Origin of the sequence: Streptomyces sp. NPDC048484 (assembly GCF_040651415.1) — a bacterium.
Taxonomy (GTDB): domain Bacteria; phylum Actinomycetota; class Actinomycetes; order Streptomycetales; family Streptomycetaceae; genus Streptomyces.
The window spans coordinates 1-56613 of record NZ_JBEZJY010000010.1; the positions used below are offsets into that span (position 1 = coordinate 1).

Sequence of the window (56613 nt, forward strand, 5' to 3'; positions counted from 1 at the left end):
CCCCAGACGCCGCCGGAGACGCCGGCGTCCACGAAGCCGATGCCCTTGGCCGCCAGCTCCCCTGCGTGCTTCTCGTCGTCCGTCCAGCGCGAGTTGCCGCCGTCCACGACGACGTCACCGGCGTCCAGCAGATCCCCGAGTTCGTCGATGACACCCTGGGTGGGACCCCCCGCCGGGACCATCACCCACACCACACGCGGACCCTTGAGCCTGCCCACAAGCTCCTTGAGGCTGTGGACGTCGGCGAGGTCCGGGTTGCGGTCGTATCCGGTGACGGTGTGGCCCGCGCGGCGGATGCGCTCGCGCATGTTGCCGCCCATCTTGCCGAGGCCGACGAGACCGAGCTCCATCAGGTTGTTCCTTCACTAGCGACGTGGCAGGAGGGCACTTTCGTACCGGTGTCCGAGCCTAAACCCGGACTCTCCTGCACACCTGTGGGCATAGCCGCTCAGACGTACGCCCTCACCTGCGGCTCTTCGTCAGCCGCTGAGCCGCACCGGCATGATCAGGTACTTGTAGGCCTCGTCCGCCTCGGCGTCCAGGGCGGGCCTGCCGCTGAGGAGCGCCGGCTTCGTGGACGTCGTGAAGGAGAGCTGCGCGACCGGGGAGTCGATGGCGCTCAGTCCGTCGAGCAGGAAGGTCGGGTTGAAGGCGATCGAGACGTCGTCGCCGTCCAGCTGGGCGTCGACCCTTTCCACAGCCTGTGCGTCGTCGCTGGAGCCGGCCTCAAGGATCAGCACGCCCTGCTCGAAGCTCAGTCGCACCGGAGTGTTCCGCTCGGCGACCAGAGCCACACGCTTGACGGCCTCCACGAAGGGGGCGGTCTCGATGACGGCGATCGAGTTGAACTCCGTCGGGAACAGCGAGCGGTACTTCGGGAGGTCGCCCTCCAGCAGACGCGTGGTCGTACGCCGGCCGGCTCCCTCGAAGCCGATCAGGCCCTCGCCGGCGCCGGAGCCGGACAGTGCCAGGATCACGCTGTCGCCGCTCGTGAGGGCCTTGGCGGTGTCCAGGAGCGTCTTGGCGGGCACCAGGGCGACGGCGGACGCCTCCGGGTTCTCCGGCTTCCACAGGAACTCGCGGACCGCGAAGCGGTAGCGGTCGGTCGAGGCGAGGGTGACCGTGTCGCCCTCGATCTCGATACGCACACCGGTGAGGACGGGCAGCGTGTCGTCACGGCCCGCCGCGATGGCCACCTGGGCCGCGGCGGAGGCGAAGACCTCACCGGGGACGGTGCCGGTCGCGGACGGCATCTGCGGCAGCGCCGGGTACTCCTCCACCGGCAGGGTGTGGAGGGTGAAGCGGGAGGAGCCGCAGACCACGGTCGCCCGTACACCGTCTGTGGAAATCTCCACCGGGCGGTTGGGGAGGGCGCGGCAGATGTCGGCGAGCAGGCGGCCGGAGACGAGCACCGTGCCTTCCTCGTCGATCTCCGCGTCCACCGAGACGCGTGCCGAGACCTCGTAGTCGAAGCTGGAGAGGCTCAGCGCACCCTCCTCGGCCCTCAGAAGGAGGCCGGCGAGCACAGGCGCCGGTGGACGGGCCGGGAGGCTGCGTGCCGCCCAGGCCACTGCCTCCGCGAGTACGTCGCGTTCCACCCGGATCTTCACCGTTGCCGCCTCCGTCTGTTGCCGGCGCTCTCGCCCTGCTTGGCCTTCGTCGTCTGACTCGGCGTTGCTCAGCCCACCGATGGGCCGGACGCCGGGGACCAGTCTGACGCACCGCACTGACAGTCGGTGCCCCTCGGGGTCAAGTCGTTCCGAGCGGCACCTGGGGCGCCGACCGAGAGTTGTGCACAGCCCCGACTTCGAAACGGTTGCCAGGCTCTCTCTAGTTGGTAGTAGTAGTAGGGGCTGTGGATACCGTGGATAACCTCGTTTTCGCAGGTCAGAGCCGGTTTTTTGTCCACCGGCCCTGTGGGTGGAGGCGGTGGATAACAGGCGCCTTCTGTGGACGGGGAAAAGTTCTGCACACTCGATGCACAGGGAGGGGGTAGTTCTCCCCAGCTCCGTCCCCAGGTTTGCCCACGTTCCCCACAGGCCGCCCCGGCACCTTCGTGTGACGCCTTTCACTCGACACGGTGAGAACGCGCGTCGCGTTGCCGAACAGTGGACAGCGATGTGGAGAAGCTGACGATCACTGGGGACAACTGGCTCTAGCCTGTGGGTCGCCGGTGGAGAACTTCCTGCACAGCCTGTGGATCATTTTCTTGTCCACAGCCTGTGGACAACGTTTGTCCACGAATCCACAGGCGACTGAGCTGGGCTGATGCTCCTTCAGCGGCAGCCCCTGTGGACACGATCTGGACAACTTCTCGATCCCCAGGATGTGGACGGGAGAAAGTCACCGAATCTGTGGAGGACGGCCGTAACCAGGCGCCTATTCGAACAGCCGATAGCTGTCGGGTAACGGCGGAACGGCTCCAGGCACGGTCCGGGAGGGGTCTGCGAGGGTCCCTGAGAGCCCGGGAAGGGCGCTGGGTCTCCGGATTGCGGTCCTCAGGACGGGTACGAGCGGTCCTCAGGACGCGTACGGGAGCGGCTGAGGACGGTGCCGGAACGGTGAAAGGCGCCCTCGGGAACGAGTCCCGGGGCGCCGTCGGCGACGTACCGCCGTGGGTGTCAGCCGTTCTTGATGCGGTTCGTGAGTTCGGTGACCTGGTTGTAGATCGAGCGGCGCTCGGCCATCAGCGCGCGGATCTTGCGGTCGGCGTGCATGACGGTCGTATGGTCGCGGCCGCCGAACTGCGCGCCGATCTTCGGCAGGGAGAGGTCCGTGAGCTCGCGGCAGAGGTACATGGCGATCTGGCGGGCCGTGACCAGGACCCGGCTGCGCGAGGAGCCGCACAGGTCGTCCACCGTGAGGCCGAAGTAGTCGGCGGTGGCCGCCATGATGGCCGGCGCGGTGATCTCCGGGGACGAGTCCTCGCCGCCCGGGATCAGGTCCTTGAGGACGATCTCCGTCAGACCGAGGTCCACCGGCTGCCGGTTGAGCGACGCGAACGCCGTCACCCGGATCAGCGCGCCCTCCAGCTCGCGGATGTTGCGCGAGATGCGGGACGCGATGAACTCCAGCACCTCCGGCGGGGCGTTCAGCTGCTCCTGCACCGCCTTCTTACGGAGGATGGCGATACGGGTCTCCAGCTCGGGCGGCTGGACATCAGTGATGAGTCCCCACTCGAAACGGTTTCGCAGCCGGTCCTCCAGCGTCACCAGCTGCTTGGGCGGCCGGTCACTGGAGAGCACGATCTGCTTGTTCGCGTTGTGGAGCGTGTTGAAGGTGTGGAAGAACTCCTCCTGCGTCGACTCCTTGTCCGCCAGGAACTGGATGTCGTCGACGAGCAGGATGTCCATCTCGCGGTACCGCTTGCGGAAGCTGTCGCCCTTGCCGTCACGGATTGAGTTGATGAACTCGTTGGTGAACTCCTCGGAGCTCACGTACCGCACCCGGGTGCCCGGGTAGAGGCTGCGCGCGTAGTGCCCGATCGCGTGCAGCAGGTGCGTCTTGCCGAGACCGGACTCCCCGTAGATGAACAAGGGGTTGTACGCCTTGGCCGGCGCTTCGGCGACGGCGACCGCGGCCGCGTGCGCGAAACGGTTCGAGGCACCGATGACGAAGGTGTCGAAGAGGTATTTCGGATTGAGTCGCGCGGTGGGCTCGCCGGGGCCCGTCGCGGGCGCCGGCTGCGCGGCCAGTGGGCCCGGTGCGCCACTGGAGGCGGGCAGCGACGAGCCGACGGGACCGCCGCGGTGGACATGCCCCATACCGGACGGAGACGGCGGCTCATGCCGCTCACGGCGGTCCGGGCGCTGGTCGTAGTCGGAGCGCGGCTGGTCGTAGTCGGACCGCTGCTCGTACGGTGAGCGGCCCGGCTGCTGCCGGTAGTCCCGCGGCGGGGACGCGTAGGGATCACGGTCCGGGAAGCCCAGCCGCTGCTGCTGCCATCCGTAGTCGTCCTGAGAGGGCCGCGGCCAGGCGCCGGGGTCGGGCCGCTGGTAGTCGGGGTATGCGGGGCGGGCCGTCGGGAGCTGGTCCTCGTGGGAGGGCGGCTGCTGGTCCGGGCGGCCCTGGGGGTGGTCGTCCATACGGGCGTCCGCGCGGTGGCGGCCGTATCCCCGGTAGCCGTCGCGGCCCTGCGAGGACGGGTGCTCGGGCTCCTCATAACGCGGCTGGGACTGCTGGGCGGGCGGGGCCGGGGGTGTGGGGGACTCCCCGACCGAGTCGTCGACGGTGATCGCGATACGGATCGGGCGGCCGCACTCGCGGCTCAGGGTTTCGCTGACGACCGGCGCCAGGCGCCCTTCCAGGACGCCCTTCGCAAACTCGTTCGGGACCGCGAGCAGCGCGGTGTCCGCCACGAGCGCCAGCGGCTGGCAGCGCTTGATCCAGTGCTCGTCCTTCGTCTCGACGCCCTGCCCGCGGCCCTCGCCGAGAAGTTGCTCCAATACTCGTGGCCACACTGCGGCAAGATCGGCAGGTACGTCAGCCACAGGGCACGCTCTCTCACGGGTCCCACGAAGGTGTGATTCCTGGGACGGATCGGGTTGTAACTCGCTGGGCGAGGTGGACGAAGCAGCTGGAGCGGCCGGAACGAATGAGATGGAGCGGAGAGAAGGGAACGAACCGGAGTCCGGCCACGGTAGTCAGGGCGACCCATGCGGTTCAAGTTGTTGTCCCCAGCCTGTGGACAGTGTCTCCTGCGTAACGCTGGTTTGACCGGACGGCGCAGCCGCGCGTACCGTAACCAGGTCGAGTTGTCGATGGCTGCTGCCGCCTGCCTCCGATGGGCACAGATCGCGAACAGTGATCGGGAAGCGGTGCACTCGGGCGTAAGCGAGCTACTCGTGGGCGCACGGTGACAGCCAAGACGGCACCCCGCAACTACCGATTCTTTCTGGAGCCCCCGAGTGAGCAAGCGCACCTTCCAGCCGAACAACCGTCGTCGTGCCAAGACCCACGGCTTCCGCCTGCGGATGCGCACCCGCGCCGGCCGCGCGATTCTCGCGAACCGCCGTGTCAAGGGTCGCTCCAGCCTGTCCGCCTGATCACTTAACAGGCCATGACGTGCTGCCTACCGAGCATCGGCTGAGGCGGCGCGAGGACTTCGCGACCGCGGTACGCCGAGGACGCCGGGCCGGACGCCCGCTTCTTGTCGTCCATCTACGTGGCGGTGTAACGGACCCGCACGCGCCTGGGGAGAGCGCTCCCCCGACGCGTGCGGGTTTCGTTGTCAGCAAAGCCGTGGGCGGAGCCGTCGTGCGCAACAAGGTGAAGCGTCGGCTTCGCCATCTGATGCGTGAGCGAGTGGCTCTGCTGACCCCCGGTAGCCTGGTAGTCGTACGAGCGCTGCCCGGTGCGGGTGACGCCGACCATGCCCAGCTGGCCCGAGACCTGGATGCCGCCCTGGAGCGGCTACTGGGAGGGGGCGCGCGATGAAGTACCCGCTGCTGGCTCTTATCAAGCTGTACCAGTGGACGATCAGCCCGTTGCTCGGGCCGGTGTGCAAGTACTACCCGTCGTGCTCCCGCTACGGGTACCAGGCCATCGACCGTCATGGTGCGATCAAGGGAACGGCACTCACCGCCTGGCGCATCCTGCGGTGCAATCCGTGGTCGCTGGGCGGTGTGGACCATGTCCCGCCGCGCAAGCGTCCGCGGTGGCACGAAATGCCGCGTAACGCCTGGCGTGCACGCAAGGGCGGGAACTCCGCCGCCGAACCGGCCACCGAGGGGCACGGTATGTCCAACCATCCCTCGAGCCCGGCCGCCGAGACTCCGTCCCATGCTCAAGGAGCCTGATTAGTGGACACGATTGCCGGCATTTTCAGCTTCATCACGACACCCGTTTCCTGGGTCATCGTCCAGTTCCACTCGGTGTACGGCGGCATCTTCGGCCCTGACACGGGCTGGGCCTGGGGCTTGTCCATCGTGTCCCTGGTGATTTTGATCCGTATCTGCCTGATCCCGCTCTTCGTGAAGCAGATCAAGGCCACTCGGGCGATGCAGACGCTCCAGCCTGAGATGAAGAAGATCCAGGAGCGCTACAAGAACGACAAGCAGCGTCAGTCCGAAGAGATGATGAAGCTGTACAAGGAGACGGGCACCAACCCGCTCTCCTCGTGCCTTCCCATCCTGGCGCAGTCCCCGTTCTTCTTCGCCCTGTACCACGTGCTCAACAGCATCGCGTCGAACGACACCATCGGCGTGATCAACAACCGGCTGCTGGAGAGCGCGCAGAAGGCGCACATCTTCGGGGCTCCGCTGGCCGCGAAGTTCACGGACAGCGACTCCAAGGTCCAGGCCCTGGGCTCGACGATCACCGATGTGCGTGTCGTCACGGCGATCATGATCGTCCTGATGTCGTTCTCGCAGTTCTACACACAGCGTCAGCTGATGACGAAGAACGTCGACACGACGGTGAAGACGCCGTTCATGCAGCAGCAGAAGATGCTGATGTACGTCTTCCCGATCATGTTCGCCGTCTTCGGTATCAACTTCCCCGTCGGTGTCCTCGTCTACTGGCTGACCACCAACGTGTGGACCATGGGCCAGCAGATGTACGTCATCCACAACAACCCGACTCCGGGTTCCAAGGCTCAGGCCTCGTACCTTGAGCGCCTGCACAAGCGCGTCACGCAGCACGGCAAGACGCGCGGCCGTGGGGAGAAGGCCATCGTCAAGGCCATCGTCGCCAAGGGCCGCGACCGCAACGACTTCGAACGCAAGTTCATCAACGGCCTGACCAAGGCGGGCCTGGCGGCGCAGGCCGACGGCAACGTGGTGACCAGCGAGGCTTCGACCGTGGTCGAGACCGAGGACGGCACCCCGGCGACGGGTGGCGCTCCCAAGCGCCAGCAGCCCAAGCGCCAGAGCAAGTCCCAGCGGCAGTCCGGCCCGGTCCAGAGCGGTGCCAAGGCCGCGGACGAGTCCGCGCCGAAGACCTCCCTCAGCAAGTCCGACGAACCGCAGGACTCCAAGCCCGGCCCCAAGCCGGCAGGCGGCAAGTCCGCGTCCGGTGGCACCCGCAGCAAGGCCCAGTCCGGACAGCGCAAGGGCCCGCAGCGGCCCAAGTCCCCGTCCAAGAAGTAAGAAGGAGTCCATCCCGTGACGGAAGGCACCACCACCGCTGCCCCTGAGGGTGGCGACACCCTGACCCGCCTGGAGCAGGAGGGCGAGATCGCGGCCGACTACCTTGAGGGTCTGCTGGACATCGCCGACCTCGACGGCGACATCGACATGGATGTCGAGGCCGACCGTGCGGCTGTCTCGATCATCAGTGATTCCAACAGCCGCGACCTGCAGAAGCTGGTCGGCCGTGACGGCGAGGTGCTGGAGGCGCTCCAGGAACTCACCCGCCTGGCCGTGCACCGGGAGACCGGGGACCGCAGCCGGCTGATGCTGGACATCGCGGGCTATCGCGCCAAGAAGCGTGAGGAGCTCTCCGAGCTGGGCGCGAAGACAGCGGCCGAGGTCAGGAGCTCCGGCGAGCCGGTGAAGATGCAGGCGATGACCCCCTTCGAGCGCAAGGTGGTCCACGACGCCGTCAAGGCTGCCGGCCTGCGCAGCGAGTCCGAGGGTGAGGAGCCGCAGCGCTTCGTCGTTGTGCTCCCCGCCTGATCCAGTGCCGCGGCACTGACACGTCGTACTCCCGGCCCCGTCTGTGTTCGCAGGCGGGGCCGAACTTTGTCAGCCTGATAGTTCTGAAAAGTTCCTGATAGTCCTTGTAGTCAGCGCGTAGTGCGCTCAAGCAGTACGGAAGGACGGTTCCCCGTGACGGAGGCAGCGGAGCTCCCCCCTGCGCCCGAGCAGGCTCGGGCGGTATTCGGTGATCGCTTCGCGGACGCGGTTCGTTACGCGGAGTTGCTGGCCGACGCGGGAGTTCAACGCGGTCTGATCGGTCCCCGTGAAGTGCCCCGACTGTGGGAAAGGCATCTGCTGAACTGTGCCGTGCTATCGGAAGTGGTCCCCGAGGGTGTGACGGTGTGTGACGTGGGGTCCGGTGCCGGGCTACCCGGCATCCCCCTGGCGCTCGTCCGCCCGGACCTCAAGATCACGCTGCTTGAGCCGCTGCTGCGGCGCACGAACTTCCTCACCGAGGTGGTCGAGCTGCTCGGGCTCGACCATGTCACCGTCGTCCGCGGGCGGGCTGAGGAGGTCCTCGGCACGCTGCAGCCGGTCCACGTGGTGACGGCCCGGGCGGTGGCTCCGCTGGATCGCCTCGCGGCTTGGGGTGTGCCGCTACTGCGCCCGTACGGAGAAATGCTGCTCCTCAAGGGCGACACCGCGGAGGAAGAGGTCAAGAGCGCTGGGGCCGCCCTGAGTAAGCTCGGAGCCGTGGACACCACTGTGCTGCACGTCGGTGAGGGTGCTGTGGATCCGCTGGCCACCGTGGTGCGTGTAGAGGTCGGGGAGAGCCCCGGGGGCGTGCGTTTCGCGGCCAAACGGGCGAAGGCGGCGCGGGCGGGAAGAGTCAGAAGGCGCCGCTGACGGCTGTCCGGCAGTGGCGACCGGTCGCAGGTGCGTGCTGTCGGGGTGGTGGGTTCGTTCCGTGAGTACGTGTTGTCGGATTGCGGACTCGCTGACTGATCCGTCCTGACGACGGGACGTACTCCACACAAGCTGCCCCACCTATGCGTGCCGGAGTGTCGCGCGGTGTCGGCCCCGCGTGCTGTGCATCGTGTTTCACGTGAAACGTCGCTCACTGCTGCACGGCATCATCGGTCGTAGCCACGCCGCGGCCGAACCCCGCGACCGTAACCCCCTGGGATCCCTTGGATCTTTCAGGAAAGGGTCCTCTCCTGGCGCCAGCGCGCCCCCCGGAGAGGGTACGGAGTTGTCCACAGAGGTGGATTTCTCCACAGAAGCACGGGCCTCGCTGGTTCACGACCCCGAAGGCATGGGAGGCTCTGTTCATTGCGAGCCTGAAGTCGAGGAGAGTGAATCCTTGCGGTCCGACGCCAACATCGCGGGACCGATGACCGATCCGGTCCCCGGTCCCCGAGCCGAGTCGATCGGGGACGATGTTTCACGTGAAACACCGCCCCCGATGGACGACACTCCCATCGGTCGTGCTGCCCAACTTGCTGTGGAGGCTCTAGGTCGAGCGGGCGAGAGCCTGCCACGGCCTGAGCAGACCCGCGTGATGGTGGTTGCCAACCAGAAGGGCGGGGTCGGTAAGACCACGACCACGGTCAACCTTGCTGCCTCACTTGCGCTACACGGCGGCCGTGTCCTGGTGATCGATCTGGATCCCCAGGGCAATGCCTCCACTGCGCTGGGCATAGACCATCACGCCGAGGTTCCTTCGATCTACGACGTGCTGATCGACAGCAGGCCACTCTCCGAGGTCGTTCAGCCAGTCCCCGATGTCGAGGGCCTCTTCTGTGCGCCTGCCACGATCGATCTCGCCGGCGCGGAGATCGAGCTGGTGTCCCTGGTGGCACGTGAGAGCCGCCTGGAACGGGCGATCCAGGCGTACGAGCAGCCGCTGGACTACATCCTCATCGACTGCCCGCCCTCTCTGGGCCTGCTGACGGTCAACGCGCTCGTCGCGGGCGCCGAGGTCCTCATCCCGATCCAGTGCGAGTATTACGCCCTGGAGGGCTTGGGCCAACTGCTGCGCAACGTCGACCTCGTGCGGGGGCACCTCAACCGCGACCTGCACGTGTCGACGATCCTGCTCACCATGTACGACGGCAGGACGCGCCTCGCATCTCAGGTAGCCGACGAGGTACGCAGCCACTTCGGCGAGGAGGTGCTACGGACGAGCATTCCGCGCTCGGTCCGTATCTCCGAAGCCCCCAGCTACGGGCAGACGGTGCTGACCTACGACCCGGGGTCGAGTGGCGCCCTCTCGTATCTTGAGGCGGCGCGAGAGATCGCATTGCGCGGAGCAGGCGTGGCCTACGACGCGCAGCACGCCCACATGGGCGCACACAACGAACAGAGCATCGTGGAGGGGATCCAGTGAGCGAGCGACGGAGGGGGTTGGGCCGTGGTCTCGGCGCACTGATCCCTGCTGCACCGACAGGGGAAAAGGCAGTGCCGCCGGCGATGGGTGGAGCATCCACGTCGCCGGGAGCCGTACCGGTGCTCACCGCGGAGCGCGGGGTGGCTGCGGCCAAGGTGGCCGCACTTCCGCCTGCCTCTGTTTCACCTGAAACGGAAGAGTCGCCGACGAGCGTGTTCGGGGAGGCTCCGGCGGCACCTGTGGGTGCATACTTCGCCGAGCTGCCTCTCGACTTCATCACGCCGAACCCACGCCAGCCCCGAGAGGTGTTCGACGACGACGCTCTCGCAGAACTGGTCACCTCCATCAAGGAGGTCGGGCTTCTTCAGCCGGTCGTCGTACGGCAGGCGGGACCGTCACGCTACGAGCTCATCATGGGCGAGCGGCGCTGGAGGGCCTGCCGCGAGGCGGGGCTTGAGGCCATCCCGGCGATCGTGCGAGCCACGGACGACGAGAAACTTCTTCTGGACGCCCTCCTGGAGAACCTGCACCGAGCTCAGCTGAATCCCTTGGAAGAGGCTGCCGCCTACGATCAGCTGCTCCAGGACTTCAACTGCACGCACGATCAACTGGCGGATCGGATCGGCCGGTCACGTCCTCAGGTCTCCAACACTCTGCGTCTGCTGAAGCTCTCGCCGTCGGTTCAGCGTCGAGTCGCCGCCGGGGTTCTTTCCGCCGGACATGCGCGGGCTCTGCTCTCTGTCGCGGATTCGGAGGAGCAGGACCGACTGGCTCATCGGATCGTGGCCGAGGGGCTCTCGGTGCGGGCTGTCGAGGAGATTGTTACGCTCATGGGTTCTCGGCCGCAGTCGGCTCCGCGTTCCAAGGGGCCGCGGGCCGGCGCTCTCGTCTCTCCGGCGCTGAGTGATCTTGCGACCCGTCTCTCGGATCGTTTCGAGACCCGGGTGAAGGTCGACCTCGGCCAGAAGAAGGGCAAGATCACCGTCGAATTCGCCTCGATGGAGGACCTTGAGCGGATCCTCGGGTCGCTCGCACCGGGTGAGGGGCCCGTTCTGCAGAAGAGTCTGCTGGACGACGACTCCGAGGACACGGAGTCCTGAGTTTGGGTCGGCGGGTCGATTCCGACCGGCCGACCAGCGGAGCGGGCCGTGTCCGGTGTGTACCGGAACACGGCCCGCTCTTTGCTTTCTGGCGGTATCGATGGAATCGCTTCGTCGATACGATGCGATCGGGTAAGGCTCATTCACCTGCCAGCACCTTCTGTGGGAAGGCGGAGGCCATGCGAACGGTGAGCCGCACCGGACTGGTGAGCGCGGGGCTTGGGATCGGGGCGGTCGGCGGGTTCGTCGGCAGCCTGCTCAGGGAACGGAGCGCTCTGACAGCCGCCCGCGACGCCGCGGGCGAAGGAAGTGAGGAACTGCCTTCATGGGGCGCCGGCTCGTACCGCTCACGCTGGACAACCTTCAGGACCTTCCCGAGCGCTGTCGCGCGTGTGTCTTCTGGGAGTTGGACCCAGTCAGCGGCCAGGCCGCGGTAAAGGCAGGAACCCCCGACCTGGAGAAGGAAGCATGGATCTCCGCCGTCCTGCTGGAGTGGGGATCATGCGGCCGGGTTGTCTATGTGGACGACGTACCGGTGGGCTTCGTGCTGTACGCACCGCCCGCCTACGTACCGCGCTCGACGGCATTCCCCACGAGCCCCGTCTCGCCTGATGCGATCCAGCTGATGACGGCCTTCATCCTGCCGGACTTCCAGGGCCAGGGGCTCGGGCGTGTGATGGTCCAGACGGTTGCCAAGGATCTGCTGCGGCGGGGCTTCAAGGCCATCGAGGCCTTCGGGGACGCCCGGTGGAAGGAGCCGGCCTGCGTCCTGCCTGCCGACCACCTGCTGGCCGTGGGTTTCAAGACCGTTCGGCCACACCCGACGTACCCACGGATGCGCCTGGAGCTACGGACGACGCTCTCCTGGAAGGAAGACGTGGAGTTGGCGCTCGACCGGTTGTTGGGGGCCGTACAGAAGGAACCAGCTCTGCGTCCGTTGTAGGGCTCGTCGCGCGGTCCGGTGGAGAAGACTGGCTGTTCGATCGTCGGCCCGGCCTGACATATGGATGGGCCGACCCGCTTGGGTCGGCCCATCCATGTTTCACGTGAAACATCGTCGCCTGCGGGCGACGGCTTGCTGAACTACTCGGTGATGAAGTCCTCGAGGTCGCGCACGATCGCGGCCTTCGGCTTGGCACCCACGATGGTCTTGGCGACCTCGCCACCCTGGTAGACGTTCAGGGTCGGGATGGACATGACGCCGTACTTGGCGGCCGTACCCGGGTTCTCGTCGATGTTGAGCTTGACGACCTCGATCTTGTCGCCGTACTCGGCGGCGATGGCCTCGAGAGACGGCGCGATCTGGCGGCACGGACCGCACCAGGCGGCCCAGAAGTCCACCAGTACGGGCTTGTCGCTCTTGAGGACGTCCTCCTCGAAAGAGTCGTCGGTCACGTGCTTCAGGGTGCCGGCCACAGCGGGCTCCTTAACTGGTTGGTGCGGTGGGGCGGATGGGGGTCAGACAGCGGTCTTCTCGGGCTCCGCAGCTTCGCCGTCCGCGAGTCCGGCGAGGAAGCGCTCGGCATCGAGAGCAGCGGAGCAGCCGGTGCCGGCCGCGGTGATCGCCTGGCGGTAGGTGTGGTCGACGACATCGCCGGCGCCGAAGACACCCGTCAGGTTCGTCCGGGTCGAGGGCGCCTCAACCTCGAGGTACCCCTCTCCGTCCAGGTTGAGCTGGCCCTTGAAGAGCTCTGTGCGCGGGTCATGGCCGATCGCGATGAACAGCCCGGTGACGGGGAGTTCGGACGTCTCGCCGGTCTTGAGGTTGCGCAGCGTCAGACCGGAGAGCTTCTGCTCGCCCTGGATCTCGGCGACCTCGCTGTCCCAGACGAACTTGATCTTCGGGTCGGCGAAGGCACGCTCCTGCATCGCCTTGGAGGCGCGCAGCGTTTCGCGCCGGTGGACGATGGTCACGGACTTGGCGAACCGGGAGAGGAAGGTGGCCTCCTCCATAGCGGTGTCGCCGCCGCCGATCACGGCAATGTCCTGGTCCTTGAAGAAGAAGCCGTCACAGGTCGCGCACCAGGAGACGCCGCGTCCGGAGAGGACATCCTCCTTCGGCAGCCCCAGCTTGCGGTGCTGGGAGCCGGTGGTGACGATGACAGCCTTCGCCCGGTGCACGGTGCCCGCGGTGTCCGTGACGGTCTTGATCTCACCGCTGAGGTCGACCGAGACGATGTCGTCCGGAATCAGCTCCGCACCGAAGCGCTCGGCCTGCGCCCGCATGTTGTCCATGAGCTCAGGGCCCATGACGCCGTCCTGGAAGCCGGGGAAGTTCTCCACCTCGGTCGTGTTCATGAGGGCGCCGCCCGCGGTGACGGCGCCCTCGAACACAAGAGGCTTGAGCGACGCGCGCGCGGTGTAGAGCGCCGCCGTGTAGCCGGCGGGCCCGGAGCCGATGATGATCACGTTACGGACGTCGCTCACGGATTGATTCCTCGTCTCTGGGGACTGCTACGTACGACCGGGGGAGCTTCTCTCGGAACTCTCACCCCACCCAACGGATCCTAAGGGGCGCGCATTCCCACTGTGTCCAGGCACACGAAGACGAGTCGCCACAGGGGGTCCCATGGTCGGTGCGCAGTGTGCTGAATGTGGCCCGTGGCGGAGCCGAGCGTGCTCAGTCCAGCGGGTAGGAGTGCTCCAGCAGAACCCTGCCGGCGGTGATCGACGGCTTGTCCACACAGGCGGAGTCGACGACGTATGCCGTGACCCGGGTGGTGTCGGTGGCGGCGGGCAGCACCACGAGATACGCCTCCGTGCCCTTGTAGGAGCCTTCCTTGGAGGCGAGCGGAGCCGCGTTGCGGCCGATCCCCTGCTGGATGCAGCTGGGGATCGAGTCCGTGGGTGTGTTCAGGACCTTCGGGCCATCGGCGGACGCGGTGCCCTGGGGGCGGGAGCTGCGAGGGCCGCTGTCCTTCTTCTCCGCCTTGGCGAGAAGGTCCTCGACCTGGCTGTCCAGCTTCTCGCCGGCGAAGGTGTTCGCGGAGTCGCTCTGCGTCGGGTTTGCCGACGCGGGGTCCTTGTCCGAGCTGTCGCTCACCATCGACTGGATGAACAGACCGCCCAGCCCCAGTGCGGCGGCCGTGAACATGGCGCCCAGGACGACGGTCCTGCGGCGCCCCCGGCGTGGACGGTTCGTGCGTCCTGGTCCGGTGGCCCCCCGAGGGCGTCCTGCGGGGCGATCCGTCACGGTCGATGTTTCACGTGAAACATGTCCGCTGTCGTCGCTGTCGTCGCTGTCGTCGCTGCCGTCGCTGCCGCCCTCGCGCTCGTCGTCGGACATCGAGTGCGAGGCACTGATGGACGACAGGGCGCCTGCTTCCGCGGCGGCGGGTGCCGTGGCATTCAGGAGGGCCTCGGCTGCGAGAGCGGCGTCGATGCGTCCCGCTACGTCATCAGGCATGCGGGGCGGACCCGGCAGCGTGCCGAGCATGCCGCGGATCTCTTCCAATGAGTCGTACACGTCTGCGCAGAGCGTGCAGCCGTCCAGGTGGCGACGCACATCCGTCGACCGGGATGAGGGGAGCAGACCTTCGGTGAGGTCGGAGATCTCCGTGACTTCCGGGTGCCCGGCCGTGTCGGTCGTGGATGTCACGCTCGCCCACCTCCGCCCTTCACAGCAGCTGAATCGCTTGGTCCGTCATGTGGTCCTGCTGCGGGTGGGACGGATGTCCCCTGCGTACGGTTCCTTCCCCCACTCGACTTCTTACTCGCTCTGTCGCTCCCGCTGTCCGTACGCAGATGTTTGAGCAGGGGGAGCAGTCTGGCTCTGCCACGCGCACAGCGGCTCTTGACCGTACCGGTCGGCACATCGAGCAGGCTGGCGGCCTCCGCCACGGGGTAGCCCTGCATGTCCACCAGGACGAGCGCGGCCCGCTGGTCGGTGGGCAGGGTGCCCAGCGCCTCCAGCAGCTCACGGTGCAGATCGTTGCGCTCGGCCGGGGCCGAGGCGGACTCGTGCGGCTCCAGGAGCTGCTCAAGGCGTTCGGTGTCGTCCACGGGGGAGGTCTTCCTGGAGGCCGCCTTGCGGGCACGGTCCAGACAGGCGTTCACCGTGATCCGGTGCAGCCAGGTTGTGACGGCCGACTGGCCGCGGAAGGTGTGGGCGGCCCGGTAGGCGGAGACGAGGGCGTCCTGGACGGCGTCAGCGGCTTCCTCGCGGTCGCCCAGCGTCCGCAGGGCCACCGCCCAGAGCCGGTCACGGTGACGCCGCACGAGCTCGCCGAAGGCGTCAGGGTCGCCCTCGACATGACGGGCGAGGAGGTCCTGATCGCCTACTTCGCTGTAGACGTCGTCCGCCATCGAACCCCCTCCCCCTCTGTGACTGCTCAGCCGGTGAACTTCACGTCGGTGATCGCCTGCTTGTAGCCGGCGCCGCTGAACTGATCGCCGGACGCGTTCGGCACCGCCGTGATCCAGACCAGAACGTACCGGGTCTTCACCGTTTTCTTGGCGGAGATCTTCAGGTCCGTGGTGCTGGTCTTGCCCGACGCGATCTTCTTCATGGAACTGAGAGACGCGGATGATGACAGTGAGTCGGCCGCGTACAGCGTGGCCGTCGTGTGGTCGCCCGCGTAGTACAGCCCTATCGACGCCGCCGACACCTCGTGCTCGGAGCCGAGGTCGTAGACGATGCCGACGCCGTCCTTGAAGGGCGCCAGTTCAGGACCGCCCCTGTAGGAGTACGTCCTCCAGTACGTGGAACTGTCCTTGTCGTACGTCAGGCCCGCGTCGTTGGCGTGCTGGGGCTTTCCGTCCGGGTAGTACTCCTCGGCGCCCCGGATCGTGATCGGCTTGGCCGGCTTCGCCTCGGCGCCGTTCTTGTCGTTCTCGTCCGTCGTCCGGGTGTTACCCGTCTCATCGGATTTCTCGTGATCCATGAGCGCGTCCGCGAGCTGCCAGCTGCCGAGGCCCAGCGCGGCGATCAGCAGCGCGGACACAGCCCACTTGAGGGCCTTGCCGGTGCGGGTCTGCAGCGGGGGCAGCGGCGCAGGCAACACCTGGGTGGCGCCCGGGTGAGGGGCGGGGCGGCCGTAGCTGCCCTGTTGGTACGTCGTGCGCTGGTACTCCGGCGGAGGCGTGAAGGCAGGCTCCGGCGGCTTGATGCGCGGCATCTCGCCGACGGCCTTCACCAGTTCCTCCGGCGTGGTGCACGCAGGCTCCTGGCGGGACGCGGTCGCACCGTCGTTGACGAGCGCGCGCATCGCGAGCTCGGACAGGCCGCGGTGCACGCCTGCCCGTACCTGGTCGGGCGGGATGAGACCGACGCCCTTGGGCAGCCCGGACAGTCCGTACGCGTCGTCCTCGTAAGGCCAGCGCTGGGTGAGCGCCGCGTACAGCAGCGCGCCGATCGCTTCCGTGTCCGTGCGCTGCGGGGTGTCCGACGTGATGCCGCGGAGCGCGGCGTTCACGGCGAGGCCCCGGATACGCCACTGGCCGGACGAGGTGCGCAGCACGGCGCCCGGGGTCAGCTTCAGATGAGCCAGCCCCTCGCGATGCGCGGCGGCCATCGCCTGGGAGACCTGGCTGACCATCTGGTACGCCTCGTGCACCTCCAGCGGTCCGGCGGCCAGAAGCGTTGTCAGATCCGTGGCGTCCGGCAGCCATTCGTGCACCACATAGACGAGGTCGTTCTCCTCGACCGCGTCCAGGACCTGGACGAACCGGGGATCACCCAGCAGGGCGGACGAACGGGCCGCCGCCAGGACGGAGCGCGCTCGCGGATGGTCGGCGGGCAGCAGGTGCACACCGACGGCACGACGGAGCTTCTCGTCCACCGCACGCCAACTGCTGAAACCGTCCAGACGAGTGACACACTCCTCCAGGCGGTAGCGTCTGGCGAGTTTGTGACCACTGTGCAGCTCGGGCGGTGATGTCCTGCCGGGGCTCTCGTTCGCCCCGCTCCCGTGTGCCTCTTCGCTCTCCGAGCTGTCCGTGTCCCGCTCCCGGTTCTGGGCCACCCCGTCGGCCGTGGACTGGTCCGCCTTCGCGGTCAGCGGCTCGTCGCCGCTGTTGTCTGCCACGTCGACGGCAGCTGTGCTCCGTTCTGCCACCGTCGCTCCTGCCTCCCCATCCGTTGCACGTCGTCCGACGCCAAAGCCAATTGTGCCCACAGTCCGTCCCTCTGCACGACACGCGGTCGCGGGCGATGGTTGTGCGCCTACCCCGCACTCAGCGCCCAAGGCGCCCGCGGACCATGCCGACCATTCCGTTCAGTTCCTCGATACGCATCCGCCGCGCCGCGACGAAGAAGACACCGAGCAGTACGACACCACCGCCGAGCAGGGAGGCGAGCGAGCCGCCGACGCCCTGTCCCAGTGTGTGGCCGATTCCGTAGCAGGCCGCGCCGCTGAGCAGCGCGGCCGGTACCGTCGCGATCGCGAGCCGCGCGTAGGTGCGCAGGACGCGGCCGCCGTCCAGGTCGCCGCCCAGCCGCTTGCTCAGCCGGCTCCACGCGACCCCGACACCGATCGCATAGGCGAGACCGTACGAGGCGGCCATGCCCGCGACCGCCCAGCGGGGCGGAAGCAGGAGGAAGCAGAGCGCGGAGGCACTGGCGTTGACCACGGCCACGATGACCGTGTTGTAGAAGGGGGTGCGGGTGTCTTCGTACGCGTAGAAGGCCCGCAGCACGACGTACTGCACGGAGTACGGGATCAGGCCGAGGCCGAAGGCCATCAGCATGTAGCCCATGTTCGTCGCCTCGCTGGTTCCGGAGGCACCGAACATCAGCGTGCACATCGGGACGCCGAGTGCGACGAAGCCGAAGGAGATCGGCACGATCGCCACGGCCGTCGTGCGCAGGCCCTGCGAGATGTCGTCGCGGACCGCTCCGGTGTCGCCCTCGTGGGCCGAGCGCGCGAGCCGTGGCAACAGGGCGGCCATCAGGGAGACCGTGATGATGGCCTGCGGGAGGCCCCAGATGAGCTGCGCGTTGGCGTAGGCGGCGAAGCCGGTGCCCTTGACCGGGGAGTCCTTGCCCGCTGCGGTGGACAACTGGGTCACGACGATCGCGCCGGCCTGGTTGGCGAGGACGAAGAGCACGGTCCACTTGGCGAGCATCGCCGCCTTGCCGAGTCCGTGGCCCTTCCAGTCGAAGCGCAGCCGCAGCCGGAAGCCGGTCTCACGCAGGTACGGGATCATCGCGATGGCCTGGACGACGAGGCCGAGCAGGACGCCGATGCCGAGCAGTCGCTCGCCCTCCGGCGGGATGGTCGAAGCCTCCATGTGGGAGCTGCCCGAGGTGCCGTACACCCAGATGAACAGTCCGAGCGTCACGATGATGACGACGTTGTTGAGGACCGGGGTCCACATCATCGCGCCGAACTTGCCGCGCGCGTTGAGGATCTGGCCCATCACCACGTGAATGCCCATGAAGAAGATCGTGGGCAGGAAGTAGCGGGCGAAGGTGACGGCGACGCCGTTGGCCGCCTCATCGCCCGCGACCCTCGTCGACAGCGCGCGGACCAGAAGCGGCGCGGCGAGTACTGCGAGCGCGGTGAGCACGCCGAGAACCACGATGACGAGGGTCAGCAGCCGGTTGGCGTATGCCTCACCCCCGTCCTCGTCTTCCTTCATGGCACGCACCAGCTGCGGTACGAAGACGGAGTTCAGGCCGCCGCCGACGGTCAGGATGTAGATCATCGTCGGCAGCTGGTACGCGACCTGGAAGGTGTCACCGAGGAGGCCGACGCCCAGAGCCGCGACGATCAGGGCGGAGCGGATGAAGCCGGTGAGGCGGGAGACCATGGTCCCGGCCGCCATCACCGCGCTCGACTTCAGCAGACCCGACGCGCGGCCTCCGGGCTTCTTCGCGGCGGCGGCCGGCGGCGCGGACGCGGGTGCCGAAGGGGCTGCGGCGCCCGGAGCCGGTTCCGCTGCCGGAGAGGGCACGACGGGCGGCCCGGCAGGAGGCTGGACGCCACCCTGCTGCTGGTCCCTGAAGAGGTGAGCGAACGCGTCCGGTTCTTGGCGCTCCTGGCCGGCCTGGGTCACCAGGTCGTCCACACCCACGAACTGCGTCGTACGGGGGTCGTCCCCGTACGGCAGGTACTGAGTGGGGCCCTCCGGCTCGGGCGCCGGGGTCTGTGCCCACACACGGGGGTCGGGGGCGTACGGAGACTGGGGTGGCTGGGAGTAGAGCGGCGGCTGCGGCTGGTAGGTGCCGGGCGGCGGTGGGGGATGCGCGGCGCGGTCGTAGAGGGCCTCGGTGACAGGGTCCTGGGCGGACAGATCCTGTGCTCGGTAGGGATCCTGGGCGTAGGCGTCCTGGAAGTACACCTCGGCTGCGGGCTGCGGAGGCACCTCGCCAGGTTCCGGCGGGCCCTGCGGCGGGCCGTCGGGGTAGCCGGAGCCCCCCGCGCCCTGACCGCGGTCACCGTCGTACGGCGCGTTCATGGTTACCCCACCTCATCGTCCCCGGGCCCACCGGCCACGACATCGCTCAACGGTCCACTCTCTCACCCGTGCCGGACGGGTCGGTGATTTCCGGTGCGGTGTCCGGTGAAGGGTCACTCGGGTGCTCCGGGTCGTGCGCCTTCGACTCGGCGGACGCCGGCTCGCGATCGCCCTCCGTGTCGTCACTGCTCTCCGCGCCGTCGGCGGGGGTGTTCGCCGCTTCCTGCGCGGCCTGGCGGGCGGCCTCCCGCTTGCGCTGCGTGTACATCCGGAATCCGGCGAGCACGAGCAGCAGGACACCGCCGGCGATGACCAGCATCACCGTGGGCGTGATCTCGGTGACCTTCACGTCGAAGGTCACCTCGGGTCCGTACTCCTCGCCGTCCTGGGTGTACAGCTGGGCGACCACCGCGGCCCGGCCGTTGGCATGGGCATTGGTGGTGAACTTCACCGACTGGCTGTGCCCGCCCGAGACCTCGACCGGGTGCTCCTCCCAGACACCGTCACCGATGCTGAGACGGCTCGGCTGTTTGGACGTGAGACGTAGTACCAGGTGGTCGACGCCCTGCACGAGGTTGTTCTGCACGGTGACCGGGATCGTGGCACTGCGGCCCGAGAGCTTCGCCTCGGACTTGTCGATCAGCCCGACGCTCTCGGTGAGTTCGACGAGGTACTTCTCCACCCCGTCGCGATACGCCGCCGCCTCGACGGCCCTGCCGCGCCAGGAGGTGGACATCGACCGGTCCATGGCCCGCCCGAAGGGGGTGACCACACGGGACTTGTCCGCGAGGATCACCTGGAAGCTGTCGAGCTTCTTCTGCGTGCCCTTGATCTGTCCGAAGGCCGTCTGCGGCAGCTCCTGCTTGCGCAGCGAGGACGGGTACGAGGATGCCGACGGGACCCGGGTGGTGGCACCGGCGTCCGGCTTGGCCTTGGTGGCCGCGGACAGCTCGGCGGACTGTGACCAGTTCCCGCCCTGCAGCTCTGTCAGTGCCTGCGCCATCGTCTGAGCCTGGCTGGCGGTCGGCATGCGCTGCGGAGCGATCACGACGCTCCGCTCTCTGTCCGGGGCCTGGCGGGTGAGCATCAGGCTCTGGGCGAGGAACCGCTGCACGGCGAGCGTGGAGTTGTCGGCCAGGGTCATGTCGCCCTGGAACGCCGTCGACAGACGGGCGTCCGCGACCACCGCGCTGGTGCCGCCGCCGATCGGCCGGGCCGCCGAGGGCGTGTACGGGAGCGCGCCGGTCTCCCGCAGGCTGTCGCTGCGGGAGAGGACGGTGTCGGCACCGGCCGAGGTCGCGACCTTGACGATCGACGGGTCGATCGCGCCGTTCACGGGCCATGCGTATTCAGTGCTGGGGGTCACATGGAGGATCGACTCCACGGTCGTCCCGGCCACGGTGGTGGCGTCCTTGAGGTGGCTCAGTGACCCGGCCACGGTCGTACCGCTGTGAGCCAGCGACGCCAGATCCGGGTCGGCGAAGGGAAGCGCGACGACTTCCTCGTCCTCGACCGCCTTCTCCAGCTCGCTGAGCCACTGCTTGGCCACTGCCTGGTGCGTACCTGCCGTGGTCGTCTTGCTGGAGCCGTTCACCTGGACCCGGTAGCTGCGCGTCATGGCGTCGACAGAAGCCAGCAGGTCCGGGTCGACGACCCAGGTGATGTCGAGGTCCTTGCCGAGGCTGAGGAGCCGCTCCAGGCGGCCGCCGGGGGAGAGCTCGGCGGCCAGGCGGTCGTCGTCCGCGAAGACGGGGGTCTGCTGCTCGTTCGAACCCGTCTCGGCCGTCATGTGGGACGTCGAGATCAGCGGCCAGAGATACGTCGTCCTGCTTTTCGCGCCCGCGGCCTCCGGCTGCCAGGGCAGGAAGGTCCGCTCGATACCGAGGATCTGGTCGTACGGTGCGGTGGCGGTCCGGCCGGTGAGCGTGACACCGAGCTGGTAGACGCCGTCGGAGCCAAGATCCAGCTTGTCGACGGGGACGGAGATGCTGAACGTCTGCGCGACACCCGGCGCCAGCCTCGCGAACTTCGCGACGTACTTGCCGCCGACGTCCGTGCCCGCGTAGGGGTCGTTCTTCGCGGCGTCGTCGATCGCTGAGCGCCCCTCCAGCGTCGGGCCGACCCGCAGACCGACGTGCGCGGCGGTGATCGCCTGCTTGCCCTTGTTGATGATCCGGCCCGAGACGGTGAGCGTGTCGTCGTCGGAGGGAACGTGCGGGCTGAGCGAGTCCAGGGAGACATCGACCGTGCGGGAGCCGCCGACCTCGGCCGCGGCGCTGGGCTCCGAGGCGTACGAGGGCGCAGGCGCGGGTAGCTGAAGAACGCCGGCCAGCAGAGGTGCCCCGGCGAGCAGTGCCCCCGTGCGCCGCAGCCACCGGCGGGCAGGTGAGGGACTGGTCCCCTGGAAGTCTGCCGCCTCGGCCACGCGCTCGCCCGTCCCTCGTCGTCAGTGGTCGTCGGAATGTGCGTCCACGCATGGTAACGATGCGCGCCGGGGGTAAGTGCCGCGGTCCGCTCCACAAGATCGGGAGAAGAGCCGGTGCTACTCCTTTATGTGAGCGTATCTGTGGCGGTGTCCGCACACGGAGCAGGGCAAATGCCTGTGCACGTTTAATGAAGGCGCCCTCGGGCTTCGGGGCCACGTACCCTTTTCTGTTGTGTCGAACGCCAACGAAGACAGTCCCAGTGCACTGAACCAGGTGCAGAGCCGCGCGGTGAGCGAGCTGCTGCGGGTGTCCCCCGTCGCCGACGAACTCGCACGTCGTTTTCAGGAGGCAGGGTTCTCGCTCGCCCTCGTAGGCGGCTCGGTCCGGGACGCCCTCCTGGGCCGGCTCGGCAACGACCTGGACTTCATGACCGACGCCCGCCCCGAGGACGTACTGAAGATCATGCGCCCCTGGGCGGATGCCCTGTGGGAGGTCGGGATCGCCTTCGGCACGGTAGGAGCGCAGAAGGACGCCCGCGTCGGAGACGTTGATCAGAGCTTTCAGATCGAGGTGACGACGTACCGCTCGGAGGCGTACGACCGGACCTCGCGCAAGCCCGAGGTGTCCTATGGCGACTCCATCGAGGAAGATCTGGTGCGCCGTGACTTCACGGTGAACGCGATGGCTGTGGCGCTTCCCGAGAAGGAGTTCATCGATCCGCACGGTGGGCTCGACGATCTCGCCGCCCGTGTTCTGCGGACGCCGGGTACCCCCGAGTCGTCCTTCTCCGACGACCCACTGCGGATGATGCGAGCCGCGCGCTTCGGGGCGCAGCTCGACTTCGAGGTGGCACCGGACGTCGTCGAGGCGATGAAGGCGATGGCCGACCGCATCGAGATCGTCTCGGCCGAGCGTGTGCGCGACGAGCTGAACAAGCTGATCCTCTCCGCGTACCCGCGCAAGGGGCTGACGCTGCTCGTCGACACGGGGCTCGCCGACCGTGTGCTGCCCGAGCTGCCCGCCCTGCGTCTGGAGCGGGACGAGCACCATCGGCACAAGGACGTCTACGACCACTCGCTGATCGTTTTGGAGCAGGCGATGGCACTGGAGGAGGACGGCCCCGACCTCACCCTGCGTCTGGCCGCGCTGCTGCATGACATCGGCAAGCCGCGGACGCGTCGCTTCGAGGAGGACGGGCGGGTCTCCTTCCACCACCACGAGGTGGTGGGGGCCAAGATGACCAAGAAGCGGATGCTGGCGCTGAAGTACTCCAACGACCTCGTGAAGGACGTCTCGCGCCTGGTCGAGTTGCACCTGCGCTTCCACGGATACGGCACCGGGGAGTGGACGGACTCGGCGGTCCGCCGCTACGTGCGTGACGCGGGCCCGCTCCTCAGCCGTCTCCACAAGCTGACCCGCTCCGACTGCACGACGCGGAACAAGCGCAAGGCCACCGCTCTCTCGCGCGCGTACGACGGCCTGGAGGAGCGTGTCGCCCAGCTCCAGGAGCAGGAGGAGCTGGACGCGATCCGGCCCGACCTCGACGGCAACCAGATCATGGAGATCCTGGGCATCGGACCGGGCCCAGCCATCGGCCAGGCCTACAAGTTCCTGTTGGAGCTCCGCCTGGAGAACGGACCGATGCAGTACGACGCGGCGGTGCCGGCGCTCAAGGAGTGGTGGGCGGAACAGAGCTGAGAACGCGCGGCGGGGTCATGTTTCACGTGAAACATGACCCCGAACAGCGGGAGCCAAAAACGCCGAGGGCCGTTGTTTCACGTGAAACAACGGCCCTCGCGCGTGGAACGAACCCTTACTTGGACGAGTACTCCGACAGGCAGAGGGTGAAGTCGCTGCTGCTACCGGTCTCGGTGTACTCGGCGTACTTGTTGCGGTCGCAGCCCGAGTCGTCGCTCTTCTTCTGCTCGACCTTGTACGCGGCCTTGGAGTTGCTGCAGTCCACGACCTCGAGTTCCGGGTCGGTGGTGCTGTCCGGGTTGCCGATGCTCATGCAGTCGCCGACCTTGGCGCTCTGGGCATCGTCACGGCTCGCCAGCCAGCTGGCGCCGGCGACTATGAGCGCGACCACGACGATCCCTATACGCACGTACTTCTTGACGTTGCGCTTCGGCGGCTCGGGCGGGACTGGGGCGTACGGAGCGTTCGGCTGCGTCGGGTAGCCCTGCGGGGGCTGCTGTCCGTAAGGGTTTCCCTGCGGCGGCTGACCCTGCGGAGGCTGGCCCTGAGCGAACGGATTCTGGCCCTGGGGTGGCTGGCCCTGAGGCGGCGGAGTGGTCACTTGGTGGGTCCCCCTGGAACGTAGAAGCGCATGGCGCGAAATAAGACCCACGTAAGCTACCGGGCCCCACTGGCAACTCCGTAGCCCGGGAGTGCCTCTGTGTCATTGATGTGACACTTACTGGCGCTCAAAGCGGGCCATAGCAGCAGCAACTGCCCCGTAGATAACGGCCACTGTGACCACAAGTGCCACGGAGCGGCCGTCGGGAGGCAGTATCAGGGCGGCCACCGCTGCGGCGCCGACGAAGGCGACGTTGAACAGGACGTCGTAGACGGCGAAGATCCGGCCACGGAAGCCGTCGTCGACGGACGACTGGACCATGGTGTCCGTGGCGATCTTCGCGCCCTGAGTGGTCAGGCCCAGGACGAAGGCCGCGATCAGTAGGGGGACTTCGGCGAACGGGAGGCCCAGCGCCGGTTCCAGAACCGCGGCGGAACCGGCACAGACGACGATCCAGCCGCTGGGCCCGAGCCGGTTCGCTCCCGTCGGCGTCAGCACGGCCGCGGCGAAGAACCCCGCTCCGGAGACCCCCACGGCCAGGCCGAGAAGGGCGAGCCCGTCGTCATCAGGGCCGGACGACCAGGCGTACCGGCAGAGCATCAGCACCATGACCGTCAGTGCGCCGTAGCAGAACCGCATCAGCGTCATCGCGGCCAGCGCCCAGGCGGCCTCTCGGCGCGCGGGCTCGGTGAGATGACGTACGCCCGCCGCCAGGCCGCGTGCGGTGCCGAGCACTGCCGTCCTCAGCCGTGATCGCACCAGCTGTCGGTCGGGCCCCAGCAGATCCGGGGCCAGTCGCAGCGAGGCGAGCGCGGAGCACACGTACAGTGCCGCTCCCACCAGGACGACCGCCGCGTCGGAGTCGGAACCGACGATGCGTACGACGAACGCGAGACCGCCGCCCAGGGTCGCGGCGAGTGTTCCGGCCGTGGGTGACAGGGAGTTGGCCATCACCAGGCGCTCGGGGTCGACGACACGGGGCAGGGCGGCGGACAGGCCCGCCAGCACGAACCTGTTGACGGCGGTCACGCACAGAGCGGACGCGTAGAAGAGCCAGTCAGGCACGCCGCTCAGCATCAGGACGGCCGTCAGGGACGCGAGGAGCGCCCGCAGCAGGTTCCCGTACAGAAAGACCTGGCGGCGTCGCCAGCGGTCCAGGAGGACGCCCGCGAAGGGGCCCACGAGGGAGTACGGGAGGAGCAGGACCGCCATCGCGGAGGCGATGGCGGCCGCCGAGGTCTGTTTCTCCGGCGAGAAGACGACATACGTGGCGAGCGCGACCTGGTAGACCCCGTCGGAGCCCTGGGACAGCAGCCGTACGGCGAGCAGACGCCGGAAGTTCCGGAAGCGCAGGAGTACGCGCAGGTCACCTACGACAGCCATGGGTTACAGCCTCGCACAGGGAGAGGGCCCCCGAAGCGACGCTCCGGGGGCCCTCAACAGCCGTGCGCAGGGCGGTCCCTAGCGCTCGACCTCGCCCTTGATGAACTTCTCGACGTTGTCGTAGGCCTCGTCGTCGAAGTACTGAACCGGCGGGGACTTCATGAAGTAGCTCGACGCGGAGAGGATCGGACCACCGATGCCACGGTCCTTGGCGATCTTCGCGGCGCGCAGGGCGTCGATGATGACACCCGCGGAGTTCGGGGAATCCCAGACCTCGAGCTTGTACTCCATGTTCAGCGGGACGTCACCGAAGGCACGGCCCTCAAGGCGGACGTACGCCCACTTGCGGTCGTCGAGCCAGGCCACGTAGTCGGACGGGCCGATGTGGACGTTGTCGGCGCCCATGTCGCGGTCGCGGATCTGCGAGGTGACGGCCTGCGTCTTCGAGATCTTCTTGGACTCCAGGCGGTCGCGCTCCAGCATGTTCTTGAAGTCCATGTTGCCGCCGACGTTGAGCTGCATGGTGCGCTCAAGACGGACACCGCGGTCCTCGAACAGCTTCGCCATCACGCGGTGCGTGATGGTGGCGCCGACCTGCGACTTGATGTCGTCACCGACGATCGGGACGCCCGCCTCGGTGAACTTGTCCGCCCACTCCTTGGTGCCGGCGATGAAGACCGGCAGAGCGTTGACGAACGCGACCTTGGCGTCGATGGCGCACTGGGCGTAGAACTTCGCGGCGTCCTCGGAACCGACGGGCAGGTAGCAGACGAGGACGTCCACCTGCTGGTCCTTGAGGACCTTGACGACGTCGACCGGGGCCTCGGCCGACTCCTCGATGGTCTCGCGGTAGTACTTGCCGAGCCCGTCATGGGTGTGGCCGCGCTGGACCGGGACGCCCTTGTTCGGGACGTCGCAGATCTTGATGGTGTTGTTCTCGCTGGCGCCGATGGCGTCCGAGAGGTCGAGGCCGACCTTCTTCGCGTCGACGTCGAAGGCGGCGACGAACTCGACGTCACCCACGTGGTACTCGCCGAACTTGACATGCATCAGGCCCGGCACCTTGGACGCCGGGTCGGCGTCCTTGTAGTACTCGACGCCCTGAACCAGCGAGGCGGCGCAGTTGCCCACGCCGACGATGGCTACGCGAACCGAACCCATTCCGGTTGCTCCCTGTGTGTACTCGGTGAAGCCCTGAGCGGACTTCACGTGGCAGTGTCATCGGACGGATCCGGCCCGGGGGTACTCCCGGGCCGGGGCAGGCCGCCCGACTCCCCAGATGTGTTGTCCTGCTGAGCGGAGCCGTCAGGTCCGGGACGCGGATGGTCCCGTCCTGCCCGCTCGCTCTCGATGAGCTCGTTCAGCCAGCGCACTTCGCGCTCCACGGACTCCATTCCGTGGCGCTGGAGCTCAAGCGTGTAGTCGTCGAGGCGCTCCCGGGTGCGCGCCAGCGAGGCGCGCATCTTCTCCAGGCGCTCCTCGAGTCGGCTGCGGCGGCCTTCGAGGACCCGCATCCGTACGTCCCGTGACGTCTGGCCGAAGAAGGCGAAACGAGCAGCGAAGTGCTCGTCCTCGTACGCGTCGGGACCTGTCTGCGAGAGCAGGTCCTCGAAGTGCTCCTTACCTTCCGCCGTCAACCGATAGACGATCTTGGCGCGGCGCCCTGTGAGGGGGGCCGCGAGGGCGTCCTCGGAGGTGTTCCCCGGCTCCTCGATCAACCAGCCGTTGGCGACCAGCGTCTTGAGGCAGGGGTAGAGCGTCCCGTAGCTGAAGGCACGGAACACACCCAGTGACGTATTGAGGCGTTTGCGCAGCTCATAGCCGTGCATCGGGGACTCGCGGAGAAGGCCGAGGACGGCGAACTCAAGGATCCCGGAACGCCGGCTCATTGTCGCCTCCTCTCTGCCGCGGCCCTGCCGTGACGGTCTTTATGCCGAGCTGATGTATCGACTCGATACATCAGAACGATAGATCGGTCCTCCTCGTGCGACAAGAGGGGGAGCGGTGAACGGCGTCACATCACCGATTCTTAAGAAGTAAGTTGCCCGATTTGGGGTGAACTTCGGCCCTAGGCTGGTTTTGACGGTGCGTAGTCTGTGCGCCATGCAAACCACCGGGAACCGAGTGACGCCTGGGGACGTCTCTGTCCTCGGTGCGGTACGGATGAATGTAAAAACGACCGCATCCGTACTTCGGGGGGACCGGAAACCAGCCGCCGTTTCCAGGTGCGCCCAGGTGCGCCTGCCCGAGGAGTAATCGTTCGATGAGCGAGCACCGTCGCAAATCGCCGCAGCCGCAGGGCGGCGGACGTGCCGCGTCTCGACGCGGTCAGACCGGCTCGTCCTCCGGCCGCCGTGCGGCACCGCGAGGCGAAACCGAGTCTCCTTCCGATTCCTATGGCTCGGGGGGTGAGGAACGCCTGCCCGGCAGCCGCGCCGACGCCCGGCGGGCGTCACAGAGAAGCAGCAGCGGCGGTCGACGCAGAGCGGCCGACGGCGCGGGGCAGGGTGGCCAGGGTGGTGGCGGCCGACGCGGTGGCCCCGGCGGGCCCACAGGCCCCGGCCGGGGCCGCGGGCGCGGGTCCGTACCGCCGAAGAAGCGGATCATCGACTACCCGCGTGCGGGCAAGTACGGGGCGGCACGTTGGGTGCCGTCCTGGAAGCTTGTGACGGGACTGTTCATCGGCTTCTTCGGAAGCATGATGGCGGTCGCGGGAGTCGCGTACGCGTTGGTGGGCCTTCCGGACGTAGCCAAGACGGCGGAGGCGCAGAACAACGTCTACTACTGGTCCGACGGAACCCGGATGGTCGCCACCGGTGGTGAGACCAACCGGCAGATCATCGACTACTCCCGGATTCCCAAGGAGATGCGCTACGCCGTCATCTCGGCCGAGAACAAGACGTTCGAGAGCGACAGGGGCGTCGACCCCATGGGTGTCGGCCGGGCCCTGTTCAACATGGCCAAGGGCGGCCAGACCCAGGGCGGCTCCACGATCACCCAGCAGTACGTGAAGAACGCCATGCTGGAGGACCAGTCGCAGACGCTCTCGCGGAAGTTCAAGGAGCTCTTCGTCTCCATCAAGGTCGGCGCCAACGTCGACAAGGACGACATCATGGCCGGCTACCTGAACTCGGCCTACTACGGCCGCGGGGCCTACGGAATCCAGGCCGCCGCGCGTACGTACTTCGACAAGGAGGCCGAGGACCTCAACGCGAGCCAGTGCGCCTTCCTGGCGGCGGTGCTCAAGGGAGCCACGTACTACGACCCGGCGGGCGCGGAGTCGATCGACCCGTCCGCCACGCCCGCTGCCAACCGTGAGCGCGCGGAGACCCGGTGGCGCTGGATCCTCGGCGAGATGGTCAAGGACGGGCATCTGACGGAAGCGAAGAGGGCCGAGTACCCCGACTTCCCCAAGCTCCAGAGCCCGCGGTCGAACGCCCAGCTGGGCGGCCAGGTCGGCTACCTCGTCGACCTCGCCAAGGCGTACATCGTCAACAACAGCGAGAAGACCGGCATCACCGAGAAGCAGCTTCGGGAGGGCGGCTACGAGATCCACACGACCTTCGACAAGAAGAAGGTCAAGCAGCTCGAAGCCGCGGTGAAGAAGGTCCAGGACAAGAACATCAAGCCGAAGGCCCGCCCGGCGACGGACCAGCACGTCCAGTTCGGCGGGGCCTCGGTGGAGCCGGAGACCGGTGCCATCAAGGCCATCTACGGCGGTGCGGACGCGACCGAGCACTTCACCAACAACGCCGACCAGACCGGTGCCCAGGTCGGTTCGACCTTCAAGCCGTTCGTTCTCGCGGCTGCCATGAAGTGGGGAATCCTCGACCCCGACCTGGAGCCGACCCAGGCTCAGGACGAGAGGAAGAAGGTCTCTCCCAAGAGCATCTACAGCGGCGAGAACAAGCTGAAGATCGAGAACTACGACGGGACGGTCTGGAAGGACAAGGACGACAAGGAGTGGCTGCAGCGGAACGACGGTAACGAGGACTACAACCCGCCCAGCTTCCGGATCGACCTGCGTGAGGCGATGAGGGTCTCGTCCAACTCCGCGTACGTCCAGCTCGGCATGGACGTGGGCCTCGACAAGGTCAGGGAGTCCGCCATGGACTCGGGCATCAAGGAAGGCAGCCTGGCCAGCGCCAGCGTCCCGTCCTTCTCCATCGGTACCTCCGACCCGAGCGCGATCCGGATGGCGGGTGCGTACGCCACCTTCGCGGCGAGCGGCAAGCAGAACGAGCCGTACTCGGTCGACGAGATCACCGACAAGGACGGAACGGTCTTCCAGCACGAGAACAAGGCCAAGACGAAGCTGGCCTTCACTCCGGAGGTCGCCGACAACGTCACCGACGTCCTCAAGACCGTCGTGGACGAGGGCACCGGTAAGCCGGCGAGGCTGAACAACCGGCCGGTGGCGGGCAAGACCGGTACGACCGACGGCAACAAGTCCGCCTGGTTCGTCGGATACACCCCGCAGCTCTCGACCGCGGTCTCCATGTACCGCATGGACGACGACGAGTCCAACAAGAAGCGCGAGTTCCTGGAGATGTACGGAACGGGTGGCCAGGACAAGATCCACGGTGCCTCGTTCCCGGCCGAGATCTGGCACGACTACATGGAGCAGGCGCTCAAGAACGCGAAGGTCGAGCAGTTCCCGACGCCCGTGGACATCGGCGAGGTCGTCAACGACCTCCCGACCCCGTCGGTGATCCCCACGCCCACCCAGACGGAGGAGGAAGAAGAAGAGACCGGATCGCCGACTCCCACGCCGACGGAGAGCGAGACGTCTCCGAGCCCCACCACGAGTGAGAGCTGTGCCGACTTCGACTTCGACTGCCAGGACGACGGTGGAGCCAACACCGGCTCGTCCGACGCCGGGGGTACGAACGCGGGCCCGAGCGCCTCAGCCTCGGAATCCGAGGAAGAAGAGGGCAACAGCAGAGGGAACGGGAACAGTGGTCTGATCCAAGGTTCCTCGGGCTAGCCGGTCGAGGTCTCTCGGACGCAAGGTGGTCGCCGACTCCGGTCGGCGGCCATCTGTGTTTGGACGGTCAGGATCCGACGAGCAGCGTGAACGAATGGGCTGGTAGGTCTCCCCTGCAGCCACGACCGCAGCCACGACTGCGGCCACGGCGGCTCCAAGAGGTCCGCCTGCGAGGTACAGGCCGCGCTGCCCCGGCGGGTGCCTGGCGGGGGCCGAACCCGCCCGCCCCCGGCGGCTTCTCAGACACGTACGGCAGGATGTGCGGCATGCCCAGTGCAGAAACGACGCGCGCGAGCGTGCACGAGCCAGATCTGGTGCGGCCGACCAAGGAGGACCCGGTCGCCGCGACCGGCAGTGAGCTGTTCGGAGGCCCCTTCGGGCGGCGTGCGCTGGCAGGGACGTCCTGGTGGACTCCCGTGCGGGTCGTCGCACTCGTCGCGATCGGCATGTTCGCCCTCGGCATGGTGCAGAAGCTGCCCTGTTACGACGGTGCCTGGTTCTTCGGAGCGAGCTCCCAGTACACGCATGCCTGCTACTCGGACATCCCGCATCTCTACCAGGGGCGGGGCTTCGCCGACGGGCTCGTGCCGTACTTCGACAAGCTCGAGGGCGACATGGAGTACCTCGAGTATCCGGTGCTGACCGGCGTGTTCATGGAGGTCGCCTCCTGGCTCACGCCGGGCAGCGGCAGTATCCAGGACCAGGAGCAGGTCTACTGGATGGTCAACGCCGGGATGCTGATGGCCTGTACGGCCGTCATCGCCGTCTGTGTGACCCGAACTCACCGGCGGCGGCCCTGGGACGGCCTGCTGGTCGCTCTGGCACCCGCCTTCGCGCTGACCGCCACCATCAACTGGGACCTGCTGGCGGTCGCTCTGACGGCCGCCGCGATGCTGATGTGGGCACGGAGCCGTCCGCTGGCCTTCGGGGTCCTCCTGGGGCTCGCCACGGCCGCCAAGCTCTATCCGGTGCTGCTGCTGGGACCGCTGTTCGTGCTCTGCTGGCGGGCGGGCCGGTGGCGTGAGTTCGGCACGGCCCTGCTCGGTGCCGCCGGATCCTGGCTGGTCGTGAACCTTCCGGTCATACTGCTGGCGCCCGAGGGCTGGTCGAAGTTCTACACGTTCAGCCAGGAGCGCGGCGTCGACTTCGGCTCCTTCTGGCTGATCCTTTCCCAGCGCATGGAGACACCGCTCGTCACCGACACCGTCAACACGCTGGCCACGGTGCTGATGCTGGTCTCCAGCGTGGGTGTCGCGGCGCTCGCGTTGACCGCCCCGCGCCGGCCCCGCTTCGCCCAGCTGGCGTTTCTGATCGTGGCGGCCTTCATCCTCACCAACAAGGTCTATTCGCCGCAGTACGTACTGTGGCTCATTCCCCTCGCCGTGCTGGCCCGTCCGAAGTGGCGGGACTTCCTGATCTGGCAGGCGGGCGAGGTCGCGTACTTCCTCGGGATCTGGATGTACCTCGCCTACACGACCAGCGGTGACGCCCACAAGGGGCTGCCCCAGGAGGGGTACCAACTGGCCATCGCCGCCCACCTGCTGGGGACGCTGTACCTCTGCGCCGTGATCGTGCGCGACATCCTCATGCCGGAACGGGACCTGGTGCGCCGCTCCGGCGACGACGACCCGTCGGGCGGTGTGCTGGACGGGGCGGAGGACGTCTTCGCCCTGGGCGCCGCCTCCCGTCCGCCGCGACACGCGGCGCACTTCGAGGGCCCGTACGTGGAGTGGGGCAGCGGCGGAGAACCCGGCAGAAGTTCGCGTTCGCTCTGAGCGAACAGGGTGTGGGTCACACACGCCGAAGGCCGTACACGGAGCCCGTGTACGGCCTTCGGCGTGTGTGCGGACCCGGACTTTGGCGTGTTTTCGGGCCCGGTCTTGCGCGTGTGTTCGGGCCTGGCGCGGGGCCGGCTCCGCGAGGTCAGCGCTCGACCACGCGGTCGAACTGCGTGGTGGTGTGCCGCAGATGGGCCACCAACTCCTCGCCGACCTTCGGCTCGGGAGCGTCCGAGGGCACGAAGAGGATCGAGACCTGCATGTGCGGGGGCTCCGCGAACCAGCGCTGCTTGCCGCCCCAGACGAACGGCGAGAGGTTCCGGTTGACCGTGGCGAGGCCGGCCCGGGCGACGCCCTTGGCACGTGGCATGACGCCGTGCAGGGCCTTCGGGGCTTCCAGGCCCACTCCGTGCGACGTACCGCCTGCCACGACGACCAGCCAGCCGTCCGAGGCGACCTTCTGCTGGCGGTAGCCGAAACGGTCGCCCTTGGCCACGGCGGAGACGTCCAGGACGGCTCCGCGGTACTCGGTGGCGTCGTGGTCCCCCAGCCACAGCCGCGTGCCGATACGGGCCCGGAACCGGGTCTGCGGGAACTGCTGCTGCAGCCGGGCGAGCTCATCCGCCTTGAGATGGCTGACGAACATGGTGTGCAGCGGCAGCCGTGCCGCGCGCAGCCGGTCCATCCAGCCGATGACCTCCTCGACGGCGTCCGAGCCGTCGGTACGGTCCAGGGGCAGGTGGATCGCGAAGCCCTCGAGCCGCACGTTCTCGATGGCGGCGTGCAGCTGGGGCAGGTCCCGCTCGCTCACTCCGTGTCGCTTCATGGAGGACATGACCTCGATGACGACACGGGCGCCCACGAGGCCGTACACGCCGTCGATGGAGGAAACGGAACGGATGACGCGGTCGGGCAGCGGTACGGGCTCCTCGCCCCGTCTGAACGGCGTCAGCACCAGCAGGTCGCCGCCGAACCAGTCCTTGATCCGCGCCGCCTCGTAGGTCGTGCCGACGGCCAGGATGTCCGAGCCCAGGCGGGTGGCCTCGTCGGCGAGCCGTTCCTGGCCGAAGCCGTAGCCGTTCCCCTTGCAGACGGGCACGAGCCCCGGGAACTGCTCGGACACGTGCTTGTGGTGCGCCCGCCAGCGTGCGGTGTCGACGTAGAGCGTGAGCGCCATGTCCGGACCTGGAACCTTTCTCGTGGCAGCGGTGTAGCAGCGTATGCAGCGTATGTCGGGGGGACCAAGACGAATTCTGGTGCGTCAGCGGCGCGACATGTAGATGTCGAGCGCCTTGTGAAGCAGCTTGTTGAGCGGGAAGTCCCACTCGCCGAGGTATTCGGCAGCCTGCCCGCCAGTACCCACCTTGAACTGGATGAGGCCGAAAAGGTGGTCCGTCTCGTCCAGCGAGTCGGAGATGCCGCGCAGGTCGTAGACGGTTGCGCCGAGCGCGTAGGCGTCGCGCAGCATCCGCCACTGCATCGCGTTCGAGGGCCGGACCTCCCGCCCGATGTTGTCGGAGGCGCCGTAGGAGTACCAGACGTGCCCGCCGACGACCAGCATCGTCGCGGCCGACAGGTTCACACCCTCGTGCCGCGCGAAGTACAGCCGCATGCGGTTGGGGTCCTCGGCGTTGAGAGCCGTCCACATACGCTGGAAGTACGAGAGCGGTCGTGGCCTGAAATGATCGCGCAGAGCCGTGATCTCGTAGAGGCGCTGCCACTCCTCCAGGTCCTGATAGCCGCCCTGGACGACCTCGACGCCGGCCTTCTCGGCCTTCTTGATGTTGCGCCGCCAGAGCTGGTTGAAGCCCTTGTGGACATCCTCCAGCGACCGGTTGGCCAGCGGCACCTGGTAGACGTAGCGGGGCTGTACGTCGCCGAAGCCCGCCCCGCCGTCCTCGCCCTGCTGCCAGCCCATACGCCGCAGTTTGTCGGCCACCTCGAAGGCGCGCGGCTCGATGAAGTCGGCCTCGATGTCGCGCAGGCGCTTCACATCCGGGTCCTGGATGCCTCTCTTGATCGAAGTGGCCTCCCAGCGCCGGATGATCACCGGCGGGCCCATCTTCACGGAGAAGGCGCCCTGCTGCTTGAGATGCGCGAGCATCGGATCCAGCCAGTCGGTCAGATTCGGCGCGAACCAGTTGATGACCGGGCCCTCGGGCAGATAGGCGAGGTAGCGCTTGATCTTGGGGAGCTGGCGGTACAGGACCAGACCGGCCCCGACGATCTCGCCGGACCTGTTGTCGAACCATCCGAGGCTCTCGGAGCGCCACTCCGCCTTGACGTCTGCCCAGGCCGGGACCTGCATGTGGCTGGCCGCGGGCAGGCTCTGGAGGTAAGCCAGATGCTGCTCTCGGCTGATGGTCCTCAGGGTCAGACTCATTCGGGGTGCTCCTCGGGCTGGTCTGTCCCCATGGATACAGGGGCTCCGGCTCTCGCGCCGAAGCCTACTGCGCCCTGAGAGCGCCCTGACTGGCCGTATGCGTCCCGGGCCCAGACCGATACGCGGACGGGGCAGCCGGAGATGTTGTCGACGGGTGGCCGGGAGTCGGGAGGGCCGCCGGGGGCCACCGACTCCCCGCTGCCGTCAGCCGATGACGCCGCCGAAGAGACCGCCGTGTGCCATACCGAGGAAGAAGCCCACGGCGGAGGCACCCAGACCCAGGACCAGCCCGAAGCGTTCCCTGGTCGTCTCGGACACGAACTGTCCGTACGCGCCCGTGATGATCCCCACCAGTCCTGCCCAGGAACTGAGCAGATGGAGACTGTGGAACATCGCGGAGACGAAGGCCGTCACCCCGAGGACCAGCGTCACGGCGAGCAGCGCGTGCTGGAGCGGATGCGGCTTGTTGTCGGTGGCGAAGAGGGAACCGGCGGTGTTGGATCGCAATGCCTGTGCCATGTGGCACCTCCTGCGGAAGGCGGCGCATCGTAGCGCCATACACACCCGATGTGTACAGACTGACGCTCACCGGCCCCTGATTTCAACCGGAAGGCGACGAGCGGGTACTCTGTACCCTCTGCACCGGTGTCTGCCCAGACCACTCAGACCATGGCATGGTCCTTCGCTCAGTTCGTTGATCGGCGGTCCGATTGTCAGTGGCGGCCGATACCGTTGCGAACGCATCACAACCCTCCTGCCACGGATCGACCGTGGCCGCTGAGTCCAAAGGAGGTGGGTTATACATGCGTCACTACGAAGTGATGGTCATCCTCGACCCCGATCTCGAAGAGCGTGCTGTCTCGCCGCTGATCGAGAACTTCCTCTCCGTCGTCCGTGAGGCGAACGGAAAGGTCGAGAAGGTCGACACCTGGGGCCGTCGTCGTCTCGCGTACGAGATCAAGAAGAAGCCCGAGGGCATCTACTCGGTCATCGACCTGCAGGCCGAGCCTGCGGTCGTGAAGGAACTCGACCGCCAGATGAACCTGAACGAGTCGGTCCTCCGGACCAAGGTCCTCCGTCCCGAGACCCACTGAGCTTTCCAGCTCAGCTGATCTCGGGCATCGAGTAGCAGCACCAAGCAGCCAGCAGCAAACCCGCCGAGAGGTTCCCCCATGGCAGGCGAGACCGTCATCACGGTCGTCGGCAATCTTGTCGATGACCCCGAGCTGCGCTTCACCCCGTCCGGTGCGGCGGTCGCGAAGTTCCGTGTCGCGTCCACTCCCCGCACCTTCGACCGTCAGACCAATGAGTGGAAGGACGGCGAAAGCCTGTTCCTGACCTGCTCGGTCTGGCGTCAGGCGGCGGAGAACGTCGCCGAGTCGCTTCAGCGAGGCATGCGCGTCGTCGTGCAGGGCCGGCTGAAGCAGCGGTCCTACGAGGACCGTGAGGGCGTCAAGCGCACGGTCTACGAGTTGGACGTCGAGGAAGTCGGCGCCAGCCTGAAGAACGCCACGGCCAAGGTCACCAAGACCACCGGCCGAGGTGGCCAGGGCGGTTACAGCGGCGGCGGTGGCGGCGGTCAGCAGGGCGGCAGCTGGGGCGGAGGCTCCGGCGGCGGTCAGCAGCAGGGCGGCGGCGGTGCTCCCGCCGACGACCCCTGGGCGACCAGCGCTCCTGCCGGCGGCGGCAACCAGGCCGGCGGCTCCGACGCTTCCGGTGGCGGTGGCGGCGGTTGGGGCGGAAGCTCCGGCGGCTCCGGCGGTTCCGGTGGCGGCTACTCGGACGAACCCCCCTTCTAGGCCCAGCGCCGAGGGTGGGTCGTACCCACACTTCTTGATCACACAGGAGAGACACACATGGCGAAGCCGCCTGTGCGCAAGCCGAAGAAGAAGGTCTGCGCATTCTGCAAGGACAAGGTCACGTACGTGGACTACAAGGACACGAACATGCTGCGGAAGTTCATTTCCGACCGCGGCAAGATCCGTGCCCGCCGCGTGACCGGCAACTGCACGCAGCACCAGCGTGACGTCGCCACGGCCGTGAAGAACAGCCGTGAGATGGCGCTGCTGCCCTACACCTCCACCGCGCGATAAGGGAAGGGTGACCGACTCATGAAGATCATCCTCACCCACGAGGTCTCCGGCCTCGGTGCCGCGGGCGACGTCGTCGACGTCAAGGACGGTTACGCTCGCAACTACCTGATCCCGCGGAACTTCGCTATCCGCTGGACCAAGGGTGGCGAGAAGGACGTCGAGCAGATCCGTCGTGCTCGCAAGATCCACGAGATCGCGACGATCGAGCAGGCCAACGAGATCAAGGCCCGCCTCGAAGGCGTCAAGGTCCGCCTGTCCGTCCGCTCCGGCGACGCCGGTCGTCTCTTCGGTTCCGTCACCCCGGCCGACGTCGCTTCGGCGATCAAGGCTTCCGGTGGCCCCGAGGTCGACAAGCGCCGCATCGAGCTGGGCGCGCCGATCAAGACGCTGGGCGCCCACGAGACGTCTGTGCGTCTGCACCCCGAGGTTGCCGCCAAGGTCAACATCGAGGTTGTCGCAGCCTGATCGCTGCGCTCGGCAGAACTGAGAGAAGGGCCGCACCCCGCGTGGGTGCGGCCCTTCTTCATATGGCTCGGGTCTTCACCAGACTTGGGCTGCCGGGCTGCCGGGCTGCCGGGCTGCCGGGCTGTATGGGCTGCTGGGCTGAGAAGGGCGGTTCTGTACGGGTCGACCTCTGTACGGGTCGACGTCCTGTTTCACGTGAAACGAGGCGAACCAGCCAGCCAGCGAACCAGCAGGGCAGCGCCGTTGTGGCGGGGCCCGTTTTCTCGTTTCACGTGAAACGTGGGCGATCCCGTTTCACGTGAAACAGTCAGCGCGTAGCGCCCGTGACGATCCAGCGGCCCGAGCGGGTGCGTAGCCACAGAGTCAGCATGCGTACGGTCATCATGAGGGTCATCGCAGCCCAGACGGCGGTGAGCCCGCCACTGAAGGCGGGTATGAGCAGCGCCACCGGCGCGAAGACCGCCAGGGTAAGCAGCATGGCGCGCGCGAGGTACGGGCCGTCCCCCGCACCCATCAGAACGCCGTCCAAGACGTAGACGATGCCGCAGATCGGCTGGGAGAGCGCCACCATGAGCAGAGCGGGCAACGCTATGTCGTGGACGGCTGAGTCGCTGGTGAACAGTGGGAGGTAAAGGGGGCGGAAGGCGATGACCAGGCCACCGAGCACGACGCCGACGGCGATGCCCCACTCCACCATGCGGCGGCAGACGACACGGGCCCCTTGGGTGTCGCCCGCGCCGAGATAGCGTCCGATGATGGCTTGCCCCGCGATGGCGATGGCGTCGAGCGCGAAGGCGAACAGGGTCCACAGGGACAGGATGATCTGATGGGCCGCGATGTCGGCGTCTCCGAGGCGGGCGGCGACGCCGGTCGCGATCATGAGGATTGCGCGCAGCGAAAGGGTCCTGACGAGTAGCGGTGCACCGGCCTGGGCTGAGGCGCGTATCCCGGCCGCGTCGGGCCGTAGAGAAGCACCGTGCTTGCGTGCCCCCCGGACCACCACGACAAGGTACGCCGCGGCCATACCGAACTGGGCGATGACGGTGCCCCAGGCGGAGCCGGCGATGCCGAGGTCTGCTCCGTAGACGAGACCCACGTTGAGCACGGCGTTGGCGACGAATCCCGCGATGGCGACGTAGAGCGGTGTCCTCGTGTTCTGTAGGCCGCGCAGAACTCCGGTGGCAGCGAGGACGACGAGCATCGCGGGGATTCCGAGCGCCGAGATACGAAGATAGGTGATGGCGTAGGGGGCGGCGGTCTCCGAGGTCCCGAAGAGTTCCACCAGTGAGGGTGCGGTGGGCAGAACAACGGCGATGACGGCGGCGCCGAGCATCAGGGCGAGCCAGATGCCGTCCATGCCCTGGCGGATGGCGGCCTGAAGGTCTCCCGCGCCGACCCGTCGGGCGACAGCGGCCGTGGTGGCGTACGCGAGGAAGACGAAGATGCTGACGGCTGTGGCGAGGAGGGCGGAAGCGACTCCGAGACCGGCGAGTTGCGCGGTGCCGAGATGGCCGACGATGGCGGTGTCGGCCATGAGGAAAAGAGGCTCGGCGATGAGTGCGCCGAAGGCCGGAACGGCCAGTGCGACGATCTCGCGATCGTGCCGACGCCGGGTGGCCCTGGGGGCCGCGGGAGCCTGTGTCATGCACATCAATGTAATCTTCCACAGGTAAGAGATGCAAGTGCTCATAGACCCTTACTGGCAAACTCGTGCGATGCCTTGCCGCGTGCCATTCGCGCAGATCTTGGGCTGACGCGAAAAGTTTTTCTTCTGCACAGCCGGTGGATGGGATAAACACAGGTCAGAGGCCATGGCGAAAAGAAGCTGAGTGCTTGTTCACAGGCCTGTCCACCGGGTCGTGCACAGGTTTTGCGGGGTTCTCCACAGCATCGGGGCCGTCGTCCACATGGCCTGTGGATAACCAGATTGGCTGACGGTGCCGACGGGCCTACCGTGGTGCGGCACCCTCTCCCTCCTCCGTCTGCGGAAACCTCGCAAAACCGACGCGTCAGAACCGGAGTTGGGCGTCTCATTTGTCAGTGTCGTGCCGTAGGAATGAGGGGCACGGCGAGGTCCGCTCGGCGGACGGGAGGAGGTGGCCCGGTGAGTATTTCCGAGCCCTTGGACGACCCGTGGGCCGACAGCGGTCCCAGTGACCGTCTGCCCGTCTCCCGCCAGCGCCGCGATGGTGGGGGCCGGGGTCGAGAGGATCAGCACGACCGCGGTTCGGACAACAGTGCCTGGGACGGCGCGGGCTCGTCCTTCGAGCGCGTCCCGCCGCAGGACCTCGATGCCGAACAGTCCGTCCTCGGTGGCATGCTGCTCTCGAAGGACGCCATCGCCGATGTCGTCGAGGTGCTCAAGGGCCACGACTTCTACCGGCCCGCGCACGAGACCGTCTACGGCGCGATTCTCGACCTCTATGCCAAGGGCGAGCCGGCCGACCCGATCACGGTCGCCGCCGAGCTCACCAAGCGCGGCGAGATCACCAAGGTCGGCGGCGCGTCGTATCTGCACACCCTCGTGCAGACGGTCCCGACGGCGGCCAACGCCGAGTACTACGCGGAGATCGTCCATGAGCGCGCGGTTCTGCGCCGCCTGGTTGAGGCCGGCACACGCATCACGCAAATGGGATATGCGGCCGACGGTGACGTGGACGAGATCGTCAACAGCGCCCAGGCCGAGATCTACGCGGTCACCGAGCAGCGCACGACCGAGGACTATCTGCCGCTCGGCGACATCATGGAGGGCGCGCTCGACGAGATCGAGGCGATCGGTTCGCGGTCGGGGGAGATGACCGGAGTGCCGACCGGCTTCACCGACCTCGACCAGCTCACGAACGGCCTGCACCCCGGCCAGATGATCATCATCGCGGCTCGTCCCGCCATGGGTAAGTCGACGCTGGCGCTGGACTTCGCCCGAACCTGCTCGATCAAGCACAACATGCCGAGCGTGATCTTCTCGCTCGAAATGGGCCGCAACGAGATCGCCATGCGTCTGCTGTCCGCCGAGGCGCGCGTGGCCCTGCACCACATGCGCTCCGGCACGATGACCGACGAGGACTGGACCCGGCTCGCACGCCGGATGCCGGACGTCTCGGCCGCTCCGCTCTACATCGACGACTCCCCGAACCTTTCGATGATGGAGATCCGTGCCAAGTGCCGCCGACTCAAGCAGCGCGCCGACCTGAAGCTCGTGATCATCGACTATCTGCAGCTGATGCAGTCGGGCGGCAAGCGCTCCGAGAGCCGGCAGCAGGAGGTTTCGGACATGTCGCGAAACCTGAAGCTGCTGGCCAAGGAGCTGGAGTTGCCCGTCATCGCGCTGTCGCAGCTGAACCGTGGTCCCGAGCAGCGCACCGACAAGAAGCCGATGGTCTCCGACCTACGTGAATCCGGCTCCATCGAGCAGGACGCGGACATGGTGATCCTGCTGCACCGCGAGGACGCCTACGAGAAGGAGTCGCCGCGCGCGGGCGAGGCGGACATCATCGTGGGCAAGCACCGAAACGGCCCGACGGCCACCATCACGGTCGCCTTCCAGGGCCACTACTCGCGCTTCGTGGACATGGCGCAGACCTGATATCCGCCCGTACCGTCTCCGTGAGACTTGCTGGTCGGGGCTCTCACCCTTTGGGGTGATGCACCCCCTAGGCGAGCCCTAGGCCCCCGGCTGGCCCTGTTCGGCACGGAACTCGTCGAGCAACTCGAAGAACAGCTCGATCGCGGGCCGGTCCTTGGCCGCACCGCTCCTGAGCCGACGCACAGGGAGAGCTGAGAACCACCCCGCCCGGCGGCAAATGCGCTCGACGTGAGACGTCGGGGCAGGTGGACTTGGGCCATGACGACGACATCTGCGGAAGAGCTGCTTCCCGCCACGCGCCGTGCCCTGCTGCACAGAATCGCCACCGCTCAGACGGAAGGACGGGCGCCGTCGTTGGCGGCTGCGGTCGTGCGCGGCGGGAAGGCGGTATGGCACGGGTCCCGTACCTCGGTGGACGGGCACGGACCCGACGAGAATGTGCAGTACCGCATCGGCTCGATCACCAAGACGTTCACCGCCGTCCTGGTTCTGCGGCTGCGCGACGAGGGCGTGCTCGACCTGGGCGATCCGCTGGAGAAACATCTTCCGGGTACGGGCGCGGGGGAGGCGACGATCGTCGAACTCCTCGCACACACTGGCGGGTTGGCTGCCGAGTCGCCCAGCCCCTGGTGGGAACGGACTCCCGGATCACTGCGCCCCGAACTGGCCGATGTACTGGGCGAGCAGCCGTACCGGCATCCGCTCGGCCGACGGTTCCATTATTCGAACCCCGGCTACACATTGCTGGGCGCGTTGGTCGAGGAGTTGCGGGGCGCCCCGTGGGAGGAGGTCCTGCGGAGCGAGGTGCTCGAGCCGCTGGGACTGCACCGGACGAGCGGACAACCGCGGGCGCCTCATGCGGGCGGCTGGGCCGTGCACCCCTGGGCGGACGTGATGCTTCCCGAGCCGAGTGAGGATTTGGGGCGGATGGCGCCGGCCGGCCAGCTCTGGTCGACCAGCGGCGACCTGGCGCGCTTTGCCGTCTTCCTCGCCCAAGGTGACGACCGGGTGTTGAGCGCGGAGTCCGTGCGGGAGATGCGTACGCCCGCCGCTCCGGCCGAAGTGGAGGAAGTGGCTGCCGGTGCTGCGTACGGCCTCGGGATGCAGATTCAGCACCGGGACGGCCGGACCCTGGTGGGGCACGGCGGTTCCCTCCCGGGCTTTCTCGCAGGGCTCATGATCAGCATTAAGGACGACCTGGCCGCCGTCGTACTCGTCAACTGCACCTCGGGCCCGCCGGTGTCGACGGTCGCCGCCGACCTCGTACGTATCGTCGCGGAGGCCGAGCCTCGAATCCCCGAGCCGTGGCGGCCCTTGACCGAAGTCGACCGGTCGGTACTCGACTTGGTCGGACCGTGGTACTGGGGGACACACGCTTTCGCGCTGCGTCTCACAGCCGACGGGGACGTCACGCTCGGGCCGTTGTCGGGCAACGGCCGACGGTCTCGTTTTCGGGTCAAGGCCGACGGGTCCTGGACGGGGCTCGACGGCTACTACGCAGGCGAGCCGCTACGGGCCGTTGAGGGCCCCGACGGGTCGGTGAGCCACCTGGACCTCGGGTCGTTCGTGTTCACGCGGCAGCCGTACGGCGAGGGCCTGCCGATCCCGGGTGGGGTGGACCCCGAGGGATGGCGCGGGATCAAGTAGTCACCCTCTCGGAACGTCGCTCGGTGTGGTGTGACGGGGGCGTTGTTTCACGTGAAACAACGCCCCCGTCACACCGTGACCCATGGATCCGTCGTCAGCGTCACGCGACTCAGAGCTGCAGCTTGAACCCGACGTGCGATGCCGTGAAACCGAGACGTTCGTAGAACCGGTGAGCGTCTGTCCGCGTGGCGTCTGAGGTCAGCTGCACCAGCTGGCAGCCTTCGCTTCGGGAACGGTCCACGGCCCACTCGATGAAGCGGGTGCCCAGACCGCTGCCTCGCTCGTCGGCGTGCACACGCACGGCTTCGATGATCGCGCGGGTCGCTCCCTTGCGGGCCAGTCCGGGAACGATGGTGAGCTGGAGGGTGCCCACGACACGGCCCTCGCGCACGGCGACGACCAGGTGCTGGTTCGGATCGCCGCTGAGGCGTTCCAGCGCAGTCAGATACGGGGCCAGGTCGTCCGGTGACTCGCGCTGCGCGCCCAGCGGGTCGTCGGCGAGCATCGCGACGATCGCGGGGACGTCGTCCGCGACTGCGGGGCGTATTTCAAGATCTCCCATGACGACAGCCTAGGCAGAACACTGCTTCGAGCCTGTTGCCTACGCGGGAGTGGGAGCGCTCGCCGACTCCACGGCGCGAACCAGAGGAGCCAGCTCGGGGTTCTTGGCCGCTTCGTCCAGTGCCTCGCGCAGTGCCGCGTCGTTGGACGGCCGGGCCTCCTCCAGGAGCTGGAGCCCCGCCTCGCTGACATTCGTGTAGATGCCCCGGCGGTCGGTGGGGCACAGGTAGCGCGCAAGCAGGCCGCGGTCCTCGAGCCGGGTCACCAGGCGAGTGGTGGCGCTCTGGCTGAGGACGACCGCGTCGGCGACCTGCTTCATCTGTAGATGGCCGCCGTCGCCGTCGTGCTGGCGGCTGAGGACATCGAGGAGCGAGTACTCACGCACGCTCAGGCCGTGCTTGGTCTGCAAGGCCCGCTCGATGTGCGCCTCGATCCTCCCGTGCAGCAGAGAAAGGGCGCACCACCCCTGAGCGAGAGCGGTGAGTGCGGGGTCCGTCGCTGTCATGGCATTTCCTCCGTCACCGAGCGGCTGACACCAGGATAGGGCACGGCCGAAATATACCGCTCTTGCATTTAACCCGCGTCTGCAATTATTGTTGGCACGCGTTAAGCGCTCCTGCAATCTTCTGGGAAGGTACTCCCCTCATGCCTCTCGCGCTTCTGGCCCTCGCGATCGGGGCCTTCGGAATCGGAACCACCGAGTTCGTGATCATGGGCTTGCTGCCCGAGATCGCGGGTGACTTCGGTGTCTCCATCCCCACCGCGGGGCTCCTCGTGACCGGCTACGCGCTCGGAGTCATGTTCGGCGCGCCCCTCATGACCGCGCTCGGCACCAAAATGTCCCGCAAGCGGATACTGATGCTGCTGATGGGACTGTTCATCGTCGGCAACCTGCTTTCCGCCGTCGCCCCCACGTTCTCCGTCATGCTGATCGGACGCGTGGTCGCCTCGCTCGCGCACGGTGCCTTCTTCGGCATCGGTGCGGTCGTCGCCGCCGACCTCGTCGCGCCGGACAAGAAGGCCGGCGCCATCGCGATGATGTTCACCGGCCTGACCGTCGCCAACGTCGTCGGCGTACCGCTGGGCACTCTCATCGGACAGTCCGTCGGCTGGCGCGTCACCTTCACGGTCGTCGCCGCACTGGGCGTCCTCGGCCTGGCGGGCATCGCCAAGCTGGTGCCCGACATGCCCAAGCCGCAAGGCGTGCGACTGCGTCACGAACTGGCCGCCTTCAAGAACGTCCAGGTCCTGCTCGCCATGGCGATGACCGTCCTCGGCTTCGGCGGAGTCTTCGCGGCGATCACCTACATCGCGCCGATGATGACGCAGGTCGCCGGTTACGCCGACGGCTCCGTCACCTGGCTGCTCGTCCTCTTCGGCCTCGGCATGGTGGGCGGCAACCTCGTCGGTGGCAGGTTCGCCGACCGCGCCCTGATGCCGATGCTGTACGTGTCACTGGGCTCCCTCGCTGTCGTCCTCGCCCTGTTCACTCTCACCGCGCACAACAAGATCGCAGCGGCAGTGACCATCGTGCTGATCGGCGCCCTCGGGTTCGCCGCCGTTCCGCCGTTGCAGAAGAGGGTGCTCGATCAGGCACACGGCGCCCCGACGCTCGCCTCCGCCGTGAACATCGGCGCCTTCAACCTCGGCAACGCCCTGTCGGCCTGGCTCGGTGGCGTCGTGATCGCCGCAGGCCTGGGGTACACCGCCCCCAACTGGGTCGGCGCCGTCCTGGCCGCCGCCGCGCTGCTCCTCGCCGTCCTCTCGGCCGCTCTGGAGCGCCGTGCCGACTCGGCCGACCACGCGGCCGATCAGGTCGTCACCGGGGCGGAGCAGGCGCAGTCCGTGAAGCAGCGGTCCGTCGTCCACAACTGAGGGGCCGGGCATGTTTCCGACCAGCAGGCATCCCCCACACAGACGCAGTACACCTCGCAAGGAGAAACCCCTCATGAGCAGCACCACCGTCACCCCGCTGACCATCCAGGACGCCGAGGTTCTCGTCGCAGCCGCCCGTCGTGCCGCGGAAGCCGGCGACGTCACGGTCAGTGTCACGGTCCTCGACGCGGGCGGCCACTTGCTCGCCTTCCAGCGGGATGACCGAGCGGTGCTGATCTCGGGCGAGACCAGCACCCGTAAGGCCTACACGGCGCTGCAGCTCGACACCTCCACCGCAGACCTCGTCGACGCCGTCCAGCCCGGAGGGCCCTTCCACACCCTGCCGACGGCGCTCGACCGCCCGCTCCTGTTCATCGCGGGCGGTGTCCCGGTCCACCGTGACGGTCGCCTGATCGGCGCGATCGGAGTCGGCGCGCCGGAGCAGGACCACGCCTTCGCCACCGCAGCGGTGAAGGCCATCGCCTAGGACACGCCTGGGACCTGTCCTAGGTAAACCGGCCCTTCAGGAACCGAACGATTCATCGTTTTCGCGGCCAGCGGTTCAGCCCGCGGCAACGGTGAGGGGAGCGAACCGCCTTGTCCAGTCGCCGGGCAACTCTCCGATGCCGTACGTCATGACCGCGTTGAAACTCAGGGAGGTGAGCCCGCGCTCATTCACCCATGCGAGCAACTCCTCATGCCGTACATCGATGTCGGTGCGCAGTGGGCGGTCGGTGCGTGAGGCCAGCGAGATGATGAGCGCCTTCGCCGCCTCGGTGTCCCGCGCGATCAGCGGGCCCACGACATGGCTGTCCATGTTGGGCCAGGCCGCCGCGTACCCGATGATCCGGCCGTCCTCCTCCGCGACGTGCAACTGGTCGGAGAAGGCGGGCAGTCGCGTGATCATGTGCGTCCGGTCTGTGCCGAAGACCTCCTCGTCGAGGTGGAGGATCGCGGCGAGGTCGCCAGCCGTGGCCGGACGGGTGGCGACCTTGGGCTCCGGGCCGCCGGGAACGAAGTGGCCGCGGACCATATCGGCCCGTCCGACAGTCTTGAAGCCCAGTTCCTCGTAGAGGGGGCGGCCGTACGGTGTGGCGTGCAGGGTCAGTGGGGTAGTCCCCAGCTCGGCCATGACATGTCGCATGAGCCGGCGCCCGATGCCCTGGCGGGCATGCCGTTCGGCGACCAGCACCATGCCGATCGCTGCCAGATCGGGCTGGTCAGGCCGCCCGTAGGCGGTCACGATGCACGCGGTGACCAGGCCTCCGCCGGGATCGTCGATCCCGTAGCCCGTGCCCGCCGCGAGCAGCAGACCCCACTTGTGTTCCTCGCGGGGCCAGCCCCGGTTCTCGGAGAGGTCGGCGCAGGCGGAGAGATCGCGAGGCGTCAGACGGCGAATGGGCAGAGCGGCAGGGGAAGAAGTCGACACGCAGGTCAGGCTGTCCGACCGGTGGCTCCGACGTCCACCGGTTTGCGGGCAGCCGTACGGATCTTTTGCCCGCGTCGGGTCAGCCCCCAGGGCTTGGAGATCGAGATCACCGTCATGAAGAGGTACGCGGACAGCGAGACGATCGGCCCGAAGAGGACGTCACCGGGATCGGGCAGTGGCCCACCGGCGGACACAGCGGTGACCGCGGAGTCGACCCCGGGGCGCAGGGCGAAGACGGTGGCCGTGACCGTGGCCAGGGTCAGCCAGAACTTGATGTAGACCCACCGATGCCTCGCCAGTCCCCATGGCGTGCCCAGGGACAGCACCAGGCCACTGAGGAACGTGAGGAACGCGAGGGGGAGCAGGAGCCAGTCGGCGAAGGTCTTCATGGCGCGGACAGAGGCCTCCACGGTCGCCGCGGACCCGGTGGTGGTCGCGGTGATCCCCAGCGCGAGCAGCCCGAGCGTGAGCCCGAGCCAGCAGGCGGACGCGGCTACATGGACGACGAGGTTGGCCCGGCGTGCGGGGCGGCTTAGTTTCACGTGAAACACGGTGCCGGGCGTCAGCGCCAGGGGCGTCTGACAGCGGGAGTAACCCCGCGTACTAGCCTCGGCGTACATGGCGGGACTTCATCTCTTCAACCTGAACGGGACGTTGCTGCACGGTTCGTCGGTGCCCGTGCAGATCTGACCACTGCGCCGTGGTTTCCCTCTTGCCCTCGTTCTTTGTGGAGCGGCTGACCGTATGGGGCGCACACGCGGCGTACGGATCACGGTTTCCGACGGCGCCGTTCACCGAGCCGGCGGATTCGGCGGGGGTTCTGAGCGCGGTGGCCAAGGTGGCTGTCGCGGACCGGCATCTGGAGTGCCTGGCCACCCATTCCTGCGGCGGGCGGGATCTACGGGATGCCTATGAATTGGCGTGCCCCGTCCGGCAATTGAGACGATTGACAGGACGTCTCCCACTCAATTCCTGACGTAAGGAAGCCGGGACTTGTGCCTCGGACAGTGGCCGGTATGGTCGACTCCGGTTCGTGTCCGACAGCGGGATGCCCGAGAGGGTGTCCGCATATTCCGCCGGGGTGAACACAGGGCAATACAGCCTAACGGGACAGAGAGATCGAAGACCCGCATTTGTGGTTACGTGACCGGGCCGTTGATGCTGAGTGAGATGCTGCGATGGCAGTAGTGCGGCCAATGTCACATTCTCGGCTCACTTGTCCACGGAGTGCGTGATGACGCGGTTCAATGTGGCCGCATTGGCCGACAGGACGGAACGGGGCGAAGTAAGCAGTCCGCGGGGGAAGGCAGGCATCTTCCGAGAGGAGGTGCGCAGATCGACCGAAAGATGTTCGAGGCGAGGCACAGCATGGACGCTCCGACCACCACGTCTGCCGACAACGGCACTTCTGGGGGTGGCGGCGGAGGCGGCTGGTTCACGCCGCACACACCGCCGGAGGCACCTGCGGGCGGCGAGCAGGAGGCGACGGAGGGGCGGCGCCTGGCCGCGTTGCGGCCCGTCGGCAGGCCCGCGACGGGAGACAGCGGCCCGACCCGGCCGCGAGTACCCCCGAACGCGGAGCCAGGATCGGACGCCGACCGGGCCGATGCCGACTCCACCCGTGCAAGCGGCCGCCACGCGGGCTCACCCGAGAGCGGCTCCCTCGACGACGGCTCCACGACTGGCGGCTCCACCGGTGCCGGGCCCGTACCTGCCGCAGTCCCTGCTGAGAGTGCCACCCGTGCCGACTCCGCCGTGCCCCCGGCGGTGTCCTACGAGGCGGCCCCCGCCGTACCGACGCACACCGGGCCCCCCGCTTCGCCCCAGCCGCGCCATGAGCCTCCCGCCGCCGACCAGCGCCCGGCCCACGCCCACGCCCCTGCCCCCACACCGGCCTCGGCACCCGCTCCCGCGGGGCCCCCCTCCGTCGGCCCCGCCTCCCCCGACGCCCTTCTCATCCGCCGCACCATGGACGAGGTGGCACCGGTGGCCGACAAGGTCACCTCGTATTTTTACGCGTTGCTCTTCGTACGCCATCCGGACCTGCGGACCTTGTTCCCGGCCGCGATGGACACCCAGCGGGACCGGCTGCTCAAGGCCCTGCTGACGGCGGCCGAGCACATGGACAACACCGAGACGCTGGTCGCTTATCTGCAGAACCTCGGCCGGGGCCACCGCAAGTACGGCACTCGCCCCGAGCACTACCCGGCCGTCGGAGAGTGCCTCCTCGGCGCGCTCAGCCGGTTCGCCGAGGCGGTCTGGGACCGGGAGACAGAGGCGGCCTGGGTCAGGGCATACACGAAGATCTCCCAGGTCATGATCGACGCGGCGGCCGCAGACGAACTGCGCGCCCCGGCCTGGTGGTACGCCGAGGTGATCTCGCACGACCTGCGGACTCCCGACGTAGCCGTCATCACGGTCCGCCCCGATCAGCCGTATCCCTTCCTCGCCGGGCAGTACACGAGCCTGGAGACCCCCTGGTGGCCGCGCGTCTGGCGGCACTACTCGTTCGCCTCCGCGCCCCGGTCGGACGGACTGCTGTCGTTCCATGTGAAGGCGGTTCCGGCGGGCTGGGTCTCCAGTGCGCTGGTGCACCGGGCCCGCCCCGGCGACATCATCAGGCTCGGCCCGCCCGCGGGCTCGATGACCGTCGACCACACCACCGACAGCGGGCTGCTCTGCCTGGGCGGCGGCACCGGCATCGCCCCGATAAAGGCGCTGGTCGAGGATGTCGCCGAGCACGGCCAGAGGCGACCGGTCGAGGTCTTCTACGGTGCCCGCACCGATCACGACCTGTACGACATCGACACCATGCTCCGGCTCCAGCAGAGCCACTCGTGGCTCGCGGTGCGCCCGATAGTCGACCAGCAGGCCCACCTCCAGCTCCCCGACGCGGTGCGCGAGTTCGGTCCGTGGAACGAGTACGACGCCTATCTTTCGGGGCCGCCCGGCATGATCCGTAACGGTGTGGACGCGCTCCGGGACATCGGCGTCCCGTCGGAACGGATTCGTCACGACGCGGTGGAGGATCTCGTCGCGACACGGGACTGACTTCGAACGAGGGCCTGGGCAGGGCCTGGGCAGGAACTCGGCGGCAGGAGACGCCCGGCTTCGGTGCCAGGCGGCCCCGGTCGGCAGCAGCGAGCCGTCAGCCCAGGTCGGGAGCCTGCATCGCCCGTACACCCTCGATGTTCCCGTCGAGATAGTGCCGCAGCGAGAGCGGTACGAGATGGACGGAAGCGATGCCCACCCGAGTGAAGGGAATCCGCACGATCTCGTACTCGCCGCAGGGTTCCTCCATCTCGGGACCATGACGCAGCGAGGGGTTCATGGATTCCAGTCGGCAGACGAAGAAGTGCTGCACCTTCACACCGGTAGAACTGCTGTCCTCACCGATGTGCTCGACGGTGTCGACGAAGCAGGGCACGACATCGGAGATCTTGGCACCGAGTTCCTCGTCCACCTCACGGTGGAGCGCGTCGACGACGGTCGTGTCCTCCGGTTCGACCCCGCCGCCGGGCGTCAGCCAGTAGGGATCGACGCCGGGCTTGGTCCGCTTGATCAGGATCAGGTCATCGCCGTCCAGCAGGACGGCCCGGGCAGTGCGCTTGACCACGGGTCGGACGGTCATGGGAGGAATGTGGCCCGGTTGGTTCCACGTGAAACATCGCCGCCCCGACCAGGCGAAGCATCTTCGTCATGACCAGTCGGTAGCGGCGCGCATCAGCCACTCGTGCGCCCGCGCGATATGAGGCATAGCCAGTGTGCCGGTCCGTACCACCAGGAAGTACGTGCGAAGCGGAGGTACCGCGGGTTCGGTCAGCGCCACCACGTCACCCCGCTCCAGAGCCGGTCCGCACAGATAGCGCGGCAGTACCGCGAGTCCCGCGCCGGTGGTGGCGCAGGCGAGCACGGCGCGCAGGTCGGGAACGATGACGGTGCCCGACGCCGCCGGCAGGGAGTCGAAGACGGAAGCCCAGTAGCGGGCGATGAACGGCAGCGACTCGTGCACCTCCACCACGGGCAGGTTCTCCAGCGCGGGCGCACCCTTGTGTCGTAACTTGTCGGAGCCGATACGGGTGACCCAGTGCGGGGCGGCGACCAGCACGTGCTCCTCGTCGCAGAGCGGAGTCGCGGTAAGCAGAGAGCCCCGGGGGCGGGCCGTGCTGATGGCCAGATCATGATGCCCGGCAGCGAGTCCCTCCAGCGTTTCCTCCGCATTGCCGAACGAGGCCCGCAGCGCGAAGCCATGCCCGTCGTCCCCGATCAGCTCGGTGAGTGCGGGCAGTGCGCGTTCAGCGGTGAACTCCGGCGGTCCGGCGAGATGGAGTGTGCGTAGGGAGGAGTCCGCGTCGAGGCCGGTCTCGGCGATCTCCACCAGGGCGTCGAGATGCGGAGCGGCCTTGTGGGCCAGTTCGTCGCCGGTGGTGGTGGGGGTCACCCCGCGGGCCTGACGCAGGAACAGGGGCCGGCCCAGCTGTCGTTCGAGCGTACGGATCTGTGAGGTGACGGCCGGCTGGGAGAGGCCGAGCAGAGCGGCGGCACGGGTGAAGGAGCCGGCCCGGTGCACGGTCACGAAGGTCCGCAGCAGGGCCAGATCCATGATGTCCCTCCCCTCTCCAGCCCTCCGGAAGCTCCCCACTATAAATATGTCGATAGGTCTCTGTCGCTACCGTGATTGGACACTGACACAGAGTCAACTAGCCTTGTTCGCGCGGTTCTTTGCGCACAGAACCGGGGCGGTCCGAGCCACGAGGGGGGAGGCTCGGACCGTCTGTCCTGCGTAGTTCTGTTACTGACCAGTCGTCAGTAACGGCTCACTTCGCGGACTCGTCGAGCGCCCGCAGGACATCCGCCACAAGGTCCTCCGGATCCTCGGCACCGACCGAGAAACGGATGAAGCCCTCCGGGACCGCGTCGCCGCCCCAGCGACCGCGCCGCTCGGCCGTCGACCGCACCCCGCCGAAGCTCGTCGCGTCGTCCACCAGCCGCAGCGCTTCGAGAAAACGGTCGCCGCGCGCGCGGGAAGGCAGCGTGAACGACACCACACACCCGAAGCGCCTCATCTGTTGCGAGGCGATCTTGTGCGAAGGGTCGTCCGGCAGGCCCGGATAGCGGACCCCGAGTTCCTCCCGCCAGTCCCGCAGCATCTCGGCGATCACCAGCGCGTTCGCGTTCTGCCGGTCCACACGCATCTGCAGCGTGGCGAGCGAGCGATGCGCGAGCCATGCCTCCATCGGCCCCGGGATCGCCCCGACGATCTTGCGCCAGCGCCGAACGGAGGCCATCGCGGAGGCATCGCCGCCCGTGACGTACCCCAGGAGGACGTCGCCGTGCCCGGTGAGCTGCTTGGTGCCACTGGCCACGGAGAAGTCGGCGCCCAGCTGCAGCGGCCGCTGCCCGAGCGGGGTCGCCAGGGTGTTGTCGACGGCGACGAGACAGCCGCGCGCGTGGGCCGCCTCGACGAGCCGCCGCACGTCGCACACGTCGAGCCCCGGGTTCGACGGGGTCTCGATCCACAGCAGCTTCGCCCCGTCGAGGACGTCGAGCTGAGCGTCGCCGCCGGTCGGCGCGGTGCGCACCTCGATCCCGTACGCCTCCAGCTGTCCGCGTACGAGCGGCAGAACCTGGTAGCCGTCGCTCGGCAGCACGACCGTGTCGCCCGCGCTCAGCTGGGAGAAGAGGACGGCCGAGACGGCGGCCATGCCGGAGGCGAAGACGAGCGTCTCGACGCCGTCGCCCTCCGGAGCCTCCAGCTCGCCGATGGCGCGCTCCAGGTGGGTCCAGGTCGGGTTCTCGTCGCGCCCGTAGGTGTACGGCCCGGTGGGGTCGCCCGGCAGATGGAAGTGGGCGGCGAAGACCGGGCCCGGGAGAGTCGGCTCGTGCTTGACCGGCTCGGGCAGCCCAGCCCGCACGGCGCGCGTGCCGTCACCCGCTCCCTCGAAAGAAGTCGTCATGCTGCCTGTTCCTCCACTTGCTCCCGTACAGCGGCGAGCAGGCCGTGGCTCGCCGCCTCCACCATCTCAAGACACTCCTCGAAACCGTCCATGCCCCCGTATGAGGGATCCGGTACGTCGAGATCGTCGTCGGCGGTGGGGTCGTACGAGCGCAGCAGCCGGACCTTCTCGGCGTCGGCAGGGATGGGCGCGAGACGGCGCAGGGCCCTCAGGTGGCCGGAGTCGAGGACTGTCGCCAGGTCGGGCCCGGCCTCGGCCATCCGCGCGCGGAAGACCGATTCGGCCCTCGGAGAGCGGCAGATGCTGCCGGTGCACACGAAGCACACGCGATAGAGCATCCGGGTCGCTCAGTCCTCGTCAGGGAGGACGACGTTCAGCGCCCAGGAGACGAGCGAGATGATCAGGCCGCCCAGGACGGCGGTCCAGAACCCGTCGACGTGGAAACTCAGGTCGAGCTTGTCCGCCAGCCACGAGGTGAGCAGCAGCATGAGGGCGTTGACCACCAGCGTGACCAGACCGAGCGTGAGGATGAACAGGGGGAAGGTGAGGACCTTCACGACCGGCTTGACCAGGAAGTTCACCAGTCCGAAGACCAGTGCGACGAGCAGCAGTGTGCCGACCTTCTTGCCCGTGCCGTCACCGGTCAGGGTGATCTTGTCGAGCAGCCACACGGCCACTGCCAGGGCGCCCGCGTTGGCGATCGTCTTGACTACGAAATTCTTCATGTGTCTGATCGTGACAGAAGAGATCGGATACGAGCAGCGGGGCAGGGGCGGACAAGGCGATGAAGGCATTCCGGCTGGACGAACTGGAGGCGGAGCGCGCCGCCAACGACGGTGCGTACCTCCAGTTCCTGCGTGAGAAGAACATGTCGGTCGGCCTGTACGCGCTGGACGCGGGCATGCCGGACCCGCAGCAGCCCCACCGCCAGGACGAGGTGTACTTCGTCGTGAGCGGCCGTGCCGCGATCACGGTCGGCATGGAAACGACCCAGGTGGCGCGCGGCAGCGTCGTGTACGTACCCGCGGGAGTCGCTCACAAGTTCCACCACATCAGTGAGGATCTGCGGGTTCTCGTGGTCTTCTCTCCGCCGGAGAGCTGACGCCTGCCTCAGGGTTCCCTAGGGGGACGGTCAGGGGAGGGCAAGGGGTGCGAGGCCCCCGCCGGCACCCCTGCCGCGCTTAGCATCGACGGCAGGACATGCAAGACCCGTCAGCGTGGCGAAACGGGCAGAGGCAGTACTCGGAATCGGGCAGAAAGACGAGGAACAAGGGCGATGCGAGAAATCTTCATGGGGATGCCGTGGTGGGTCAAGTGGGTCGCGGTGCCGGTCATCGCCCTGGTCGTGTTCGGCGGCCTGATAGCGAGCGTTGTCGGGTTCGTGATCGGCCTGCTCTTCAAGCTGCTGGTCTTCGTGGCCCTGGTCGGTGGACTGGTCTACGTCGTACGGAAGTTCATGTCGAGCTCCTCGTCGAGGAGCGACTGGTAGACGGTGGTGCAGGGGGCCAGTGCTCCGCCGGACCTCGCCGACAGGCGTCGGCCCCGGATGGGGCCCGCCCCGCGACCGGGTCATCGGTCCGTGACAACCGATGGCCCACCGTGCGACAACCCGTCGGAGGCAGTGAATATCGACGATTCCCTCGGGTGAGGGAAGTTTTCGACGCATGCCGTCAGCGATCGGTGGCAGACGGTTAAGGTCCGGAGCTCGACGCGGGTTGATCCACGCGAGCGGCGTTCCGAACCCTCCCGTGAAACCCCCGCACGGGTGGCCCCCTCGCGCTTCGGGAGTGACCCTTGGCCACGGTTGACACCGCGCCCGCAGGACCGCACGGTTCCATTTCCGAGCCGCACCCCACGACCCTCATCGGCTCGGTACAGCGCGCCATGCGGTTGCTGGAGTCCGTGGCGCGTCATGAGCACGGGGCGCCCGCGAAGCAGCTGGCCCGCGAGGCCGGGCTGGCCCTCCCCACGGCGTACCACCTGCTGCGCACCCTGGCGCACGAGGGATATCTGCGGCGCGAGAAGGGACTGTTCTTCCTCGGCGAGGCTGCCGAGCGACTGAGCAGCAGCGGCGCCGGGCAGAAACGTCGCAGCAAGGTCGCCGACGCGCTGGCGGGCTGGCACGATGCGATCGGTGCCCCGGTGTACTACGCGATCTACCGCGATGGGGAGATCGAGGTCCAGTGCGTCGCCGACACCCCGGGCAATCCGGCGGTCGAGGAATGGGCGGATTTCCGCGAGACGGGGCACGCGCATGCGATCGGTCAGTGTCTGCTGTCCCAGCTCGACGACGAGGCGCGCAGGGACCACCTCGATCGCTATCCCGTGCAATCCCTCACGCCGTATACGGTGCGTGACGATCACATCCTGATGCGACGCCTCGAATCGACGCCACGCATGCATCCTGTGATCGAACGTCAGGAGTACGTGCTGGGGACGGTCTGCGCCGCAGTACCGATCACGATGGGCGGCACGGCCGCCGCGATGGCCATCTCCATGCCGTCCCACCAGGCCGATCGGCTGTTGCCGGCGGCACGGCGACTGCAGAGCGAGATCGGCGAGCTGCTGGGGACACTCTCACTCTCTATCAGTATCTGAAAACTCACTCCTTGTGATCTGGTGTACACGTTGAGCAAGATGCCAGAAGTGTTTAGGTGGACGATTCCCGGCCATGGACGGCAAACGACGGGGTAGGCGATGCGCGAGTCGGTAGTACAGGCAGACGTCATGATGAGCTTCGTCGTCTCGGAGGAGCTCTCCTTCCGCATCCCGGTGGAGCTGCGCTACGAGACCTGTGATCCCTATGCCGTGCGTCTGACCTTCCACCTGCCGGGTGACGCCCCGGTGACCTGGGCCTTCGGCCGGGAGCTGTTGGTCGACGGAGTGGGCCGCCCGTGCGGGGACGGAGACGTGCACATCACCCCCGCGGACACCGAGGGGTTCGGCGATGTGCTGATCCGGCTTCAGGTCGGCGCGGATCAGGCTCTGTTCCGCTGTGGTACGGCGACTCTGCTGGCGTTCCTCGACCGTACGGACCGGCTGGTCCCGTTGGGTCAGGAGCGCTCCCTCGCCGACTTCGACACCCACCTGGACGAGGCTCTGGACCGCATCCTGGCGGAGGAACAGAGCGCGGGGTGAATGACTCGGGCCGAAGTGGCAGCGGGCCGGAGTGACATAACGCCTCTCGTTGTACGCCGTCCCGTGCGGGCGTGACTGCCTGTCGGGGCCCGGTGATCAACCAGCCTCCCGGGCGGCCCGGGTTCAGTGCTTGCGGCGACGGCCGCTTCCGCCGCGCAGCGGTGCCTTTGCACCGGGCTGGATCTGCGGCTGCTGCGGCTGCTGTGGTTGCGGCTGACGAGCCGGGGTGGCGTCGCCCGGGCGGTCCGCCGAGACGACCAGGGCCGCCAGAGCCGTCGTGACCGGCACCGAGGCGACCAGTCCGATCGAGCCGACGAGCGTGCGCACGATCTCCTCCGCCACCAGTTCGCTGTTGGCCACCGTCCCCACGCTGCTCTGCGCGATGGAGAAGAGCAGCAGCAGAGGGAGCGCCGCGCCGGCGTAGGCGAGGACGAGCGTGTTGACGACGGACGCGATGTGGTCGCGGCCGATGCGGATGCCCGCGCGGTACAGCCCTCGCCGGCCCATCGTCGGATTGGCTTCGTGGAGCTCCCAGACCGCTGAGGTCTGCGTCACCGTGACGTCGTCGAGCACTCCGAGCGAACCGATGATGACACCCGCGAGCAGCAGGCCGCTCATGTCGATGGAAGGGTAGAGCCCGTGGATCAGGCCGGTGTTGTCGTCGGTGTTTCCGGTCAGCGCGGCCCAGTCGATGAACAGTGAGCCGAGCAGCCCGATCAGTAGCAGGGACAGCAGTGTGCCCAGCACCGCGACCGAGGTCCGGGCCGAGAGGCCGTGGCACATGTAGAGCGCGATCAGCATGATGGCACTGGCTCCGACCACCGCCACGACCAGCGGGTTCGAACCCTGCAGGATCGCGGGCAGGATGAAGAACGTCAGGATCAGGAAGCTGACGGCCAGCGCGATCAGTGCCATGACACCGCGCATCCGGCCCACCACGACCACGGCGAGGGCGAAGATACCGGCGAGCAGCGCCATCGGGAGCTTGCGGTTCACGTCGGTGACCGAGTACTGCAGCTCCTTGGGGGCATCGGGTGCGTACGCCACGATCACCTCCTGGCCCTGCTCCAACTGCCGTGAGGAGTCCGGCTGGACGATCTCAGTGAAGGTACGGCCCTTGTCCTTGCCGGTGTCGACCCG

General features: G+C 67.7%; 53 protein-coding genes and 1 pseudogene (1 of these 54 only partly in view). 26 read left to right on the forward strand and 28 right to left on the reverse strand.

The features are described from left to right. The 3 genes from AB0D14_RS12155 to dnaA all read right to left on the reverse strand — a co-directional run. On the reverse strand, positions 1-350 hold a 350-nt coding region (locus AB0D14_RS12155), incomplete at its 3' end, for an NAD(P)-binding domain-containing protein (protein WP_362777445.1). Positions 351-479: 129 nt separating this feature from the next. Continuing rightward, positions 480-1610 carry a DNA polymerase III subunit beta gene (gene dnaN, locus AB0D14_RS12160; protein ID WP_362777448.1) on the reverse strand — a complete coding sequence of 377 codons (1131 nt, stop codon included), beginning with the start codon at positions 1608-1610 and terminating at the stop codon, positions 480-482. A 1011-nt stretch (positions 1611-2621) separates the two neighbouring features. Further along, a complete protein-coding gene (gene dnaA, locus AB0D14_RS12165; RefSeq protein WP_362777449.1) occupies positions 2622-4490 on the reverse strand; it encodes a chromosomal replication initiator protein DnaA in 1869 nt (622 codons plus the stop codon). Between the two features lie 417 nt (positions 4491-4907). Between dnaA and rpmH the strand changes: the two genes are divergently transcribed. The 9 genes from rpmH (at position 4908) to AB0D14_RS12210 (ending at position 12012) form a co-directional block, all read left to right on the forward strand. Further along, on the forward strand, positions 4908-5045 hold the full coding sequence (rpmH, locus tag AB0D14_RS12170) for a 50S ribosomal protein L34 (protein WP_055512249.1): 138 nt from the start codon (positions 4908-4910) through the stop codon (positions 5043-5045). 19 nt (positions 5046-5064) lie between these two features. After that, positions 5065-5436 (forward strand): ribonuclease P protein component, encoded by a 372-nt coding sequence (rnpA, locus tag AB0D14_RS12175; RefSeq protein ID WP_362777450.1) that lies wholly within the window; start codon positions 5065-5067, stop codon positions 5434-5436. After that, positions 5433-5798, forward strand: a complete 366-nt coding sequence (gene yidD / locus AB0D14_RS12180; RefSeq protein WP_362777452.1) for a membrane protein insertion efficiency factor YidD — start codon at positions 5433-5435, stop codon at positions 5796-5798. Before rnpA ends, yidD begins: the two co-directional genes overlap by 4 nt. 3 nt (positions 5799-5801) lie before the next feature. Continuing rightward, positions 5802-7088, forward strand: coding sequence for a membrane protein insertase YidC (yidC, locus tag AB0D14_RS12185; RefSeq protein ID WP_362777454.1), 1287 nt, complete (start codon positions 5802-5804; stop codon positions 7086-7088). Positions 7089-7103: 15 nt separating this feature from the next. Next, complete coding sequence (locus AB0D14_RS12190; protein ID WP_362777456.1) at positions 7104-7616, forward strand: R3H domain-containing nucleic acid-binding protein; 513 nt, start codon at positions 7104-7106, stop codon at positions 7614-7616. A 153-nt stretch (positions 7617-7769) separates the two neighbouring features. Continuing rightward, entirely contained in the window at positions 7770-8486 is a 717-nt protein-coding gene (rsmG, locus tag AB0D14_RS12195; protein WP_362777457.1) for a 16S rRNA (guanine(527)-N(7))-methyltransferase RsmG, read from the forward strand. Between the two features lie 409 nt (positions 8487-8895). Beyond that, positions 8896-9969, forward strand: coding sequence for an AAA family ATPase (locus tag AB0D14_RS12200; protein ID WP_362777845.1), 1074 nt, complete (start codon positions 8896-8898; stop codon positions 9967-9969). Next, positions 9966-11069 carry a ParB/RepB/Spo0J family partition protein gene (locus tag AB0D14_RS12205; RefSeq protein WP_362777460.1) on the forward strand — a complete coding sequence of 368 codons (1104 nt, stop codon included), beginning with the start codon at positions 9966-9968 and terminating at the stop codon, positions 11067-11069. Before AB0D14_RS12200 ends, AB0D14_RS12205 begins: the two co-directional genes overlap by 4 nt. A 325-nt stretch (positions 11070-11394) precedes the next feature. Then, on the forward strand, positions 11395-12012 hold the full coding sequence (locus AB0D14_RS12210; RefSeq protein WP_362777461.1) for a GNAT family N-acetyltransferase: 618 nt from the start codon (positions 11395-11397) through the stop codon (positions 12010-12012). A gap of 140 nt (positions 12013-12152) precedes the next feature. Here AB0D14_RS12210 and trxA read toward each other — a convergent pair whose 3' ends face one another. The 7 genes from trxA to AB0D14_RS12245 form a co-directional block, all read right to left on the reverse strand. Then, entirely contained in the window at positions 12153-12485 is a 333-nt protein-coding gene (gene trxA / locus AB0D14_RS12215) for a thioredoxin (RefSeq protein ID WP_362777463.1), read from the reverse strand. Positions 12486-12527: 42 nt separating this feature from the next. Beyond that, positions 12528-13496, reverse strand: a complete 969-nt coding sequence (gene trxB / locus AB0D14_RS12220) for a thioredoxin-disulfide reductase (RefSeq protein WP_362777464.1) — start codon at positions 13494-13496, stop codon at positions 12528-12530. Positions 13497-13689: 193 nt separating this feature from the next. Beyond that, positions 13690-14667 (reverse strand): hypothetical protein, encoded by a 978-nt coding sequence (locus AB0D14_RS12225; RefSeq protein ID WP_362777466.1) that lies wholly within the window; start codon positions 14665-14667, stop codon positions 13690-13692. Next, positions 14664-15374: an RNA polymerase sigma factor SigM gene (gene sigM, locus AB0D14_RS12230; protein ID WP_362777468.1), complete on the reverse strand. Its 711-nt coding sequence runs from the start codon at positions 15372-15374 to the stop codon at positions 14664-14666. Before sigM ends, AB0D14_RS12225 begins: the two co-directional genes overlap by 4 nt. A gap of 26 nt (positions 15375-15400) precedes the next feature. After that, complete coding sequence (locus tag AB0D14_RS12235) at positions 15401-17125, reverse strand: protein kinase family protein (RefSeq protein WP_362777470.1); 1725 nt, start codon at positions 17123-17125, stop codon at positions 15401-15403. A gap of 118 nt (positions 17126-17243) precedes the next feature. Continuing rightward, positions 17244-19469 carry a murein biosynthesis integral membrane protein MurJ gene (gene murJ, locus AB0D14_RS12240; RefSeq protein ID WP_362777471.1) on the reverse strand — a complete coding sequence of 742 codons (2226 nt, stop codon included), beginning with the start codon at positions 19467-19469 and terminating at the stop codon, positions 17244-17246. Between the two features lie 46 nt (positions 19470-19515). Beyond that, on the reverse strand, positions 19516-21894 hold the full coding sequence (locus AB0D14_RS12245) for a DUF6049 family protein (protein ID WP_362777474.1): 2379 nt from the start codon (positions 21892-21894) through the stop codon (positions 19516-19518). Between the two features lie 232 nt (positions 21895-22126). On the opposite strand from AB0D14_RS12245, the gene AB0D14_RS12250 reads away from it, so the two are divergent. Next, the gene (locus AB0D14_RS12250; RefSeq protein WP_362777477.1) at positions 22127-23593 is read left to right on the forward strand and encodes a CCA tRNA nucleotidyltransferase; all 1467 of its coding nucleotides are present in this window, start codon (positions 22127-22129) and stop codon (positions 23591-23593) included. A 115-nt stretch (positions 23594-23708) separates the two neighbouring features. Here the strand turns inward: AB0D14_RS12250 and AB0D14_RS12255 are convergent, their stop codons facing one another. The 4 genes from AB0D14_RS12255 to AB0D14_RS12270 all read right to left on the reverse strand — a co-directional run bounded on the left by AB0D14_RS12255 (position 23709) and on the right by AB0D14_RS12270 (position 27466). Continuing rightward, entirely contained in the window at positions 23709-24194 is a 486-nt protein-coding gene (locus tag AB0D14_RS12255; protein ID WP_362777478.1) for a hypothetical protein, read from the reverse strand. Between the two features lie 117 nt (positions 24195-24311). After that, positions 24312-25577: an MFS transporter gene (locus AB0D14_RS12260; RefSeq protein ID WP_362777480.1), complete on the reverse strand. Its 1266-nt coding sequence runs from the start codon at positions 25575-25577 to the stop codon at positions 24312-24314. 78 nt (positions 25578-25655) lie between these two features. Beyond that, entirely contained in the window at positions 25656-26738 is a 1083-nt protein-coding gene (locus AB0D14_RS12265; RefSeq protein WP_362777482.1) for an inositol-3-phosphate synthase, read from the reverse strand. A gap of 44 nt (positions 26739-26782) precedes the next feature. Continuing rightward, positions 26783-27466, reverse strand: coding sequence for a helix-turn-helix transcriptional regulator (locus AB0D14_RS12270; protein ID WP_362777483.1), 684 nt, complete (start codon positions 27464-27466; stop codon positions 26783-26785). Positions 27467-27840: 374 nt separating this feature from the next. Here AB0D14_RS12270 and AB0D14_RS12275 point away from each other — a divergent pair, with 374 nt between their 5' ends. Continuing rightward, positions 27841-30564 carry a transglycosylase domain-containing protein gene (locus tag AB0D14_RS12275; RefSeq protein WP_362777485.1) on the forward strand — a complete coding sequence of 908 codons (2724 nt, stop codon included), beginning with the start codon at positions 27841-27843 and terminating at the stop codon, positions 30562-30564. Between the two features lie 257 nt (positions 30565-30821). Continuing rightward, the gene (locus AB0D14_RS12280; protein ID WP_362777488.1) at positions 30822-32339 is read left to right on the forward strand and encodes a glycosyltransferase 87 family protein; all 1518 of its coding nucleotides are present in this window, start codon (positions 30822-30824) and stop codon (positions 32337-32339) included. A 148-nt stretch (positions 32340-32487) separates the two neighbouring features. Here AB0D14_RS12280 and AB0D14_RS12285 read toward each other — a convergent pair whose 3' ends face one another. The 3 genes from AB0D14_RS12285 to AB0D14_RS12295 form a co-directional block, all read right to left on the reverse strand. Next, entirely contained in the window at positions 32488-33519 is a 1032-nt protein-coding gene (locus AB0D14_RS12285; RefSeq protein ID WP_362777490.1) for an alanine racemase, read from the reverse strand. Positions 33520-33603: 84 nt separating this feature from the next. Continuing rightward, the gene (gene femX, locus AB0D14_RS12290; protein WP_362777492.1) at positions 33604-34725 is read right to left on the reverse strand and encodes a peptidoglycan bridge formation glycyltransferase FemX; all 1122 of its coding nucleotides are present in this window, start codon (positions 34723-34725) and stop codon (positions 33604-33606) included. Between the two features lie 204 nt (positions 34726-34929). Further along, positions 34930-35244 carry a hypothetical protein gene (locus tag AB0D14_RS12295; protein ID WP_362777495.1) on the reverse strand — a complete coding sequence of 105 codons (315 nt, stop codon included), beginning with the start codon at positions 35242-35244 and terminating at the stop codon, positions 34930-34932. Between the two features lie 284 nt (positions 35245-35528). On the opposite strand from AB0D14_RS12295, the gene rpsF reads away from it, so the two are divergent. The 4 genes from rpsF (at position 35529) to rplI (ending at position 37283) form a co-directional block, all read left to right on the forward strand. Beyond that, entirely contained in the window at positions 35529-35819 is a 291-nt protein-coding gene (gene rpsF / locus AB0D14_RS12300; protein WP_028804085.1) for a 30S ribosomal protein S6, read from the forward strand. A 78-nt stretch (positions 35820-35897) separates the two neighbouring features. Beyond that, positions 35898-36524 carry a single-stranded DNA-binding protein gene (locus AB0D14_RS12305; RefSeq protein ID WP_362777497.1) on the forward strand — a complete coding sequence of 209 codons (627 nt, stop codon included), beginning with the start codon at positions 35898-35900 and terminating at the stop codon, positions 36522-36524. A 57-nt stretch (positions 36525-36581) separates the two neighbouring features. After that, a complete protein-coding gene (gene rpsR, locus AB0D14_RS12310) occupies positions 36582-36818 on the forward strand; it encodes a 30S ribosomal protein S18 (RefSeq protein ID WP_003949403.1) in 237 nt (78 codons plus the stop codon). Positions 36819-36836: 18 nt separating this feature from the next. Beyond that, positions 36837-37283, forward strand: a complete 447-nt coding sequence (rplI, locus tag AB0D14_RS12315) for a 50S ribosomal protein L9 (RefSeq protein WP_362777499.1) — start codon at positions 36837-36839, stop codon at positions 37281-37283. A 307-nt stretch (positions 37284-37590) separates the two neighbouring features. Here rplI and AB0D14_RS12320 read toward each other — a convergent pair whose 3' ends face one another. Beyond that, positions 37591-38928: an MATE family efflux transporter gene (locus tag AB0D14_RS12320; RefSeq protein ID WP_362777500.1), complete on the reverse strand. Its 1338-nt coding sequence runs from the start codon at positions 38926-38928 to the stop codon at positions 37591-37593. Between the two features lie 459 nt (positions 38929-39387). Between AB0D14_RS12320 and dnaB the strand changes: the two genes are divergently transcribed. Further along, a complete protein-coding gene (dnaB, locus tag AB0D14_RS12325; protein ID WP_362777502.1) occupies positions 39388-40866 on the forward strand; it encodes a replicative DNA helicase in 1479 nt (492 codons plus the stop codon). A 258-nt stretch (positions 40867-41124) separates the two neighbouring features. Further along, positions 41125-42513 (forward strand): serine hydrolase domain-containing protein, encoded by a 1389-nt coding sequence (locus AB0D14_RS12330; RefSeq protein WP_362777504.1) that lies wholly within the window; start codon positions 41125-41127, stop codon positions 42511-42513. Between the two features lie 109 nt (positions 42514-42622). Here the strand turns inward: AB0D14_RS12330 and AB0D14_RS12335 are convergent, their stop codons facing one another. Then, positions 42623-43075, reverse strand: coding sequence for a GNAT family N-acetyltransferase (locus tag AB0D14_RS12335; protein ID WP_362777505.1), 453 nt, complete (start codon positions 43073-43075; stop codon positions 42623-42625). Positions 43076-43114: 39 nt separating this feature from the next. Beyond that, the gene (locus AB0D14_RS12340; protein ID WP_362777506.1) at positions 43115-43579 is read right to left on the reverse strand and encodes a MarR family transcriptional regulator; all 465 of its coding nucleotides are present in this window, start codon (positions 43577-43579) and stop codon (positions 43115-43117) included. Positions 43580-43719: 140 nt separating this feature from the next. On the opposite strand from AB0D14_RS12340, the gene AB0D14_RS12345 reads away from it, so the two are divergent. Continuing rightward, positions 43720-44949 carry an MFS transporter gene (locus tag AB0D14_RS12345; protein ID WP_362777508.1) on the forward strand — a complete coding sequence of 410 codons (1230 nt, stop codon included), beginning with the start codon at positions 43720-43722 and terminating at the stop codon, positions 44947-44949. Between the two features lie 73 nt (positions 44950-45022). After that, entirely contained in the window at positions 45023-45436 is a 414-nt protein-coding gene (locus AB0D14_RS12350) for a heme-binding protein (protein WP_362777510.1), read from the forward strand. A gap of 75 nt (positions 45437-45511) precedes the next feature. On the opposite strand, the gene AB0D14_RS12355 is transcribed toward AB0D14_RS12350, so the two are convergent. Next, positions 45512-46378, reverse strand: a complete 867-nt coding sequence (locus AB0D14_RS12355) for a GNAT family N-acetyltransferase (protein WP_362777511.1) — start codon at positions 46376-46378, stop codon at positions 45512-45514. Between the two features lie 5 nt (positions 46379-46383). Beyond that, a complete protein-coding gene (locus AB0D14_RS12360) occupies positions 46384-46920 on the reverse strand; it encodes a DUF2269 family protein (RefSeq protein WP_362777513.1) in 537 nt (178 codons plus the stop codon). Positions 46921-46996: 76 nt separating this feature from the next. Between AB0D14_RS12360 and AB0D14_RS12365 the strand changes: the two are divergent. Beyond that, positions 46997-47354, forward strand: a pseudogene (locus AB0D14_RS12365) (hypothetical protein). 392 nt (positions 47355-47746) lie between these two features. Next, positions 47747-49429, forward strand: coding sequence for a globin domain-containing protein (locus tag AB0D14_RS12370; RefSeq protein ID WP_362777516.1), 1683 nt, complete (start codon positions 47747-47749; stop codon positions 49427-49429). A gap of 97 nt (positions 49430-49526) precedes the next feature. On the opposite strand, the gene AB0D14_RS12375 is transcribed toward AB0D14_RS12370, so the two are convergent. From AB0D14_RS12375 to AB0D14_RS12395, 5 genes are all read right to left on the reverse strand, one after another. Then, positions 49527-50009 carry an NUDIX hydrolase gene (locus AB0D14_RS12375; protein WP_362777518.1) on the reverse strand — a complete coding sequence of 161 codons (483 nt, stop codon included), beginning with the start codon at positions 50007-50009 and terminating at the stop codon, positions 49527-49529. Between the two features lie 66 nt (positions 50010-50075). Further along, positions 50076-50981 carry a LysR family transcriptional regulator gene (locus AB0D14_RS12380; protein ID WP_362777521.1) on the reverse strand — a complete coding sequence of 302 codons (906 nt, stop codon included), beginning with the start codon at positions 50979-50981 and terminating at the stop codon, positions 50076-50078. A 214-nt stretch (positions 50982-51195) separates the two neighbouring features. After that, positions 51196-52335 (reverse strand): cystathionine gamma-lyase, encoded by a 1140-nt coding sequence (locus tag AB0D14_RS12385; protein WP_362777523.1) that lies wholly within the window; start codon positions 52333-52335, stop codon positions 51196-51198. After that, on the reverse strand, positions 52332-52673 hold the full coding sequence (locus tag AB0D14_RS12390; protein WP_362777524.1) for a hypothetical protein: 342 nt from the start codon (positions 52671-52673) through the stop codon (positions 52332-52334). The genes AB0D14_RS12385 and AB0D14_RS12390 overlap by 4 nt, the downstream gene beginning before the upstream one ends. A 9-nt stretch (positions 52674-52682) precedes the next feature. After that, positions 52683-53060, reverse strand: coding sequence for a phage holin family protein (locus AB0D14_RS12395; protein ID WP_362777526.1), 378 nt, complete (start codon positions 53058-53060; stop codon positions 52683-52685). Positions 53061-53119: 59 nt separating this feature from the next. Between AB0D14_RS12395 and AB0D14_RS12400 the strand changes: the two genes are divergently transcribed. The 4 genes from AB0D14_RS12400 to AB0D14_RS12415 all read left to right on the forward strand — a co-directional run bounded on the left by AB0D14_RS12400 (position 53120) and on the right by AB0D14_RS12415 (position 55473). Continuing rightward, positions 53120-53437, forward strand: coding sequence for a cupin domain-containing protein (locus AB0D14_RS12400; protein WP_362777528.1), 318 nt, complete (start codon positions 53120-53122; stop codon positions 53435-53437). Between the two features lie 174 nt (positions 53438-53611). Beyond that, the gene (locus tag AB0D14_RS12405) at positions 53612-53824 is read left to right on the forward strand and encodes a DUF5326 family protein (RefSeq protein ID WP_362777530.1); all 213 of its coding nucleotides are present in this window, start codon (positions 53612-53614) and stop codon (positions 53822-53824) included. 395 nt (positions 53825-54219) lie between these two features. After that, complete coding sequence (locus tag AB0D14_RS12410) at positions 54220-54933, forward strand: IclR family transcriptional regulator C-terminal domain-containing protein (RefSeq protein WP_362777847.1); 714 nt, start codon at positions 54220-54222, stop codon at positions 54931-54933. A gap of 99 nt (positions 54934-55032) precedes the next feature. Next, complete coding sequence (locus AB0D14_RS12415; protein WP_362777532.1) at positions 55033-55473, forward strand: SsgA family sporulation/cell division regulator; 441 nt, start codon at positions 55033-55035, stop codon at positions 55471-55473. A gap of 123 nt (positions 55474-55596) precedes the next feature. On the opposite strand, the gene AB0D14_RS12420 is transcribed toward AB0D14_RS12415, so the two are convergent. Next, positions 55597-56613: the 3' portion of a YibE/F family protein gene (locus AB0D14_RS12420; RefSeq protein ID WP_362777534.1), read on the reverse strand. It continues 276 nt past the right edge of the window; the window shows 1017 of its 1293 coding nt (coding positions 277-1293); the start codon falls outside the window, past its right edge — the gene reads right to left on this strand; the stop codon is at positions 55597-55599.

Bases quoted from the DNA above. Each gene is read 5' to 3' on its own strand.
- AB0D14_RS12370 (WP_362777516.1), top strand. From the start codon at position 47,747: ATGGACGCTCCGACCACCACGTCTGCCGACAACGGCACTTCTGGGGGT.
- AB0D14_RS12305 (WP_362777497.1), top strand. From the start codon at position 35,898: ATGGCAGGCGAGACCGTCATCACGGTCGTCGGCAATCTTGTCGATGAC.
- AB0D14_RS12385 (WP_362777523.1), bottom strand. From the start codon at position 52,335: ATGACGACTTCTTTCGAGGGAGCGGGTGACGGCACGCGCGCCGTGCGG.
- AB0D14_RS12390 (WP_362777524.1), bottom strand. From the start codon at position 52,673: ATGCTCTATCGCGTGTGCTTCGTGTGCACCGGCAGCATCTGCCGCTCT.
- AB0D14_RS12400 (WP_362777528.1), top strand. From the start codon at position 53,120: ATGAAGGCATTCCGGCTGGACGAACTGGAGGCGGAGCGCGCCGCCAAC.
- AB0D14_RS12350 (WP_362777510.1), top strand. From the start codon at position 45,023: ATGAGCAGCACCACCGTCACCCCGCTGACCATCCAGGACGCCGAGGTT.
- AB0D14_RS12270 (WP_362777483.1), bottom strand. From the start codon at position 27,466: ATGAGCCGGCGTTCCGGGATCCTTGAGTTCGCCGTCCTCGGCCTTCTC.
- AB0D14_RS12320 (WP_362777500.1), bottom strand. From the start codon at position 38,928: ATGACACAGGCTCCCGCGGCCCCCAGGGCCACCCGGCGTCGGCACGAT.
- rpsR (WP_003949403.1), top strand. From the start codon at position 36,582: ATGGCGAAGCCGCCTGTGCGCAAGCCGAAGAAGAAGGTCTGCGCATTC.
- AB0D14_RS12200 (WP_362777845.1), top strand. From the start codon at position 8,896: ATGGGAGGCTCTGTTCATTGCGAGCCTGAAGTCGAGGAGAGTGAATCC.
- AB0D14_RS12265 (WP_362777482.1), bottom strand. From the start codon at position 26,738: ATGGGTTCGGTTCGCGTAGCCATCGTCGGCGTGGGCAACTGCGCCGCC.
- rplI (WP_362777499.1), top strand. From the start codon at position 36,837: ATGAAGATCATCCTCACCCACGAGGTCTCCGGCCTCGGTGCCGCGGGC.
- rpsF (WP_028804085.1), top strand. From the start codon at position 35,529: ATGCGTCACTACGAAGTGATGGTCATCCTCGACCCCGATCTCGAAGAG.
- AB0D14_RS12395 (WP_362777526.1), bottom strand. From the start codon at position 53,060: ATGAAGAATTTCGTAGTCAAGACGATCGCCAACGCGGGCGCCCTGGCA.
- AB0D14_RS12410 (WP_362777847.1), top strand. From the start codon at position 54,220: ATGCGGTTGCTGGAGTCCGTGGCGCGTCATGAGCACGGGGCGCCCGCG.
- AB0D14_RS12330 (WP_362777504.1), top strand. From the start codon at position 41,125: ATGACGACGACATCTGCGGAAGAGCTGCTTCCCGCCACGCGCCGTGCC.
- AB0D14_RS12405 (WP_362777530.1), top strand. From the start codon at position 53,612: ATGCGAGAAATCTTCATGGGGATGCCGTGGTGGGTCAAGTGGGTCGCG.
- sigM (WP_362777468.1), bottom strand. From the start codon at position 15,374: ATGGCGGACGACGTCTACAGCGAAGTAGGCGATCAGGACCTCCTCGCC.
- yidD (WP_362777452.1), top strand. From the start codon at position 5,433: ATGAAGTACCCGCTGCTGGCTCTTATCAAGCTGTACCAGTGGACGATC.
- AB0D14_RS12280 (WP_362777488.1), top strand. From the start codon at position 30,822: ATGTGCGGCATGCCCAGTGCAGAAACGACGCGCGCGAGCGTGCACGAG.
- AB0D14_RS12415 (WP_362777532.1), top strand. From the start codon at position 55,033: ATGCGCGAGTCGGTAGTACAGGCAGACGTCATGATGAGCTTCGTCGTC.
- AB0D14_RS12260 (WP_362777480.1), bottom strand. From the start codon at position 25,577: ATGGCTGTCGTAGGTGACCTGCGCGTACTCCTGCGCTTCCGGAACTTC.
- murJ (WP_362777471.1), bottom strand. From the start codon at position 19,469: ATGAACGCGCCGTACGACGGTGACCGCGGTCAGGGCGCGGGGGGCTCC.
- AB0D14_RS12210 (WP_362777461.1), top strand. From the start codon at position 11,395: ATGGGGCGCCGGCTCGTACCGCTCACGCTGGACAACCTTCAGGACCTT.
- femX (WP_362777492.1), bottom strand. From the start codon at position 34,725: ATGAGTCTGACCCTGAGGACCATCAGCCGAGAGCAGCATCTGGCTTAC.
- AB0D14_RS12285 (WP_362777490.1), bottom strand. From the start codon at position 33,519: ATGGCGCTCACGCTCTACGTCGACACCGCACGCTGGCGGGCGCACCAC.
- AB0D14_RS12340 (WP_362777506.1), bottom strand. From the start codon at position 43,579: ATGACAGCGACGGACCCCGCACTCACCGCTCTCGCTCAGGGGTGGTGC.
- AB0D14_RS12375 (WP_362777518.1), bottom strand. From the start codon at position 50,009: ATGACCGTCCGACCCGTGGTCAAGCGCACTGCCCGGGCCGTCCTGCTG.
- AB0D14_RS12335 (WP_362777505.1), bottom strand. From the start codon at position 43,075: ATGGGAGATCTTGAAATACGCCCCGCAGTCGCGGACGACGTCCCCGCG.
- AB0D14_RS12295 (WP_362777495.1), bottom strand. From the start codon at position 35,244: ATGGCACAGGCATTGCGATCCAACACCGCCGGTTCCCTCTTCGCCACC.
- AB0D14_RS12345 (WP_362777508.1), top strand. From the start codon at position 43,720: ATGCCTCTCGCGCTTCTGGCCCTCGCGATCGGGGCCTTCGGAATCGGA.
- AB0D14_RS12380 (WP_362777521.1), bottom strand. From the start codon at position 50,981: ATGGATCTGGCCCTGCTGCGGACCTTCGTGACCGTGCACCGGGCCGGC.
- AB0D14_RS12275 (WP_362777485.1), top strand. From the start codon at position 27,841: ATGAGCGAGCACCGTCGCAAATCGCCGCAGCCGCAGGGCGGCGGACGT.